Genomic DNA, 57671 nt, shown 5'->3' on the forward strand with positions numbered 1-57671 from the left:
GTAATCTCCCTTAAGAGCTGGCTCTATAATTGTAAATATATTTGCAAACCCAACTACTGCAGTAACTATAACTCCCGTGATTATTGCAAAAGTTTTATTTTTAAATATTAAGAATGGTTTTTCTATAGAATCTTTCTTTCTAAATGAAATGTATGCAATTGTTAAGAATAAATATGGCAATGTCATTGCAACATTTGTCATTAATACTAACATTTCAAAAAATGCCTTTGCACTTTTTCCACCCATTGAAATAAACATTACCATAACTGCTACTATAACCGTTTGTACTGCCATTGCGTTTATTGGCATATCATTTTTATCTATAGTAGCCATTTTTCCTGGCCACAATTTTGCTGGTGTTCCTTCAATTAATTGCTTCAGAGGGGCATATGATAAAGTGAAAAATGCTCCAGTTATTGCTAAGAACATTGATAATCCAACAAATCTAGCAACCCAATTACCAATTTGAATAGATAGTGCATCGGTTAATCCAATTGAATTTCCAAAAGTATATCCTAAATTATTCATGACAACATAAGCAACATTTGCCATATTTATATTTTCTCCTGAAAGACTATTAGACCAATTAGTAAATATACCAATCAAGAAAATTCCGAGAGAATACCCAACTGAAATTACAGCTGCTGCTATTAAAATTCCCTTTGGAAAAGTTCTTTCTGGGTTCTCAGTTTGATCTACAAGTCCAGAAGCAGCTTCAATACCACCATATGCAAATAATGCAAAAACTAAAAATGATAGCATTGAGCTAGTACTTTGATATGCTGGGTTTGGTGAATTGACAAAAGACATTGTTGATGTAATAGGTTCTTTAAATTGTCCTTTGTTCAATATAATTACTATAGCAGCTCCTATTATAAGAAGTATGTTTAATAATGCAACCGCCATTCCACCAGCAGATGTTATTTTAGTTATTTTAGTTATTCCTCTTTTAGATATAAAAAAAGTAGTAGTCACCCATATAAGTCCTAATATTCCAAGAACTTGTGTAGAGCTTAACCCAAATATCCCCCACTTTGAAGTAGTGTCAACTCCAAAAATTGTATTTGATAAAGGTATCCAAATCGTTGAGCAAATATTTATCATCCATACCACATAAGATGCATACCACATGAATACTCCCAAAAATGCGAACTTAGGTCCTACAGATTTTTCCATCCATGAGTATATACCACCTTTTTCTTCTTTAAAGGCAGATCCATATTCAGCCATCATAAATGCAAATGGTATAAAGAATGTTATTCCACCTAAGATAAACCATGGAATTGCACCATACCCCATAAGATAAAATGCTCTCGGCATATTAGCAAATCCAAAAACTGATGTAAAAATCATAAGAATTAATGTTATTAAAGTTAACTTCTTTTGTTTTTCATTTTTATTCATTATTTTACTCCTCATATTGTTTCTTATTTCATGCTCTAAGGTTTAATTAAAATTTCTATTATTATTATCTGCACTTTTTTGTAATATATTATTAGTTGCAAGAAATAAATCAATTGTTATTGATTATACAGAATTTAATTTCGAGCTTTTTCTTATTGTGTATTAATTTATAATTATAATATTTCTATTTTTTCATGAATACATACTTTTTTATATTACTATCATTTTTTCACCAATTCAAATTTATTTTATTTGCATTTTATTAATGAAATCTTTAATACTTTTGACATTTTGTTAAGTATTTCTAAATTTTAAATATAATTACGAAATTCTATACATATATTGCTGAATTATTATAATAACATTATTTAGTTATTATTACCCACATTAGTTGTATCAACTACTATTATGAAACAAGACCAGCAAATAATTTGCTGGTCTTGTTATCACTTACAAACTATATATATAATTTGTCTAAACAAAGTAATTTTAATATGTTTTTGAATTAGGTCTTGCTAAATGATCATCTTAGTCTTTTATATAATCCTTATATTCACATGTGTCAATTAACTCACATTTATCCGTTTTACATCTTATAGAACTTGTACCATCATTATTAACACTTGCAAATGGTAAGATTATATTTATATGAGTACCTATTTTTCTTATATTTACATCATAGCCCTTTTTACATTGCTTTATCATTATTTACCTCCTCTGTTTCTATATACAAGTATTATAACATATTGCCAGGATATATGTTGATAAATTTCGACATTTAATTACTTTTTATAACTTAGGCTTTGATATTTCTTATACTGCATATTCAAAGTTAATATTTTATTTTAATATTACTTTTTTACATACTAAAAAGATGCAAGGAAGTAACTTAATTCTTATCTTGCATCCTAATTTTATCTTTTATCATATACACTTAAATAAGTCGATTAGTATAACTTTGATGATGGCAGAATAGAAACCACTATAATCTACCTATTCTTTCTCTTAAATAAAATTAATAAATTTAACTAACATAATTTTTGATTAAAAATATTATCCAAATTAATTTTTTTAATCCTTTCTCTAATTTCATTTATATCAGTTGTATAAAGATTAAGTTCTTTCATCCTTTTAAAATAGCTTGAACCTGCAAAAGTATATCTATCTTTTCTTCCTTCTCTAGTTTTAGCCTTTTCGTTTGCATAAGTTATTAAATCGCCAATAGCAATAGATGACGGAAGTATTAGAAGTGGCATTCCCATAGCTAATCTTACAGCATTATGTCCAGCTAAAGTTCCAGTACAAATTGCTTCTGTATGTCCAACAAATAATCCACTTTTTTCGCCTGCACAAAACAAATTATCTACACCTGTAACTTTTAAATCATTAGTTCTAGGAGCAACAGATAAATATCTAATGGAATTACCTTTACTGCCTGCATATGGATCAACATATTTTGCATTTTCTAATCCTTTTATTTTTCTTAATTTATGCAATGGGTAATAAGTTGTCATTAACTTAGCATGTCCAGTATCAAGCAGAATTATATTTTCAGCAAACTCCTTCAACGCGTATTGTTGACATACCTTAGTTGTTAATTTATCATAATTAACATCTTCTACTGGAACTTTTAATACAACTACACCTTTAGAATCTAACTTAGTTCTTATTTCTTGAGATAGACTTTCCTTCGCCAATTTACACGAACCTGACATGGCACCAAGTGCATCATTATTTGTTTCACCTTGAATGTCTGCTACACCACAACGTTCACTAATACTTATTCTAGGACCAAAAGAAGGACATCTTAAAATACACATTGAACATCCATTACCATAACGCAAACAATTTCCCATAGGTCCTGTAGTACCTGTAGTTTCAATAAAAACATCACCAGTTATATAAGTATCATCACTAAGATATACACCTTTAATTTTTCCATTTTCAAATTTCACATTATTTACTCTACTTTCCATCATTAAATTTATTTCTAATGATGTTAAATATTTCTGAACCTCACCTTCAATCATATTAACATTATATAATGTAGCATGCTTATGGCCTGGGAAATCTATATTTGTATGAGTTGAGACTCTATCAGTAATTTCTATTAATTCTCCACCACCAAGAGCTATGAGCTCTTCTGATGCAGTAAATCTTCCGTTATTTCTCATTATTCCACCTACATTGCCAAGCCCAAGTAGTAAATCTGTTTTTTCTATTACAGTAACATCTGCTCCAGCTTTTTTACTTGAAATTGCTGCTGCTACACCAGACCAACCTCCACCAATAATAACAACTTTCATATAAATCTTCTCCCTTCAAAAATACTTCTTGGATCAGCCTGTTCTTTGCAGAATCTTTTGACTCTATGCCCTGAGAATCTTGATGTACACGCGCCACAAATACCTTCTCCACAGCACATTTTAAAGTTATTGCAACAAGAAAGGGAGACATCATTTCTATTAATATCATTTAAATAATCAATAACACAATAAGTTAAAATATCAGCCCCTGCTACATGAATATATTTAGTGCCATCATTAAGTGCATCTTTAATTATGACTTTAGCATGATCTGAAAGTTTACCTTGGTCTAATAATGAATTCTCTGATATTTTTATCTTGTACTCATCTAAAAATTCACTTGCAAAATTTACTTCAAAAGGGCTTTTATCTATTACTACTTCCAACTCATTATTTTGTGAAACCAATTTTCTTATTACAGGCATCATAGGCGCTAGACCAATGCCTCTTGCAAGAACTAATGCTTTAGTTTCTTTTTGAGCTAATATAGTTTTTACTCCAAATACGCCATTCCAATACGGTCCTCTAATTACTATGTTATTATTTATTTTTGTATTTAATAATCTATTAGTTTTTATTCCTCTCATTTCAACAGCAATAGTAATAATATCATTTTCTATATCTGAATTCATAATCGAAATAGGAATATCAAAATACTTATTTTCATCTGTCCTTACAAATATATAACTTCCCGGTTTAACTAAATCTAAAACTAATTTATGAGGTGATTTAAATTTAATCATAATCATATTATTGCTATATTTAGTTACATCTTCAACAATACAATCATAAGTTTTTCTACCATCCTTTGCTTTATTGCCATTATTATAAAGTTCTTGATATATACAAACCCCCTTCCAGTTCAAGCAATCACAAAAGCACTCTCCTTGGCATTGTGAGCAAATCAAACATTCACCTGATTCAGCCAACTTACAAGGACAATACTCAGTTCCAGCATCTATGCAATCAATAGATTCTTTTATCATTTTCTCTCCTTTAGATAAAATTGCTTCTTAATAATAGCTTATTTAAAAACATAGAATTTGCTACAAATATAGTTAGTAAAAATTGTTTATTTTATGATTAAACAAACAAGCGTACTGACTTGTTATTTTCAATATTCCTTATTGATGGCTTACCTATAATTTCTTATAAAAAGGTAGACAGTCTTTTTCTAAAAAACCATCTACTACAAAGTATTAAATTAATTCTTTAACAGTATGATTTCCAAATGCAACTCTTTCTAGTACATGTTTATAAATTTTCTCTGTTACATTCCATCTATCTGAGCAGTTTAACACTACAATTATAACATCTTTACCATTATTGTTAACTGAAGAAACTAAGCATTTGCCTGCTTGGCCTGTAGATCCTGTTTTAACACCATTTGCTCCAGGAATTTTCCATAGTATTTTATTTATATTATTATAGTCCCTTGTAAAATTATATTTTTCTTTTGAAATTTGTTTGCTTCCTACAATTTCTCTAAATAAATCATAATCCATGCCTTTAGCTGTAAGTATTGCTAAATCATATGCAGAAGAATAATGCTCGCTACTATCTAGTCCATGAGGAGATTCAAAATGTGAATCAAATATTCCAATTCCTCTAGCATAATGATTCATTATCTCTGAAAATCCGTCTATTGAGCCTCCTAATTCTTCAGCTATTGCTATTGCTGCATCATTTCCAGACTTAAACATAAGTCCAAAAATTAACTCCTTTAAAGCAATCTCCTCATTTGCTTTGTATCCTACAGTAGAACCTCTAACACTAGCTGCTTTTTTACTTATAGTCACTTTTTTAGCTAAATCTCCTTGTTCAATAGCAATAAGTGAAGTAAGTATTTTTGTTGTACTTGCCATTGGAACTATTTCGTATGCATTTTGTTCATATAAAACTGTACCACTCTCTTTGTCCAAAGCAATTGCAGATCTTGCATTTACTCTTAAATTAGTATTATCTTTACTTTTTGCATTTACACTTATACATAAAACTTGAGTAAAAATAAGGCTTAGTAATATTATTGAAACATTTTTAATACCTTTCCTCATTATTAATCACCTTCTAATCTTACTATTTGATTCTAGTTTACCTTTAAAATTATTTTTTAAACCTAGTTTACGTAATTTTTTAGGTTTATTTTTTTAAAATTAGTCAATACTTAGGGATATGAAAGAAATAACAATTCAAAGATGCGATGAGAAGTTCTTATATGCAGCATAGCTGATCTTTTCTAATGTGTATATTTTGTGTCAGATAAGGAGGCATATTTGTCTCATAATTGGCTATAAAGTGAATATGTCGATGAGTAGAGAACCAAAAGTAAGAGTCCAAGTTTTATATTTAGGGTCTCTAACTTTCACATAGCGAAATCTATGGTTTTGTGTGAATCAGTTAAGCAGACATCCAAATCTATGATTTGATGATGGTAACTTACTCTGTGAGTACTCAGTAAGTGCATACGAGTCGAGCTTTCTCATGACCTAAAATATACTAGCATACTGATTTGTTATTTTTTGAATGTCCCTAATCAAGTAGATAGAGTTTGGAGGGAATTCATGAAATTATTTTTTATTTTCTTTGTGATTTTATTAATATTTTTTATCCCTATTCCTATTAAGTTTAATATTTACTATTCTTTAGTAAATTATTATGTGAAATTATATGGACTTACTATTATTTCAAAAAAAAAATCTGCACATAAAAAAAAGCATTATCATGAAGCTAAACCTTCGCTCAAAAAAGAACATAAATTTTTTTCGAGTTTTTATAGTAAGGTAGATTTGAAATCTTTAGACTATAAATCTTTAATTTCAACTTTCTATAATTTAAAGTTTAAACCTTTATTAAATATAAAATTTTCTTTAGATTATTCACTAAATGATGCTGCCGAAACTGCAATTTTTTATGGACTTTTATATCAAACACCACCTTTAGTTCATCTTCTTATAAATATTCCTGTTCAAACCTATAAGTTTAATTTTAAAATTAATCCTATATTTGAAGATAAGTTTTTACTGAAAATTAAAACTTCAAGTATAATTTTCGTATCATTTGCAAACATTATATATATAATAATTATTTTATTTAAAATTAGAAAAAAATAAGGGAGGTGACCTTTTAGGCATATTATACAAGATAAAGTGATTTTTAGCTTAAGGCTAATTTATTATTTTTTAAATATGCTTTAATTGGGACTATTATGTCAAGTGAACAACAAGTTGAAAATTTAATTAAAAGTACTATGGAAAATCTTAAAAGTATGGTTGATGTAAATACAGTAATTGGAACTGCAGTTGAAACCAAGGATGGATCATATATAATTCCAGTTTCAAAATTAAGCTTTGGCTTTGCATCTGGTGGAAGTGAATATTCTTGTCAAGAACACCATACTAGTAGCACAGCATTTCCTTTCGGTGGTGGTACTGGAGCAGGAGTTTCAGTTAAGCCAGTTGCATTTTTGGTTGTTAAAGAAGATGGAGTTAGAATGCTACCTGTAGATCAAGATACTACTTACGATAGAATAGTTGATACTGTTCCACAAATTTTAGATATTGTAAAAAGTTTAATAAAAGATTTATGCAAAAAGAATAAAAATTATGATAATGTTAATACTACTAATGTTGATAATAATTCTGTTGAAAATACCCCTAAAGAGAATTATTCCACAAATGATCATAATATTTAACTAACTCCTAATTTTTTAATTCAAAAAGAGAAATAGTATGCTGATTTATTCTGCAAATCTATTTCTCTTTTTTATTATTCTGCCTCCAATTCATCTACTTGCAAATCTTCTTGCCCAAATAAATCTAAAGATGGAAGTTCCTTTAAATCTTTTAGTTCAAATTGTCTTAAGAATTCCTCTGTTGTCCCATATAAAATCGGCCTCCCTGGAACGTCTAACCTTCCAAGTTCCTTTATAAGTTCCTTTTCCATAAGCCTTTGAATTGCACTTTCAGACTTAACTCCTCTAATTTCATCAATATCTATTCTTGTTATAGGCTGTTTATAAGCTACTATTGCCAAACTTTCTATAGATGCTTGTGATAAAGATTGTCTCTTGTTCTTCTTCAAGAGTTTTTGTACATAATCAGCATTTTGTGCTTTTGTAACTAATTGATAACTTCCTTTTATACATATTATTTTTATTCCTCTAGTAGATGTTTCATATTCTTCCATCATTTCTTCAATAATAATTTCAATATGTTTAGATTTTTCATTAAGATGATTTATTAACTCTTGCAAACTTAAAGGTTCCCCACTCGCAAACAGTAAAGATTCTATTGCTGATTTAAGCGAATCCTTTTTCAAATCATCCATAAACGGAATTTGAATTCCTTGATTTTTATGCATCTTCTGATCTCCTCTCAATTAATATCTTCGTAAAGTTGTCACTTTGGTAAACCTTAACCATTCTTTGTTTAATCATTTCAAGTAAAGCTAAGAATGTTACAACACACTCTAATTTACTTTCACAATTTTCTATAAACTCTGAAAAACTATTAATATTTTCATTTTTTAGCTTGTCCATTATGTACTCTAATTTATCTTCTATCTTATATTGGTCTACATATATTTTTTTCTGAATTATATTATTTCTATTTTGCTTATTATTAAAAATTTCTAATAAGTTATTATAAATATTGAATAGATCAATGAGGTGTATATCTTTTAATAAATCTTTTGTAGAAACAGCTTCTCGTTTATCTTCTATTAATTCCGGTTTTTTCTCATATACTTCACCTGCACTAATATATCTTTCTTTAAAGAATACTGAGACACCTTTTATTTTCTTATATTCTATAAGTTTTTCTATAAGATTTTTCTCATAATCTTCTTCATTTTCCTCTTCTTTTTTAGGCTTAGGTAATAAATACTTGGATTTTATTTCTATCAAAGTAGCAGCAACTACTATAAATTCAGATGTTATTTCTAAATCCATTGTCTTCATATCATTAAGATACTTTAAATATTGATTAGTTATTTCAAATATTTTTACATTATATATACTCATTTGATTTTTCTTTATTAGATGTAATAATAAATCAAACGGTCCTTCAAAATCGTTAATTTTAATCTTTGGAAGTTCCATATTTTATCTTATACCTCCGTTATAAACTCAATTTCATTAAGTTGATTTTTGATAACAAGTACTTTATTGTACAGAATAACAATTTATATAAAAATGCATATGCACAAATCTTAAAGAAAAACACTTGTCTAAACTATTGTTTTTTTAATAACACACTTTTTCCAATATATATATAATAACAATTAAAGTTATTCAAAACAAGAGATATTAAATTCTCCATAATTAAGAATACTGTATTTTGTGGCATTTGAAACTGTTAGGTTTTAAAAATCTATACTTTATCTCAATAATGTATACGTCTAATTGTCATTAATGAACACTATACTTCACTATTAAATTAATATTATACTTTAATTACATTTCAATTTTTATTTATTATTACATAAAAATAGTTCAATAGTAAGATAAAATCTTATTATTGAACTATTTTTTAATTTATATTATCACATATTTCTTCATCAATTTAATAATTTGATTTTAAATTTAAATATGTATATTCTAAATTTTATTTGTTCTAAATACACAAATAGACTATAGTTTTTTATCTAAACTCCTTTTTCAAATAAATTTTTAATATTGTACTTAATATTCTCAAATATATTGCCTTTCTTTATATCTCTATCACAATATATTTCTACTTCTCCTACTTTTTCTTCTCCTAAATAAACTTCATATTTTCCAACTATGTCTCCTTCTTTGTATTCTTTCTTTAATTCATCAATAACAATTTTCTTATCTAACTCCTTAGTTACTCCCTTTGGTAATATAGCAGTTAAATCATCTTTAGCCTTTGCCATAAAGAATTTATCAGTTTGTTCATCCATAAATACTTTGTCTATTTCTTGATCCTTTGATACAAGCTTTTTACCTTCATATTTTGAGAATCCATAATTAAGTAATACTCCTGCATCACGATTTCTTATTTTATAAGTTGGAGCACCCATAATTACAGATAACATTCTCACTCCATTCCTTGTTGCTGTAGCACTAATACAATATTTAGCTTCATTTGTGAATCCTGTTTTTAATCCATCACAGCCTTCAAAAAATCTAACTAATTTATTATGATTTACAAGTTCTATTGGAGATTTTCTTCCTTCTGATATAGAATCCATATAGGTTCCTGTATATTTTAGAACTACTGGATGTTTTAATAATTCCTTAGACATTATTGCTATATCTTTAGCTGTAGATAAATGTCCTTCTGCTGGTAATCCATTACAATTTTTAAAAGTTGTATTACTCATTCCAAGTTCTTGTGCTCTTTTGTTCATCATTGTAACAAAATCTGCTTCTGTACCTCCAAGATATTCAGCAAGTGCAACTGCTGCATCATTTCCAGATGCTATAGCAACCCCCTTTAAAAGTTCCTCTACAGTTCTTATTTCTCCAGTGTCTAAAAGCATTGTACTGCCACCCATTTTTTTAGCATTTTCGCTGCAAGTTACTTTATCATCTAATTTAATTTTATCACTATCAATAGCCTCCATTGTAATTAACATAGTCATGATTTTTGTTACAGATGCTGGTGCAAATTTTTCTTCTGCATTTTTTTCATAAAGTATCTTTCCAGTCATAGGTTCCATAAGTAATGCTGACTTTGCTTCTATATTAGTTCCATCAGATTTAACTTTTTCCTCTGTGTCTAGTGCATTTGCTAATCTAATTGGTAACAATAATATGGTAAAAATAAATATCAAAGTAAAAGATAAAATTCGTTTTGTTTTATTTTTCATTTTGCTACCTCCCTTCAGAATTAGTGTTACCATAAGAAGAAATAATATAACAAGTAATTCTAAATTTCTTAAGGATTTGATAAAAAACTTACTTCATATATATAATTCCGAAATAGAGGTCATGCATTATGTTGCTAAAACATTTTGTTCTCTAAATACGCTTAAAAATGCTTCATCGTAATCATATTGTAAATAAATATTTAAATTACAATAATTTACTAAGAATGGTTTTCATGTAAATTACACCGGACAATTATTAAATATTGCGGTAATGTACTTGTAATCGCTGATAGCGCAGCTCATATTGAGACTATTGTTCAGTGAGCATTAATGTGTGGCTACCATGCAGCAAATGCCATAAACGATGAACTTAAGGGCATAAATGGTTTTGAGAAATATACAAGTTGGTGGTTGAGGCATTTGATTTCAATCGTACTGGCCCTCTTGAATTTGTTAAGCTATATGGTAGTTTAGGCATGAGACCAAAATACTCAGATGAAGAACTTGACTATATATTTTCTTTAGTTGAAGGCCAATTAGTTAATGGAAATTTCAGTCAGTTTGAAGTTACTAAAAACGTATGGAAGGCAATTTTATCTCATAAGGCTCAGATTCAAAGTGAAAACCCAACTTTATTTGATAAGATAAAGAATATTGATGAATTAAATGATGAAGGAAAACTTAATTGATAGCATTACATACACTTTTAAAGTATGATAATTTCCTATGCAAATGGGAGGCTAGAAAACAACTTTTTTTGTTTTCTAGCCTCCCACTTCACATCTCGTCTTATTTAACTATCTATTATAAAAATTTGATTTAGCAGTTTACTTACCTGCTTGTTCCAAAAAACACCTTATTAAAAAATTCTTTAGTTGCATCACTACCCATAATTGCCTTAAACACATTAGTAGATACACCTCCATTATCTACTAATCCATCTGTATAGTCCTGGGTAATTTTCCATTTCAACTTTCTTTCTTCTGTTGTCAACAACTTACTTTTTTGCTCCATTTCAATGAATAATTTCAAGTTATCTACAAACATAGATGATATCTCTGAATCCTTAGTTGTATCTGTGTTTTTAGCTGTACATACTGGCTTTAATGAATCATACCAACATTCTTTCAGTATCATATCCTCAAGGTGATTATGTTCTGCTTTAAGACTTGCAAACCTATTCATATAATTTAAATAGAGCTCGTCTTTTTCTGGTACTAAATCATAATATTCGATTAAAAAACCTCGTTTTTCATGCATATACATATAATCAGTTGAAAATAAAGGTAATGATTTATAATATGGGGTAATTACAAATGAAGCCATTTGAAGTTTAATTGAATCTTTGGAATCCATTACTAAAAGATTTCCCACGCCATTAATCTCATACTGTTTAATGCTATAATCAATACCTTGTATTTGTAGATTAGCAAATTTTCCAGTTTCAACTTCTTTAAGATCATACTTAGAAGTCACTAAATCCATTCCCCTATTAATATGCTGTTCAATAATCTCCTTATTAATATCAAAAATATTTTCGTTATCTGTTTTTCTCATATCATCACTCCCATTCAAAAAAATAGTTATATATAATATTATACACCATTATATAATGCTATATAGTACCATTATTTCCATTTTTATAAATTATATGAGAGCTAATGTATTTCATATTTTTATAAAATGATAATCTGCTGTATAATCTTATCTAAATCATCTATGCTAGTTTTATCTATTTGTTTAAATCACTTCCCATATTCTTGGCAATAAGTTTGTAAATAAAATCTTGTAAACACATAGACAAATTTATTATAATAAATTAATATATACTCAATGAGGTGAATTTTTTTGAATAAACAATCAAATATAGATATAAAAAAATTTGTAGATACATTTGAAGCTTTAGCAAGAGTTGAAAGACATAATCAAACTTTAATGGGAATAAAGAAAAGCGAAGCTAGAGTTTTACTTTGTATAGAATTTCTTTCTAATGAAAAAGAATGTAAAGTCAATATTTCAGAAATTAGTAAAAATCTATCTATTACTTCTCCAAGTACCACTGAATTCGTAAAAAATTTAACTACTAAAGGTTACATAGAAAGACATGTTAATCAAAATGATAAAAGAGTTATTGAAATAACATTAACTGATGAAGGGGAAAAAATAGTACAGGATTTAAAAAAGTATTTTAATTCTTTATTTTCTGGCATTATAGAAACATTAGGAACAGAACAAAGTGAATTATTAATTGAATTATTAGGTAAAGTTAATATCTATCTCAATGAATGGTATAATAAGATTGATTAATAGCTAGCCCCAAATAGAAACTAAATTTCTATTTGGGGCTAATCTATTTTTTTATTAGTTATATATAAGTATATTATTTACAGAATGAATTAATGTATAAAATATTTCTCTAGGCATTTATTCATTCTATATTGTTAGGTTTGAAAAATATTATCTGTCAAATTTGGTAATTAAATTAAACAGTTGATTTTTTTCTATTGCATATATTATTTACTATTGACTAATTATTATAAACATATTAATATATTACTTAGGTAACCTACCTAATTATTGTACTATGAAAATATATAAATCTATTTAATTTAATATTTTCTCCAAATTAAAATAATTAGTATTCAAAAAAATTTCTATATAGATTTAATAAACTAATACTATATGAATTAAATATAAAAATATAAATTGTTGAGGTGAATAAAATTTTGAAAAAATCATACATTGTAATGTCATGCATGTTTTTAATCGCATTAGGTGCAATTTCCAAATCATTTATTTCTAATGAATCTATAAAGCTATTTTTACTAGTGTTCTTCATAGTTGGTTGTGGATTAGGTTTATTAAGAATATTTGTTAATAATTCAATCAAGAAAATGAAAGGCAAAGGTTGGAAAAGTAAGGTTCTTTTCTTTGCAGTTTTACTTGGTGTAGGTCTTCCTTTCCAAACTTGGTTTAGAACTAAAGTATTATTTAGTATGAATTCTGAATACTTACCAGGAAGCATTTTCATAATGGTTACAGGTATTATTTTTATGACAACTTTCTTTGGTTTTATAAAAGATACAATGGCTAAATCTAAATTAGAAATAGCATAATATTTATTTAAAATTCTATGATAAAAGGAGCATTGCAAAACTAACTAGTTAATTTTGCAGCGCTCCTTTCTTAAAAACATAAAACACACTCTTATTTTATTTGTTGAACTCTTCCAACTACGTTATCTTCAAGCATAACCTTAATCCCACGATGATGATTCTGTGAATTTGTAAGTATTCTCTTAACTATACCTTCTGTTAACTTACCTGTTCTTTGGTGGTGAGTGTTAGGGAATATATGATTATTTGTACATAGTAATATGAAAATGTAGGAAAGTTCTACTGTGAATATATTCATCCATTTTATTTTCAAACGTTTTATAATCAAATATTTATGCATTTTGAGATTGCAATTACATTGTTCTAACATTTTTACTTTATGATCCTTTACAACTCATCTAAATGTAACTTGTAATATTGTTGCAAATTATTTTTTATCAAAATTAAATCACTTAGTTTTGAAATTTCTATCTCCTCTTCACTTCTATTTTTTATCCAAGAATATAATTTTAATTCGCTCCTATCATTCCAACTTTTTAAACATCTACATTTCTCTAATGTTTCTTTAATATCATTAATAACTTTTTTTCTATATTCGCCTAATTCACTTTGAGTATAAGTTGATTTATCAAAAAATCTTTCTTTATATAATTAATATTTGCTTCTGCATTTATATTATCATCGATAAAAATATCTAAGTTATCTTCAGTAGTTTTTATTTCTAACTCATTTTCCACTAAATATTCATGACCATAATTTATATGTTTTTCTAATTCTAATATAACTATTTCCGGTACAAGTAATTTTACTATACCTTCTTCTATCATTATTTTTAAATCTTCAAATAACTTATTATCATCTAAACTAGTCATTAAACTAATAAATATATTAGTATCACTAAAAATATTTACCATTAATATCTCACCCCTACAATATTTTATCATATATAATATTTAACATAAATTATTTTCAAGTTCTTACTTTTTCTGCGAAAAAGTGCACACTCAACAAAAAATGCACACCCCTAATTCCAAGAACATTAAGGGTGTGCATGTCCAATATAAAACTCTATAAATCTAAGCTAAAAGCTTAAAATCTTCTACCATAGTTTGTCCTATAAAATACTGAAAGCCACTGAAATCAGTGGCTTTGCATTGTATTGAAATTCTAGTGCTTATATGGTGGAGGTGAAGCATGGTATACCAAACCCACCAACGTTATACATTTCTCTACTTATTAATAAAATTTAACCTCAGTGATATTTTCACCATTTATATTCATTCTATATACAGGTATATTGATATAAAATAAATTAAATTATTGAATGTTAATATATTTTTTGCTCCTGGATGTTTATCTACCCATTCTTCAAAATAGCCTTCTATTTGATATTAATCCCCAAATTCGTCCATTGCAAATAAACCTTGTATTGTAATTATACGTATGAACGAACTTAACATCTAAAGTAAAATAAGTTTTATCTTTGTCAACAAAAAATTCATTGTCACAATTACTAAATACCGTTTGAGCCTAATTACCATCAGTTTAAATTTTATAGATTGTGACTTTTTATTAATCAGCACCACTACTTAATACTATCCCTTATCTTATACCACTCAGTTATGGTAATTACCCGCCTTTTACTCTCAATAATAGAGTTAATCACTTCATCAAAATAAGATTTCTTCAAATCTATATCTGTGACTTCTTTTGAATCTTCTGGTATAACCCTATGAATGTTAAGTATAATTAAGGTTTTATCTGAAAGTATAAAATCTCTGATATTTTTTTTAGTCATCCCATGCAAAGATGCTCTACCTAGTTCCAGCAATTTTGTTGTATCACTTCCAGGATTAGTAGTTCTTGCTGTCAACATGCTCTGTTCCTTCAATATATTAATTACATTATCATTGTATCCACCCTCTGGATAAGCAAAATGTTTATATCCCATATCTCTTGTAAAACCATGCCCTAATATCCATGCTGAGCATCCATATATTTCATCATAAGCTTCCTTGGTGCTTACTTTTGTAAGATTATCATGATGAACAGTATGATTACATATATCCCAGCCATTGTTATACATATCTTTTAGATTATCTAATGTCAACCTATCTTCCTTACCAATAAAAGAGGAGATGATATATAATGTCCCTTTAAAATTAAATTGTTTAAGTTGTTTATATGCTTCATACTGAGAGCTCCACCCATCATCAAATGTTAGAATAATATATTTACCATTGTTATCATTCAGTAATGTCTCTTTAGGAACATCTTTAGTAATATCTTTAGGAAAGGTGGAAGACTCTATTGCACGTTGTTTTATATTTGTTGGTAACATAATGAATACGAGTCCTATAAAAGTTAAAATATAAACAAAATATATAATAAATAATTTAGCTTTCTTTGTCATGTCACTCCTTTAAATTTAGATTAATTAATTTTAGTAATATTCTGCTCTAATCTATAATGTCCAGAAACATAATTTTTTGTTATCACTATATTAGGTTCAAATGTACTATTTTCAGGTACTATTCTTCCTGGTAATATTACAACTCCTATACCTAAATTGGATTTTTCCTTTATCCAACATCCAAGCTTTTCAAACCCAGTTTCTTCATATAATTCTCCATTCCATGATTTTATAATTTTTTTATCAAGTCTGTGATTTGATGTTCTTACCAAAGCCCCCATATAAACTTCTTTTTCTACCAGTGAATCACCTATATAGCACATCGGGCCTATGGTGGTTTTTTCACTTATTATTGAATCTTTGATTTCAACTCCGTAGCCAATCCTTACATTATTTTGAATTATCACATTTCCTCTAATTATCACCCAAGTACCAATCATACAATTATCACCTATTATAATGTTGCCATTAAAAATTGCATCCTCTGATATAAAAGTGTCTTTTCCAACATATATTGGTCTCTTAAAATTATCAAGCTGTCCTTTTGTATTAATGTTTTCACGTTGTTCCTTCCACTCACTCCACCATCTATATATCATTTAAATCTTCCCCCCTCAATAATTAATATCTTTTGACCTTTATCCAACTTTGTTCATTGCCCGTAATCAGAGTCGGCAATCCCCAAAACATCCAACAAAAGAAGACAAGTATAATTGTAAATATCGAAAATGGTGAGTATATCATAAGCCACCACTTTTTACTTTCTCTGTATGCTGAATAACCTGAAGCAAACATTAAAATAATGAACCAGATAGCTGTACCCTTTAATACATTTATATACCCCCACGTAAATGGTATAAAAAATAAGATAATACCAAATATCCCAATAATAAAATTAGGTAAAATAGCAGTTAATCCAAACCTTTTTAATAATAACTTTTTATGAATTCTCATACAAGCCGCATAACCACTTATCCATCTTCTCCATCTTTTTATATCATCACCAAGGGTCGCAGCTTCCTGGCTAAACACGATTGCTTTGGAGGATTGAGCTATTTTATATCCTCTTGAAATCAATTCCCATGTTAAATCCATATCTTCCACGCAAGTCCTGTCTGGAAACTTAACACTCTTCAAGATGTGAGTTTTATACATGCCCACACTTCCAGAAACACAAAATGTGTGTCCGCTAATTATTTCTCCCCCGCATTTTCTAAATGTAGCAAAGAAAATTTTAACTGAAGCCCTCACTTTTCCAAAGAAGCGAATGTTGTTTAAATCTGAGCCAGGTATTCCGGCAACTGCATCTGCTCCATTCTCAATTGCCTTTATTAAATATCCTAAGCCATTATCATTTGGAATTCTTATATCTGCATCCGTTAAGAATACCATATCTGATTCGATGAAATTTAATCCGTTGTTTATTGCTCCAGCCTTACCGGTGTTCGATTGAGATATAATCAGCAACTTTTCATTGTATAAAGATTTAAGCTGTTTTAACACTTCGATGGTTCGATCATTTGACCCATCGTCTACTACTATAATTTTATCAATGTATTTATTTTCTACTAAATCACAAACGGTTTTTGAAATAGTAATCTCTTCATTATAAGCGGGTACAATGACATCAACAGAATTGTATCTATCCGAGTATTCAATTTCATTTTTCTTTACAATTAACCAGATAGTAAATGAAATTAAAAATAGCATAAAAATCATACTTCTGGGACTGGTCAACATTCCAAGTAATGACATTCATTCACCTCCTTTGAAAATATACCTATAAAATTGGTTCTGAAAACCTAATCATCTCGAATGCCTCCGCTACACCTTCATAATAACGCCCCTGGACAGCGCGCATTTTCGCAATTGAGTAAATTGTTTCATATGCAATGTATAGTTTATCTGCTTGTGATACATGACATCGTATAGCTTTCATTTTTATTCCAAATTTATCTGAATCACATACTTTAAAATAGTTTGGTGTAAAGGTAAGCATAGTTGAAGGAGTTTCATAACAAATTATTTTTCGTATTTTAAGATTGTTAAACACTGCCATAGCACATTCGTATGTCACAACATGGTCTTGATGAAAATCATGGTTAGAAGGAATGTAAACAATATCAGGAATATTATCCATTACAATTTTTCTTATTTCAAATATTATCTCGTTCCTATGATAAAAAAGCATTGTATCAGGAAATCCCAAAAAAATATTCTGGGATTCTGGCGCTAAAATTTCAAAGGAATTACATTCCTCAATCACTCGATCTGAAAAAACACTCTCGCTTCCTTTTTCCCCATTTGTCAAAACTATTGTTTTTATTTTATCATTTTTTAAGTAATGATCATGCATACAAATTCCACATCCTAAGTCTATATCATCAGGATGAGGCCCTACAAATAAAATCTTTTCCCCGTCCATAGTTATCTTCTCCCGTAATAGTTTTTATGTTTAGCTAAAACTCTATATAAAAAAATATGATTTTGAACTTTAGTTTATGCAAATATAAATGTAATTTAGTAAAAAAAGTTATAAGCATACTATAGTAAACATAGCCATATTATTTATCAAGGAGAATGAGTATATGAAAAAGAAATATTTTTTTATTCAAATAACGTTCTTATTTATGGCACTTTTAATTCCAATATACAAAATTGGTTCTGGTGATATCTTGCACAATTGTAATGGCAATGAATTAAGTAAAACTTATCCCACAAGTGGAAATAATGAAGCAGTTAATAATTCAAATAACATATCAGAATCCGAGTTAAAAGAAAAAACAAAATCTGGATGGAATTTGATATGGAATGACGAATTTAATAATGATATTATAAACGACAAATGCTGGACTATCCAAAATGGTGGAGGTATATGGGGAAACAACGAATTACAGTATTATACAAATAGAATAGAAAATTGCTATATTTCAGATGGAAAATTAATTATAAAAGGTCTTAAAGAAAACTATGAAAATTATCATTATACATCTGGGAGGATAGTTACAAAGGGTAAGTTTGACTTTTTGTATGGTAAAATTGAAATTAAAGCAAAGTTTCCTGAAGGAAACGGACTGCTTCCTGCTATTTGGCTTTTACCTTGTGAAGATAACTATAATAGTAGGATAAAAAACGGAGAAATTGATTTGGTAGAAATGCTGGGTAATAACCCTAAAGTTATATACGGAGTTGCACATTACTATTCAAAAAAACAAACAAGATCATATGAAAAATATAGTAGTGGTACCACTGATTTTTCCAAGGAATTTCACATTTATTCTATTGAGTGGGACTCACAAAAAATCAAGTGGATGATAGATGATAAAGTTTATTTTACTCTTAACTTGAAAAAAACTTTTAATGAAAAATATGATCCATTTAATAAAAAATTTTATTTAATTATTAATTTAGCCATTGGCGGGGATTGGCCAGGTAATGATCTAAGTCAAACTATCTTTCCCTCATTGGTTGAAATTGATTATGTACGATATTATAAACTAAACAGTAACTAAAGATGTATATTCTATAAATTTATAAAATTAATTCGATAGCTTATGCTAGAAAATTCCTAGCATAAGTTAACTTAAGAACTTAAAATTCTTTAATTACAAATATCCTTAGTTTTAAGAACAAAAATTAATCATAAAAGCTTAGGTTATTATTAATAATTGTAATATAAGTTCAAAAAAGGGCAAAACCCTCAACATCCGTCGTGGGTTTCATGGTGAAGGCGATGGGTATCGAACCCCTGTCCTAAAGCAGCTAACTTTGCCTTTACCCGAGCACAGTCTAAGTTTTAAGATTCCCGAAAAGCATCGCCCTAAGACACGCTATACTTTCCGGTAGTTTAATAAATACCCCTTTAGCTCAAAACTTTCTTAAACTTCGTTAACCTCCCGCTTACAATTCAATCCCCATCTAAATAATTACTCAAAACTATTGTTGTTTCTGCGTGAAGGTTTATTTCTGCGTATTTGTTAGACCCCCTAAAACAAAGATTCCCCAAAACATCGTCTTGGGGAACATAAAACACACTATTATTTTATTTGTTGAACTCTTCCAACTACGTTATCTTCAAGCATAACCTTAATCCCACGATGATGATTCTGTGAATTTGTAAGTATTCTCTTAACTATACCTTCTGTTAACTTACCTGTTCTTTGGTCCTCTTTTTTTACAACTAAGACCCTTGAACCTATCTTAATATTTGATCTGTTAGTTCCATCCATAATTTCACCTTACCTTATTTATCATCAAATTTCATTCCACCTAAAAGGGCAGCAAATGGATTATCATTAAAGTTCTCTGCTTCCTTTTTCATTTTGTTCATATAATTATTTACTTCTCTTTTGTCAACTTTTCCTTTTCCATCAAATCTCTTTTGGAATTGAGCGGCTTTTTCTCTAAAGTTGCAGTTAGTTCCTGGACAAACGTAGATTGCACCTTCTCCATGCCCTCTTAGTTCTAGCTTCTTCTTGCATTCAGGGCATCTTGCATTAGTCACTCTTGACACACTTTCCCTATGGCCACATTCTCTATCTTGGCAGACGTTCATTACGCCATTTTTGCCTTTAACTTCTAACATGTATTTACCACACTCTGGGCATTTTTTACCTGTTAAGTTATCATGAGTATATTTATCTGTACTAAATTTAACATCTTGAACTAGAGCTGTTGCATAATTTCTCATTCTTCCTATAAAATCATGAACATCTGTTTTTCCTTTACTTATATCATCAAGCTCTTTTTCCCATCTAGCAGTTAAAAGTGGTGATTTTAAATCCTTTGGTACAAGTTCCATAAGTTGTTTTCCTTTAGAAGTTGGAACTAGTTCCTTTCCTCTCTTTTCTATTACAAAAGAATTAAATAATTTTTCTATAATATCAGCTCTTGTTGCAACAGTTCCAAGACCACCTGTTTCGCCTAAAGTTTTAGCTGATTCCTTATCAATAGTAATATACTTTTGTGGATTTTCCATAGCAGATAATAGAGTACCTTCCGTAAATCTTGCTGGTGGTTTAGTCTTATGGTTTTTGATTTCAACATTATTAACTTTAATCTTAGCCCCTTTATTGAGCTTTGGTAATACCTGTTCTTTTAAACCGCCTTCTTCACTAGTTTCTTCAAGATCATCTACTCTGTCATAAACCATCTTCCAGCCTTTAGATGTTATAACTTTACCTTTAGCTCTAAAAATTTCATCGCCTATTTTCACCTTAATTCCTGTTTGAATAAACTCGAATGGTGGAAGTAAAACACTTAAAAATCTCTTTATTACTAAATCATAAACATTTCTTTCCTCTGAGCTTAAAATTCCAAGACTAACTCTTTGTTCTGTTGGAATAATAGCATGGTGATCTGAAACCTTACTGTCATCTACAAAGCTTTTATTTGCAACAATGTTTCCCTTTAATATTTCAGTTGCACTTTTTGCATAGTTAGAAACAGAAATTGCCTTTAATCTATCTTTTATAGTAGGAACTATATCCTTTGTTATATATCTTGAATCTGTTCTAGGATATGTTAAAACTTTGTAGTTTTCATAAAGTCTTTGCATTATAGACAATGTTTGTTTAGCTGAATATCCAAAAATCCTATTACAATCTCTTTGAAGTTCTGTTAAATCATAAAGAGATGGTGCATATTGTTTTTTGTTTGTCTCTGTAATTTCAATAACTTCTCCGTCTTTACCTCTAATTGCTCCAACGATTTTTTTAGCTAAATTTTCATCGAATGTTCTATTAGTATTATCTCTATTAATCCATTCCAACGAAAAATGATTCGTATTTCCTATAATTGTGTAATAGTCCTTAGGTTTAAAATTTTTAATTTCGTCTTCTCTTTGAGCTATCATAGCCACAGTTGGAGATTGAACTCTCCCTGCTGATAATTGAGCATTGTACTTGCATGTTAAAGCTCTTGTTACATTAAGTCCAATAATCCAATCTGCTTCAGCTCTTGCTTGTGCTGCTTTATATAAATTTTCATATGCTGCACCTGGTTTTAGATTTCTAAATCCATCTAAGATCGCTTTGTCAGTTTGTGATGATATCCAAAGTCTTTTTATTGGTTTTTTAAATCCAACTTTTTCAATTATCCATCTTGCAACTAATTCTCCTTCACGTCCCGCATCTGTTGCAATAACTAAATCACTTACATCAGATCTTAACATTTGTTTCTTTACTTCATTAAATTGCTTACCTGTCTTTTGTATAACTGTAAGTTTCATAGCCTTTGGCAGCATTGGAAGTGTTTCCATGCTCCATTTCTTATATTTATCTCCATAACCTTCTGGATCAAGTAATGTCACTAAATGCCCTAATGCCCAAGTTACTATATAATTAGGTCCTTCTATATATGCACCTTTATTTTGATTACATTTTAAAACCTTAGCCAAGTCTCTACCAACACTTGGTTTTTCGGCCAATACAAGAGTTTTACTCATTTATTTATCTTCCTCACTATTACAATCTATTTTTTTATATTGTTTTCTCTTTTTATATTTTCTATATATTTCTTTAATTCATTTTCCTCTTCTTTTTTAAATATTAATCTTTTTCTAATATTTTTATTCGAATAAAGAAGAATACATTTTTCTCCTTGATTTTCCACACTAACTTCATCTATTTTTCTCCAAGCAGTAAACCAAGACCCAGTAATTATTCCTTTTTTACTCACACCGCATTTATTTCCAAGTAACGCAAATATAGCAAGTCCTATAACAATTAGAATATTTTCAAAATCAAACCTTTTTTCCATATAAATTGATATTATATACACTAATACAACAACTGGTGTTACAAATCTATATTGATTTTTACCTTTAAAATCTAATTTATTATTTTTAATTGTAATAAAAAACAGTATATCTGCTGCAAATATACATATTAGTGGCAATGCTAATGTAAAATCCATTCTCTATCTCCTTCTTTCTTTAAGTATCTTAAAAATAATGGTCTGCCTTGAAATTATACTAACCTTTGAGGCATCTTATTATAGCATATTTTTCATAAACTTGCTTTAAGAATATTTTATCCGTTAGCTAACTGTCACTATTAGACCACCATTTTAAGGCTAGTAATAAATATCACTAAAATCCCTATTATTGTCGCATTTTATATAAAATTTCGACTATTAAGGTTTTAAGTTTAGCTAAAATTTCCTTGCCTACTAAATTAACATTTGACACTAAAAATAATATGTATCTCAAATAAAACTATATATTTGGTTATCTTTACTATCACTATTTTTTATTAATCTACACATACTATATATGTATAAAAAAAGGAGATGATTTTTTATGGATAACAATAATAAAAAAGATTATTCAAAAAATAATTATTTGAGAAATGGTACAAAAACTCAAGGTCAATATGGTAAAAGTAGTATTAATACAACAATTGAAAAACCTGGAGTAAATGAAAGCGGAGTGGAAGCTAAAAAAAGGGGATTCTAGATAAAAACATAATTTATTGCCTTTATGATATCTATTGACAATGCACAATTTTGGTTTTTAAACTTTATATTAAAGTTATTCCTTAATTGTGCATTGTGAATTTAGAATAAGTATGTGAAAACCCAAATGTTTTATTAATATACTTCTTTATATTAGAATTATAGAAGACCATAATCATTCAATAATTCTAATATCCCTTTAACTGCATGTTTAGCTTCTTTAGGAAGTCCGTCTATTACTTGTTGTCTTTGATTTTCATCATTTATTTGAGCTATTCTTATTACCTGTTGTTGAAGACCTGGTACATTATTTAATTCGGTAACAGCTTTATTAAATTTATTCGAAAATTTGGGGTCTTGTTGCATTTTTTGTTGAACTTGCATAATTAATTGATATGGATTCATTTTATAAGCCTCCTAGAAAACTTTATTACTTCATATCTATAATATTCAAAAACACTTCAAAAGTTCACTACAAATATTTATATTAAATATTATATATAACTACCCAAACTTTCTAATTCATAATGCATTAAAGTATGAGTTGATCATTAATTATATCAACGCTCATCACTAAACTTCTATACAAAAAAGACCATTTCAAAATACATTTGATTTTGAAATAGTCTCTAAATTATATATAAGCTACACCAAAAGATTTCAATTTCGTGCTTTTTTTAATATATTTTTCAGGATTAACGGTTCCTACACTATCACTTAAAATAGTGACTTTAAGCCCAATTTCTATTGCTCCTTTAGCAGTTTTAAAAACACAGCCAATTCCATCAACACCAACAAGTTCTACCTCACTTATTGCATTATCTTTTATAAATTTTACCAAATTATTATTTTTAAAAGCATTACCTACTTGTTTTTCAAAATAGTTTTCTGATACAATTTTAATCCTTTTTTCAAATTTAGCGCCTTCACTTCCTGCGATTCCATATCCAAAAATTTTTTTATTTAAAAAATTGTTTGGCAATACATTGGCAATATAAATAACCTCATGCATATTTTTTTCATAAGTTCTAATCTTATCATTAATGTTTTTCACAAGTTCATCTACATCTTCATAATCGAATTTATTTTTATTTCGCTGTTCTCCAATGAAATCTTCTTGAGCATCAATGACTAAAAGTGCTTTTTTCATTTACTTTCCCCATCTTCCATATAAAGTGATTCTTAGCTTCAGGTGTAATTTTTATAATACAAATACTGGTTTTTCATTCTGAAGCTTAAAAGAACGTATCCAGGAGCGTACAGCCGTTGTCGACCACTAAAATAGAAGTTTTACGGACGCTAGCTATCGGATAAACTATATAAGTATATTACAAAATATTCATCTACTAACTATCAATTTTTATCCCATTAATTTTTTCTCTCCCTTTACTTATATATAGTTTTAATTTACTTCAATATGGTATACATATAATATACCATATTGAAATAAACTTTTCATTGATTTCTAAGTTAATTTATCATATTCACTATGATTCACATGATATAAGAGTTTTTATCTGAAATTCAAATAATTAATTTTACTTTTATTACATTATTCTATGTAACAGTAAGAGGCTTCATTCTATTTAATGAAACCTCTATAAATTTATTTTTAATTTTTAACTATATAATGGATGTTTATCACATAAAGTTTCTACTCTAGACTTAAGTGATGATAAATCTCCTTCTCGCGTTTCTATTGTTTCAGCTATAACTGCTGCAATTTCTGCCATATCTCCTTTTACAAATCCTCTTGTAGTAATTGCTGCTGTACCAATTCTAATTCCTGAAGTTACAAATGGACTTCTTGTTTCATTTGGTACTGTATTTTTATTAACAGTTATCCCTACTGTATCTAATAAGTTTTCTGCTTCTTTTCCTGTTATATCTTTGTTGTTTAAATCAACTAAGAAGACGTGATTATCTGTTCCACCTGATACTATTTTAAAACCTTTTTCTATTAATTGATTTGCAAGCTCTTTACAGTTTTCAACTACATTCTTACCATATGTTTTAAAACTTGGATCTAATGCTTCTTTAAAACATACAGCTTTCGCAGCTATAATATGTTCTAAAGGACCACCTTGTATTCCTGGGAATATGTTCTTATTTAATTCTTTAGCATATTTTTCTTTACAAAGAATTAATCCACCTCTTGGACCTCTTAATGTTTTATGTGTAGTTGTAGTTACAAAATCACAATATGGTACTGGTGATGGATGAACACCTGCAGCAACTAATCCTGCAATGTGAGCCATATCTACCATAAGTAATGCTCCTACTTCATCTGCTATTTCTTTAAACTTTGCAAAATCTATAATTCTTCCATATGCACTTGCACCTGCTACTATTAGCTTTGGCTTGGCTTCCTTAGCAATCTTTCTTACATTTTCATAATCAATCATTTCAGTTTCTTTATCAACCCCATAAGATACAAAGTTAAATAATTTTCCTGAAAAATTAACTGGTGAACCATGAGTTAAATGTCCGCCATGGCTTAAATCCATTCCTAAAACAGTATCCCCTGGTTCTAAAACTGTGAAGTATACTGCCATGTTTGCTTGTGAACCTGAGTGTGGTTGAACATTTGCATGTTCTGCACCAAATAATTCTTTTGCTCTATCAATTGCAATTTGCTCTATTTGATCAACTACGTAACAGCCCCCATAATATCTTTTTCCTGGATATCCTTCAGCATACTTATTAGTTAAATAAGACCCCATAGCTTCCATAACAGCAGGACTTACAATATTTTCTGATGCTATTAATTCTATGCCTTTTTGTTGTCTTTCTAACTCTTTTTCCATTAAACTATAAATTTCTTTGTCTTCTCTTTGTATATTTTCAAAATTCATACTTTTACCACCCCAACTTAATTTTTCTGATCTCTAGCCATTCTAACACTCCATATCTTAATAATAAGTACAAGAACTACTAAATCTACATAAGTTTAACTGAATTCAGCTAGAGCACAAGACTCTAACTTAAGTAGCTTAACTTTATATTCAAATTATAAGATTTCTTACTAAATTAATCAACTATTTTTTAACATTTTCTAATATTATCAACAAATTTATTTTAAATTTGATAATATTCTCTCACTTATTACTTCTATTTCAGATAAATATTATATTAAATCTCTATCCATGTTTTAATGCATATTAAAAAAACAGCAGTTTAGTATGTTAATTTACTTGATTTACTCTAATATTTATTAACAAATTTACAATTAATATTAATTAATATGTTAGTTCTATAAGATTTTTTTATTTTATGCTATAATTCATTTATCATATATAGTATATTCAATAAAATAATAAGTCACTATGCTAATCTACTTCGTATCTTTGATTTATTATTTTCTTTAACGTGCCTAAAATATTAGTTATGGAGAAAAAGATTATGGATTTAAATAAATTAATTAAAATTTCTACTCTTGCAGGTAAAATCATGTTAGAAAGTGGTGCTGAAACTTATAGAGTCGAGGAAACCATTAGCAGAATATGTATTGCTTATGGGGCCCATACTGCTGATAGCTTTGTAATCCCAACTGGTATCATGGTTACAATAACTTATTATGACGAAGTTGCAACCCTTGTTAAGAGGATTACATCTCGTGGTGTTGATTTAAATAAAATAGATGCTGTAAATGATCTATCTAGAAGAATTCAATTGGAATCTATAGATCTTTGTGATTTAAACAAAGATCTTATAAAAATATCTAATGAACCTAGATATTCCCATTTTATCACTTTACTTTGTTCTTCTATAGCAGCTGGATGTTTTTCAGTAATGTTTGGTGGAGACCTTAAAGATTTTTTCTCAACATGTTTAATTGGCGCTGTCATAAAAATAGTAATGATCATATTTCAAAAGTTAAATATAAATGAATTCTTTGTAAATTCTTTTTGTGGTGGATTATGTGCTATTTTAGCTGTAATGTTTTTGAAATTAAATTTATGTTCAAATTTAGATAAAACTATTATAGGTTCCATTATGTTACTTGTACCTGGACTTATTATTACAAATGCTATTCGAGATACTATAGCCGGAGATTTTTTATCTGGTATAACAAAAGCATCCGAAGCCTTTTTGATTGCTGTCTCCATTGCAGTGGGTACTGGTGCTATCTTAAGCATATTTATTAGGTGATAAACATCTTTATATTTTAGGAGGAATTTTATGATTGAGCAAGTTATAGTTGCCTTTGGGGCATCTTTTGGTTTCGGAATAATTTTTAATATAAAAGGAATAAAATTAATCTTCGCATCTATTGGCGGGAGCTTAAGTTGGTTTTGTTATTTATACTTAAATAACAATGGTATGAGTATTATTTTGTCTTTATTTATCTCTTCTATAATATTTAGTATCTATTCAGAAATTTGTGCAAGATATTTAAAAACTCCCGTGACAACCTTAGTAATCTGTGCCCTTATAACCTTAGTCCCTGGTGCTGGAATGTATGAGACAATGTATCAGACAATACTTGGGAATGTAAGTGGTGCATTAGAACTTGGTCTAAATACCTTGGCTAGTGCTGGTGTATTGGCATTAGGGGTAATATTTGTATCTACAATAACAAGACAAGTTGTAAACCTAAAAAAAGTAAAAGAAAAACTATTTGAGAAAAAAATATTATGAAATTATTAAATAAAAAAATGGAAGAATAAATTATCACAATTTATTTTTCCATTTTGCTTTTAATTTCCTCCATCTCAACCAGCAACAGCTCTATCTGATATTTAGCTATTATTTCACTTTAGGCACAATCAAAAAAATAACAAGTCCATGTGCCTTATAGTCCAAGTCTTCTCTCAAGTTCTGAAATCCCATCTTCAACTTCTTCTATAGGTAAATTCCCTAATCTTAATTCATCAGGTTCTCTTTCTTTAAGTCTGTTATAAAATCTCATTCCTTCTAAAATCATATTTCCATCATTATTAGTTTTTCTAAGCATGTAAAATAAAGTATTTTCAGCTTTATCAAGTTTATTAGCTAATTCATAGAGTTTTAAAATTTTCTTATCTATATCTAGTGAAATCTCATAGTTAATTAATTCATTTGCTACATCTACTGCATCATCTAAATATTTAGAATTTGTTTCATCATCTTCAGTATATGCCTTGTAAAAACCTTCCAGGGATTTTTCATAATATTGAACTTTTGAATTTTCATTATTTTCTTTATTGCTAATTTGACCTTGAAGCTTCATAAGACATCCAAATGCAATAAATTTCTCAGCATTATATTGCATTTCTTTACTAATAAGTGCATCTAAACTATTAAAAGAAAAAACATCTACAGTTCCTATATCTATTCCAACTAAAGCTTTAAGTTGTTTATTCACTCTTTCCTTGGCCTCTTCTATATCTCCATTTATTATGTTTTTATCTACTTCTTCTGTTACTAATCTTAAAGTATTTTCTACTTCTTTCATATAATCGTTTTTTAGCATTTTAAACACCTCATGTTTTTAATTAAATATATACATTTGAATTTTACCATATTAAATTAATTAGTCAAAAAATATTTTGTTCTATTCTTATTATAATAAATATTTCAGATTCATATTTTAATATAATATAATAGATATTTATTTTAGTTATAAGATATTGAAATAACTCTACCTATACAGCACAATTTTATGTATTTTTCATACAATATATTATGCAATAATCTCTTATAACTTATATTATATAGAGAAAACTTTGATAAACTTATGATAATATGGAGGTATCTTATGAGTAATTTGTCTGAAAATGAACGTGGTTATGAGTATTATGAAAATCATCCTAGTTGCAGAATCTATAACTCTTCTCCTGAACCTGGTAGAGCACTACTCAGTTGTGGCTCTGGTGGAATTGGGCCTATGCCTATAATTTCAACACCATTATCTAGACCTATACCTGTATGTAGTGTATCTATAGATACTAGCCGCTTATGCGACCCTAAAATTCTTTTAACTTTTACTAGTTTAATTTGTTTACCTGCAACTATTTTAGTAAGTTTAAATTTTATAATTGAAAAATCTACTGATGGTGGTGCTCCTCAAGCAATAGGTGGAACCCATACTTTTTCTGAATTAGCTAGCGTTTTCGAATCTGAATCATTCTGTTTCCAATACTGCGATTGTAGCCCATGTAATAGTTGCACCACTTATACAGTTAAACTTGAACCAAGTAGCTTAATTGCTGAAACAGCAGGTTTAACAATAACTAATGCAACATTATCTGCTTTAGCTATAGAAAGTCTTTAATAGTAATAAATATATTACAGGGAGCTCTTTTATTAGAGCTTCTCTTATTTTAAATAAAGCCTAATACCTTCAATACTTCTGCACCAATTTTTCTCTCAGCACCTTTATAAGGATAACAATGAATGTGGATAGCAGGATTAAAATTAAGTTCAATTATTGCGTAGTTAGAATTTTCATCACTATAATCCTCTAGCATCATGTCAACACCACAAATTCTAGCATTAACTGCATTAGCTGCATTTACTGCTATTATCTTAAACTTTTCTGAAATATCATCAGTATAATCTATACTATCTCCACCTGTGCTAATATTAGAATTTTCTCTTAAGTAAACTACTTCATCTTTTTCTGGAATATAATTAAAATCTTTGTTTTGTTGTTTTAAAAATAATTCCGCATTTTCATCCAAGTTTATTTTTTCAAGAGGTGTTACATAGTGATATCCTCGAAGGGGATCTTGATTTTTTATTTCAACTAGCTTTGTTATAGATTTTACTCCATCACCTTTAACATTAGCTGGTACTCTATGGAGTATTCCAACAACCTTATCATCAATAACTAAAAATCTATATTCTTTGCCCTTTATAAATTCTTCAATAAGAATTGTCTTATCATGCTTAAATGCAATCTCAAAAGCTTTTTTAATACTTCTTTCATCTGTACCATCTTTAAATATACTTATTCCAATTCCAAAGTTAGTTGACTTTGGCTTAATTACTATTGGCATATTTACAAACTGTTTTATTACATTCATAGCTTCATTCATAGAATTGACTTCTATTCCTTTTGGAACTTTAATGTTGCTATCAGAAAGTACTCTTTTGGTAACACTCTTATTTTCCATAATTAAAACAGTTACATAATTGTCTTTTGAAGTTTTAGTTGCTTGCATAACATATTCTACTTTATCATTCTTCTTAAGGGAGATAAAATTCTCAGTTTTATCTAAAACCTCAAACTTTATACCTCTTTTAATGGCTTCCTTCATTAAAATTTGAGTAGATAATTCTAATTCCTCATAACCTTCTAATTTGAATCTATTATTATACGCATCCTTTTTATATTCTTTTGCTATATTTAAATGAGCATTAATATATCCTTCTTCTTGAACTTTTTTTTGAATTTTATATGCATAAGTTAATTTATGGTTCTTAACTTTTTCAATCATTAAATTAACAACTTCTTCTTTTCCAAGATTAAGTTCTTTATTAATGTTTTTAATATTTTCTAATATCTCTATTCCCCATTGCTCTTTTGAGACAAGAGTTCCATCTTTTTTTAGCATAACATCATTTTGTCCAAATTTTGAGATTGTATTTTGATTTTCTACACCTTCTTCTTGCCATCTATCGTAGTCACTTTCATCGTTTATAAGCAAAAACAAGTTAAATAATTGAAGGAAATATAAATCATCTATACTTATACCGCCTTTTTCAAAAGGATTAATATCAATACTTCTATATTCCAAATATTGAATTCCATCTTTACAAAGAGATTTCATAAAATCATTAGCATCAGTAGGTTTGGGTCTTATAGAACTATAAAGTTCTTTATGGCTATCAATAAGTTTATCATTTATAAAACTTTTTAAACTTTCAATATATTCTTCTACTGAATTGTAATTTGGAAATAAATCAACTTTATTTTTGTAACCACATTCACTATTCCTATAAGATAAAGCCCCTTCATTAGAAAAGCCATCATCTCCGATTTTTTTAGCTGAATTTACACAATTATTTATGTAACTTTTATCAACGACACCACTTGCACCTAAAAGATATATTAAAAGCCATCTAAATCTCAGATAATTTCTTGTAATCTTTAAATAAATATTATTTTTAAATTCCTTATATTCTGGATTTTGATTATTACAATTTATATTACTTAAAAGTTCATTGCAATCTTGACTTCTATATAATTTATTAATTAACTCATCACTAAAAGAAAAATTATAATGTATACCACATATAAGTTGTTTTTTTCCACCATATTTCTCTATTAATTTTTCTCTATATAGACTTGCTTCCTTGCCTTTATCATTTTCTCCATATTCTGCAACCTTAATTTTATTATCCTCTGGTACTATACCTGGCATTGATTGTGGCCATAAATATTCTTCACCAATCTCCATTGCCACAATATCATAAAGTGAATTTGCAAAATCATAAGTTTCTTCTACAGTTCTAAATGGTGGAGTTATTACCTCTATCTGACTTTCTGCAAAATCAGTAGTTATATAACTATTCTCGACTTTATCACCAAATATGCTTGGATGAGCTTTTTCTGACAATTCCCCTATATTATTAACCCTTAATCCTTCTCTTTCTATACCATAATTTCCCTTTAATAATTCATCTGCTGTAAATAATTCTTTAAGTTTATTTAACATTTCCTTCCTCCCGCTACCAACTTTATATATCTTTTATCATTATTTAAACTTTCTTTTCACTTCAATTCTATATAATAAATATGCTACACTTCCCTTTAAAATACTAGATACTGAAATACTTATCCAAATACCAGTTATCCCAAAAGGTTTTATTAAAAATAAGGCCATTGGAATTCTTAAAGCTGTAAATACAACGCTTATAATCGAAGATATCTTAGGCTTACCAATGCCTGTAAATAATCCATTTGATATAGTTTCTATAGTACTAAATATTTGTGAAAATGCTACAACTTGTAAATAGGCTCTTGCAATAACTATAGTATTTTCATCTCTAACAAATAGTTTAATAAATGGCATATTGAAAAATATAAATAAAAATGCCATAAATAAAGAATAAACAATTCCAATTTTTAAGGCTGCATTATATCCTTCTCTTATCCTGTCATATTTTTTAGCTCCAAAGTTCTGACCAGTAAATGCTGCTATTGCACCATGTAGTCCTCCAATAACCATATAAGTAATTGATTCGATTTGAAGTCCTATTTTTTGAGCTGCTATTGCATCTGAACCAAATATGGCTATAATTCTTGCAAGGAATATATTAATTATTGTAAATAGAATTCTTTGAAAAGCCATAGGAAATCCTAAAATTATTATTTCCTCTACCTTTTTGTAATCAATTTTAATTTTCAAACTGAATTTAAGCATCCCTGATGATTCAAATAAATATAATGCAAACATTATAATATTAGCTAACATAGTAGCTATCGATGCACCTAGAACTCCAAGCTTAAACACATAAATGAATATAGGATCTAATATTATATTGGCAATTACACCTATAGAATTAATTTTAAATGCCAATTTGTTATTACCAAAGCTGCCTAATATCCTTGCATATAACAAATTAAAAAATGCAAAAAACAATGTAGGTCCACTTATAGCCAAAAATAAATAAGCATCTTTTTCAACAGTAGGATTTCCAAGATGTAAAAATCCTATAAGGCTTCTTCCTATTGAAATTAATAGAATTCCAAAAACAAGACCAATTATTGTATTAATTAGAATTCCTGCATTAATGTATTCTTTTACTTCTACTTCTTCTTTTTTACCTAAAGCATGTGCAACTTTTATTCCAGTTCCAATAATCACTAATGAATTTATGGAATATCCTAATCCTATATAAAAGCTTGATGAACCTATACTTGCAACTGCGCCACTACCCAATCCACCAACCCATAACATATCAACTAAATTATATGTAAATTGTAGCAAAGAACTACCCATTATAGGTACAGATAAGGTTGTTAGAACTTTTATAGCACTACCTTCTGTCAAATCTATCTTTTTCATTTTCTCTCCATTCATATTTAAGATTAACGTTGGCCAATTCATTCTCAAAATTCTTATGCCATAACATTTCTATAAATATCAATATATTTTTCTATCTTTCTTCATTTTTTAAAATTCCAATTTTATCTTCTACACAATTTTTCAAATTATCTTATATGCTATTGTCATTACATGTTTCATTGTGATTATTACATATACAATTTTCTTTTTCCGTAATTAAGTTAATTAAGAATAATACTAATTTATTAGTATTATTAACATTTAGCTTATAATAATTCCATATACCATCTTTTTTGACCTCAATTAAGCCACAATCCATTAAAACTTTCATATGATGAGACAAAGTAGGTTGCGTAAACTTAAAGTTTTCCAATATCTCACAAGCACACTTTTCACCACAAGATAATAAATCAATTATCTGAAGCCTATTAGGATCACTCAAAGCTTTTAATATTTTTGAATTAGTTTCATATTCTGAACTCATATTATTCTCCTTTCAAAGATTATCCCTCTTAATAATCTATGTATATAGTATAGATATCCATCTATGTGTAGTCAATATTTTTATTTTTTTAATATATTATGATATACTTATGTACATGTTTGTTATACCCTAAAAGTCTACCTTCAAGGTATATCTGGTTTTAGAGGAATTCAAAAAAATAACATCTCATTACAAACGAGATGTCTTTATTCTCTCTATAGATTCAATATCTTTCATTTTGACTTTATAGATAAAAAGAGCTAAGGTTTTGCCTTAACTCTTGAATTTACTTAGATTAGTAGTTATTTTCACTTCATTTTTTCTTGCTTTTTTCGCTTTATTCTTGGTGTTGTTGTTCCGGACTGCACAGCGTCGGTTTGTTCAATGTTTATGAGGTTTGTTTAAAGTTTAAGCTATTTGTTCAGTATTTAGTGGTTCAGTTCATGAATTTACTATTTCTCCCCCATTTACATGAATTACTTGCCCTGTAATATATGAAGCGCATTCCGATGCTAAAAATACATAAGCTCCGGCACATTCAACTGGTTGACCGGCTCTTCCAAGTGGTGTGTCTGAACCAAACTCAGAAACTTTCTTTTCATCAAAACTTGCTGGAATAAGTGGTGTCCATATAGGACCTGGTGCAACGGCATTTACTCTTATATTAGTTTTACCTTTTGAAAGTGCAGTTGATAAAGATCTTGTGAAAGCAACAATAGCTCCCTTAGTCATGGAATAATCAATTAATGTTTCATTTCCTTTATATGCAGTAATTGATGCTGTATTTATTATACATCCACCTGGCTTTAAGTGTTCCATTGCTGCTCTTGTCATATAAAAAGTACCATAAATATTAGTCTTAAATGTCTTATCAAATTGCTCATTTGTTAATTTTTTAATGTCTGTACACTCATATTGAACAGCAGCATTATTAACTAGTATATCTATTTTCCCATATTCCTTAATAGTTTTTTCTAATACAATATTACAGAAATTAGAATCACTAATATCACCAGCTATAAGAGTGCATTTTCTGCCTATAACATCTATGAGTTTTTTAGTTTCTTCTGCATCTTTTTGTTCATTATAATATACAATTACTATATCTGCACCTTGATTGGCATAAGCAATAGCAACTGCTTTTCCTATTCCACTGTCACCACCTGTAATTATAGCAACTTTATTATTTAAAGCATCACCCTTTTTATTATACGTTGGATCATCATATATTGGAGTTGGATTCATTTCATACTCAAACCCTGGTTGCCTGTTTTGATGTTGCTTTGGAAAAGATGTTGGAAAATTCATTTTAATTCCTCCTATGTTATTATATTTTCTATAAATTAGTCTTTCCTAATATAAAAAAATTATTTATCGGAATTAAAATGTATAACCTCTACGTTGTAAATTACCCTTGTCTTTTAAATATATAACCAAAACTAGAAATAAAGGTCATGCTTTTGTGAAATCTTCAGTAACTGGAACAAATGCATGACCTTTATTTCGGTGGGTTATATATTAATCTACTCTTTCTATTGCAAGACCTACAAGTCCTGGTCCAGTATTTACTCCAAGTGCAGGACCAATAGTTCCAACAATTGTACATTCTACTACATTAGGAAGGTCTTTTATTGCTTCATATAAACTTTGAACTTTATCTAATCCATCTCCATCTAAAATCCAAGCTTTATACTTCCCTTTTTCTAAGTAAGTCTTAAATATATCAATCAATTTTGATACAGATTGCTTTGAACCTCTAGCTTTTGTTGCTGTTCTATAAGTTCCATCGTCTGCTACTGTTATAATAGGTTTAAGATTTAAAAGTTCTCCAATAGTTCCAGCAACTCTTCCTATTCTGCCACCCTTTTGTAAATATTCTAAAGTCTCTATAGTAAAAAATAAATCTATTTTTTCTCTATATGTAGGCAATATCTCAGTTATTTCTTTAAATGATTTTCCATCACTAATTAGTTTTGCAGCTTCAAGTACCATTGCTCCTTCTGCCATAGTTAAAGTTTTGGAATCAAAAACAAAGGTCTCAAGTTCTGGGAAATCCTCACAAACTAATCTTACAGCATTATATGTCCCTGAAAAAGCAGCTGATATAGTTATTATAATTGCATGAGTACACCCTTCTTCAACTGCTTCCCTAAATATGTTAGTCATTTTCTCTATACTAGGTAATGAAGTTTTAGGTATTTCAGTTTTTAGACGTTCATACATCATTTGTGGAGTTATATCTATTCTGTCTTCATATTCTCTATCAGTATATATAACCTTAAAAGGCAACAGCTTTATTTTATTTTTTTCTAACATTTCAACACTTATATCTGAAGCACTATCTGTTATTAATGCTATTTTTTCCATTATAATCCCTCCTGCATAAAATTATCTCACAATCATTATATCATAATATGATTATTAGTATATTTAACAATATTTCTTAAGTACATGAGTATACTTACTTAATTATAACCCCAAGAATTCTTGCAAGTTCCACTGCTTGAAGTGGTGAAACTATAGCATCTTTTAATTCGTTTCCTGTTAATGCTATTTCTGATATATCACTATCTCTAAAATCTATTTGTTTAAGAGGGGTATTAGTAAATTCGGAATTACTAATATCACACTCTTTGAATGAAACCTTGTTTAAGTTACATTCTAAAAATATTGCTCCATTCATATTACATTTTTTGAAATTTATATTCTTCATTTTACAATATCCCAAATTTGAATATCTCCCAAGGACTTCTTCAAAAAGAATATTTTGTAGATTACCTCCACTAAAATTAGTCCCTATAAGCTTACAGCCTTTAAATTCTACTCTATGTATACTTCCCTCCGAAAAATCAATATTCGATAAATCACAATTTTCAAAAACTACATCTAATAAATCTATATTTCTAAAAGAACATTGGTTAAATATAACATTTATAAAGTGACAACCATTTATCTCTATTCGCTCTTCATTTATGTAATCAAAACTAATATTTTGAATTAAAGTATTTGATATACACCTTTCATTTGTCAATTCATAATTAACATCATTATTTTCTTCTAATAAATTTTCTAATTTAGGTTTCAATATTTTATTTAATTCCGCCATATGTAAATTCCCCTTGCTAAAATAATTTAATATATAATTTACTACAAATTATATTAATATACTAATCCATTATATCAAATAATTTACTTTGAATTATGTTAATTAAAAATTGTAACAACTTTATTTTCTAATAGATACAATTATATTATAATAGTGTATATTGATTAATATACAGAATAGTAAATAGACGCGAACTACAGATTATTTTATAACTGAAAGACAATAGGATGTGTCACATAATGATGAATGAGTTAATTTCCGAGTTATACTTATGCTATAAAAATATATCCCACTAGAAATAAGGGGACGTGCTTTTGTGGAATCCTCACCCCCTTATTTCGGCAGGATTATTCTTATAAGTATGATTATAACTGTGGATATCTATAAATCATTTTTTACTTTTTATAAGCTTCTTCAACTTTTTCCCAGTCAATTATATTCCATATGTTCTTAACATATTCTGCTCGCAAATTTTTGTATTTTAAATAATAAGCATGTTCCCAGATATCTATAGTTAGTAGAGGAATAAATCCAAAACTAAGAGGTGTATCTTGATTTAAAGTACTCATAATTTTTAATTTTCCATGTTTATCTTTAACTAGCCATCCATAGCCTGACCCAAATTGATTTATAGCTACTTCACTCACTTTCTTTATTAAATCTTCTAAAGATCCGAAAGTTTTTATTATTTCTTTTAATAATTTTCCATCTGGACATTTTTTAGGGTGAGGTGAAAGAATTGAAAAGTATAAATTATGATTTGATACTCCACCACCTTGATTTATAACATCTTGTCTAATTCCTTTAGGTATTTTATTTATATTAGAGAGTATTTCTTCTAAAGTTTTTTTATCTGTAAATTTTTCATATCCATCTAGAATATTATTTAATTTATTTACATATCCTTGTAGATGTTTATTGTAATGTATATTTACAGTTTCTTCATCAATATATGGTTCTAATGCATTGTATGAGTATGGTAATTCAATTTTGTCATACTTCATATATCTCCTCCAAATATATAGACTTTTAATATTACTATGCTTTTATAATATGATAAATATTTAATATTGCTACTATAATTAATAATACAAAAGTGATAATCCAAATTTCATATTAATCAGTAGAAAATTTGATGAAGTATATTTCAGTTATAGGATATCAATCCTTCCATTGCAATTGTTTCAATTAATAAAAAGGGCGTGTCGCAAAATGATTAATTTTTAATCAGAAGCGACACTTCTTTTCGTTTTAAATTAAAAAATCTCTTAATAATTAAAATTGAATAATAATTATTGAGAGATTTTTATGTTTTAAGCGCACTTTAATAAGCCTACTTAAATTATTCCATAATTAGGCAGATTGTTTTAATTCATGAAGATGTTTTTGAGTTCTTCCGTTTTGGATTTTTGAATGCAATTTGTTAATGTTATAACCAAAACAAAGCAAAATAAATTCAGTTTTTACACTATTTTTTCCACGTGTTAAAAATCTATTGAATTCATAGTCACTTTTTAGAACTCCAAATGCTCCTTCGACCTGAATAGATCTGTTCATTCTTAATTTAGCTCCAATTTCAGTTGTAATATTTCTATAAGATATTTCACGCTTTTCTACAAAAGTTTTCGAAACCTGCATCTTTCTATTTCCTTTTGCTTTTGTACATTTTTCTTTATGAACACAATTATCACAGCTTTCACACTCATAAACAGTAACTTCTGATTTGTATCCACTGGCGGATTTTCTATGAATAATAGAGGTCGGAATCAACTTTCTACCATTATTGCAAACATAAAAATCTGATTCAGCATCATATTGCATATTTTCTCGCTTACTTATATCATTTTTGAAACTTCTTTTTTTCCACTTTTCATAAGTTTGCGGCTTTATGTATGGGGTCTGATTATTGTATTCTAAAAATAAATAATTTTCTTCGCTTTCATAACCCGAATCTGCAATCACATTAAGATATTTACGACCAATTTTTTCTTGCATATTATTAAGCATAGGTATTAGTGTTGCTATGTCATTTCTATCATCAAATATTCCGACACCGGTCACGTATTCGCTTTCAACTGCAATTTGTACATTATATGCTGGCTTTAATTGACCATTTCTCATATGATCATCTTTCATATGCATGAAAGTTGCGTCTGGATCAGTTTTAGAATAACTATTTCTATTTGAGAATATGGTTTTACTGAAATTATATTTTTCTTGTCTCTCTTTATATTCAAATAGTTGCTCTATCCATTTCTGAATTGTAGTTTTTCTCTTACCAATTCCATGAACAAATTCTATGTTTCTCTTCTCTTTTTCATATAAAAGCCATTCGAGAATTTTATCGAGATCATTTATCAATGTTTCTTTTTGAATACTAAATTCTTTCAATTCTTCAAGATTGACATTTTCAACAAGAGTAAGAATTTTATTAAACATTTTCTCTTCATTTTTGTAAATGGCTTTCTTCCAAACAAAAGTATATCGATTGGCATTCGCCTCGATTTTAGTACCATCAATAAATACATTTTCAAATAATACTTCATTTTGATCAGCTAAATAATTAACTTGCTGATAAAATAATTCTTCAATTACTTCATTTGAAAGATAATCTTTTCGAAATCTACTAATTGTAGCATGATCAGGGGCTTTGCATCCTTGAAGCAGCCATCTAAAATTTATATCTCTTTTACATGCTTTTTCTATTTTTCTACTTGAATAAACATTTTGAGAATACGCATACGATATTATTTTGAACATGATTTTAGGTTCCACTGCCGGTTTTCTTCCAACGGAAGAGTACGCCTTATACAACTTTCTGTAATCTAATCCCTCCAATACGTGGCTTAGCAAGCGAACAGAATCATCTTCTGGTATTAAATTTTCCAAATTTAATGGTAATATAAGTTGAAAATTATCATTAAATTCATTATAATCTTTAGTGTATGATTTCTTTATTTTGTACATAACTTAATTATACAATAAATGTGATTTCTTCGGAATTCACATTTTTTTATTTCTTAAAAAAAATGAGCTGCTACAAAACTAACTATGTTAGTTTTGCAACAGCCCCTTTTTACAAAAATTTTATATTTAATTAACTGAAAAACAACTTATGGTTTTTTTCTTTATGTTATATTTTCAAATATTGCAGGCACATTTAAAATTCCATATCCCCAAAATGGATTTGGAACAATATCTCCACTTCTTGCAATTGCTCCTTTTGCAAGATATGCTTTGATGGTTTGAGAATAAATATATGGATCATTTCCATTAACAATTCCCCATTGAAATAACATAGCACAAACTCCTGCAACCACAGCTGCTGATACACTAGTTCCATTAACAACAGTTGTTTTATTATCAGGAGCTACTGTTAATGCATTTACACCTCCTGCTGCAACATCGATTCTATCAATATATTCTCCTAAAAATGCCATACCAGAGTAATCAACAAGATTATTATTATTTTGATTATATGCAGCTACAGTTACTATATAAATTGAATTACCTGGATTCGTAACTGTACCAAAAGGATCTGGAAAGCTAAATCTAGTATTTCCAACTGTCAATCCCTTTTGTGGCAACCAAGCATCATATCTCCCATCTAAAATATAATTAGCAACTACTCTAAGTCTCCAGATACCTGGTTGCAAATTATAAAATCTAATACGTATTAATTCATCACCAGTAGTTTCTTCTGGAAAATAGTAATTAACTTTAATTGATGTTTTTTCAAATATAAAAGTATGATTTTTAGTATAATTATTTATAATTGGCATTATACCAGTACTTTCTCCTGAAGGAGATACTATCTCTATGGTCATAATATTAGGCATATCAATCCAAATCTGAATCCATATATTTTTCTGTTCTGGCGATGCCTCCAATTCTATAATACCTGTTTGAGCTTGAACTCCACTAACTTTTGAGACTATTCCTGAAGCATGACCACCTGAATCTCTTTCATTACCAGTTCCCGTAACCACTACTATGCCACGACTACTAGAAATTAAGTCTATAAATTCTTCCAAAGCACCCTCTTTTTTATGGTTTCCTAAAGTACTTCCAAGTGGAAAATATATGACCATTGGTTTACGTTTTGCTAGTGCATATTCATATAAAAATTGTAATGCTGCAAAAATAACTGTAACATTAAATACAGGTACAATAGTATCTAAAAATTGAGCCTCATATGAAAAATCTTGCATTAATTTTACGACTACAAAATTGCATTCAGGAGCAGTCCCCATTAAGTCTGGATTTTTTCCAGTAGCACCAATTATTCCAGCCATTTTTGTTCCATGTCCAATTTCATCCTTACTTGGCACTATTTCATATGGTGATTTACCTTCTCTAGATGCTCTTATAGCATCAGTTATTTCATTTTTTCCATATACAGCACCAAATGGTACTGAGTCATCTTGATCTTGTTCAGTAGTAATTATTGTTTGATCCCAAATTACTTCAATTCTTGTCTCTCCATTAGCATCCATAAATTCTTCATTCAAGTAATCAATTCCTGAATCAATAAGTGCAACATCAACACCTTTTCCTGTTAAATTAAACGGAGATCCTGTCTGTAAAAAATTGGCTTGCGATGCTTTAATTGGTGAAAGGTCTTGTAACGTATAGAAATCTGATGGTATAACATATACAATAGAGTTAACATAGGTTTCTTCACTCATATTAATTTCTATATCTTTCTTAACTGATACTATTGCATATTCATTATTAATTATTGTTACATAGAAATCCGGTTTTTGTGATATCTCTGTTTCAATATCTCCTTGATATTGAACAATATAATTATCATAATTTATATCATGAAAAATTCTCTCTATATTTATATTTTTTTTCATTTTAATTCCTCCATTTTAGGAATTCTTATAAATAAATTCTTAACATGATACTGAATAAACTTCTCATCTAAAACTATATCTCCACCTCGTCTATAACTTCTACTAATAATATTAAAAGTGCCTAGTAAATCAAAGAAACCATACCCAATTTCTCTATTAGGATACGTATAAAGGAAGTTGCTTCTATCAGCTCCATAAGTTAAATAAGATATAATTTTGGGAGCAAACATGGTTTTATCATTTCCATTGATAATTCCCCATTCAAGTAAAAGTGCACAAGCCCCTGCTACTATTCCTGTAGCAGCTGAACTGCCTGACACAGTAGTAACTCCGCCAGCTACTTTAGTCGTTAATATATTCATCCCTATAGTGGCGATATCAGGATTAATTGTAACTTCACTAGAATTGAATCCCTTTCCTGATGACGCCACTAAAGCATTATCATTTCCGGAATAAGCTACTGTAGCAACTTTTTTAGCAGTAGATGGTATTGTTAAAGTAGTAAAAGGATTTGACTCTAAAAACTTTGTATCTTCTGGCAATGTTTTTTTTGGCGGAAGCCATATATTATATTTACCATCGGTTATATAATCACCTCTTAGCTGAAATACCCATATTCCAACCTTTATATTTTTAAAAACAACTTCGATAACTTCATGTCCTGTATAATGTTCTGGAACATTATATCTAACTACCATTTCAGTTTTAAAAAACACAAAATCAAATGTTCCTACTTTATTTATTTTTGCCTTAATAAAATTAGATTCCTCTCCATTTGGTGAAATCACATTCAAAGATGCTCTATTAGGTTTTATCACCCATATGTAAAAGGAAAAATATTTCATTTCTTTTGATATTTTTAATTCTATCGTAGAAACATCTCCTATTTGCCTTATATTTCCAGAAACATGTCCCTCCGCAGCTCCTTCGTTCCCAACTCCTGTAACTACAACAATCCCTCTATTTTTACCAATAGTTGACACGTACCTTGAAAGCATATTATTACCATCATGACTACCTTCTGTAGTACCGACGCCTAAATATATAACCATAGGTTTATTTTCTCTTATAGCAAAATTTTTTAAATACTCTATTCCTCCTAATATTTCCGAGCCATTATAAATTGGAGTATATTTAATCCCATTTTCCTGTAATTCATTTTTATAATTAATCGATTCAAGAAGTTTGACAATTACTAACTCACAATTTGAAGCAACTCCTTGAAATTCTTTATTATATCCTCGTGCTCCTATAATTCCAGCTATTTCTGTACCATGACCAATGTCATCTTTCGAAGGTACAATTTCATAAGGATCTTGTTTATTTCTATAAGCTTTAATTGCATTATTGATTTCGTCATTAGAATATATTTTACCTATATAAACTTGTTGATCACTAGTTTCTTTAATAGTTTGATCCCATATACTAGCTATTTTTGATGTATCGTCTTCTCTAATAAATTCCTCATTTAGATAGTCTATTCCAGTATCGATCATACCAACTAGTATACCCCTACCTGTCAAATCTAAATAAGGATTAATTTTAATAGCATTTATATTATCCACATTGGATGGAGAAATATCTTGAACTACAAACTTACTTCTAGGCTCAATAAAAGTAATTGATGGTACGTCCTTTAAAAGTTGATCTAAATATTGAGGTGAAGTAGACACAATACCAATAGTATTAGTAATTATATCCCCACAAGCATATGATATTTTATCTATTTCTTCTTTAAAATTGCCTCTGTATTCAACTAAATAATCAGGTGAATCCTTATAATAAAGATTGCATTCATTTAAATTGGGCACATTTAACTCCCTAATATTACTCATATTTAATAATATTTAATTTTAATCTAAATTATGATATCATTTTTTCAATAGTTTGAATCTGCTTTACTATGTTGTTAATTATTTTTGATAATATATCATATGTTTTTGTATTCGTATCTTTCATATTGTGAACTAATCTACCTTGTATATCCATAAACAAAGAATATGTGTCTTTAGCTAAATTTAATGAAAATTTCATATAATCTTTGCCATTGTATATCTCTGGATTATATATTTTATTATTAAACTCATTTATTAAAAAAGACATCTTATCATATGTTATTATATCTATTTCTTCAAATTCTGTATCTCGTAATTCATCTTGAAGTTCATAGTAATATTTAATTATTTCATCTATTTGATGACATAATACTTTAGACATTAAAATTATAGCCGGAATTATTTTACCTTCAGCCACTACTCTTTTAAGTATAATTTTTCTTCTATTTTGAATGTTTATTGCTTTATCAATAATGTCTAATATATTATATCCCATATTATAATCAATCTTCTTTCTTATAAATCTTTATATTTTTTCTCATCTCTTGTATAAACTAAATCTATGTGATTGAAAATGTTTTATTGATTTTATTAAAACTCAAGGTTTCGTTGGTGAAATTACTACTATGATTAATAATTTTCCATCTTATTGTAAATATAATTTTATAATAGTTAAATTACTTATGTAAAATATTTTAATTATTATAAAATTATACCATTGTAAATTAAACTTACCATCATTTTCATTAAAAGCAGCAATATAATGAATTTTTAGCACTTTTAATATAAACCTAATAAAAATAAACAATTAATATAACACATTACATAGAAAATGAGACTACATTACAGGTTCTGATTAATCTGACAAAAAAGAATAATAGAACTAAAGCTAAAGAAATCAAGAATAGATTCATACATGTGAAAGAAATAATGTATAATAAGATTTGATATTAGTAATACTGTATATAATCTAACTAAAATGTTGGTATATTTTTTTAATTTTAAATTCGTATAAATATGAACATTGATCATTAATCTACGTTATTTTTTATATCTCTATTTTAGAATGTAGCATGAAATGTATGAGGGTTAAAGCACCCCCTATTTATCAAATAATCCTCCACCATTTCCAACTTTAACGCCTTTTGAGGCTTCTCTCCCCATAACTTTTGACGCTTTTCCTATAACTTTATCAGCTTTTTTATTATTTTTAGAATTATTTCCCTTTTGCTTCTTTTCTTCTATTAACCTTTTCATCATTTCTATATTTTTTTCATTCATTTATAGTTCCTCCATATATAATTATTTTTTATGCTTAATACTAAATCTCCTTTCAATAATTTTTTGCATATTTACCTGTTTAACTGTTATTTTCAATTTTTCATTTCATTAACCATACAATATTAATTATATTATACACTTATTCCACCTAAAAGATTAAACTTATAATAATTAGCATTTATAATATTTCCATTCTTCTTAATCGTTATGAAAATTTAAAGTTACATTATATCTATCAAAACCAATTATGGTATTATTAAACACTTCTTTTGCATTATTTAAATAAACTTCTGGCTCATTCATAGCAGTGCTAAAATGTGTTAATATTAGATTTTGAACTTTCCCATTTTTAGCTATAGTTGCAGCTTCTCTAAAAGTCATATGTTTATTTTTAATCGCCTTAGGTAAATCCTCATCATCTCCATAAGTGCCTTCACATATAAAACAATCACTATTTTCAATGAATTTATCAATGCCTTTAATAGGTCTTGTATCTGTTGTCATACTTATCTTTATGCCTTTTCGCTCTTTTCCCATAATCATTTCATCAGTATATTTTATTCCTTCAAATATAATCTTTCTTTCAGTCTTTTGTAATCTGCTCCATAAAACTTTAGGCACATTATTTTTCATAGCCTTTTCTACATCAAATTGTGGTCGCCTTTCAAAATCAAAACTATATCCTATACAATTTGAAGAATGGTCTAATTCTAAAGTCGATATTTTTGTATTCAAATTTATATGTTCAGTATGTATCTCAAATGTTTCTTTAGGATTTTCTATTATATTGATCTCATAAGGTAACCAATTTGCAATTACTCTTAGTTTATTAACTGTATCTGTTATCCCCTCAGGCCCTACTATTGTAAGAAGATCTGTTCTACCGCTATTTCCTATAGTAGCAAGTAATCCAGGAAGTCCTACAATGTGATCACCATGAATGTGCGTAATACAAATAACATCTATAGTTTTAAATCCTGTATTTGCAATTCTCATAGATACTTGTGTTCCTTCTCCGCAATCGATAAGTATCTTTCTTCCGTTATAGCTTAATAACACAGCTGATAAAAAACGATTTGGCATAGGCATTCCGCCACCACAGCCTAATAAAAGCAAATCAACCATTACTTAAGACTCCTTTTTCTTATAATTATTTGTTGTAATTATATATATTTTACCTACAATTAAACCTTTTCAATAGGTATATGTGTAAATGAATTATTCCTCTTAAAACATCAAAACCCTAATATGTTATATAGCTAATATTAATTATAAGCACATACTAAAATTGGCTTGTTCTAATATAGACAAGCCAATTCAATTTCTCCATTTAGAATTATATTATTTCTTTTATTGCGTTGTTCTTCCACTATGTAATAACATTCTACCTATAGTCTTTTTAGGTTTTTCATTATTTTTAGTATTCTTTCCTTTTTGTTTCTTTTCCTCTATCAGCTTTTTCATCATTTCTATATTTTTATCATTCATATTTCTTCCTCCGTTTAAAATTATTTCTTTATAATGATTCCATTATATAACACTGTCAAATGATTATATCATGAATTTAAAAATTTTATGGCATTTCTTCAAGAATTTATTCATTTAAAAATTCATCCCTTTGAGGTGTAAATACATCAAGAATCATTCCTTTTTCTATTGAAAATACTCCATGCGCAATATTTTTCCCCGCATAAAAAGAATCACCTTTTGTTAAAATACGTTCTTTGCCATCAATAGTAACTTTAAATTTTCCTTCTAAAACATATGACATTTGTTCATGTTCATGAGTATGTATTGCTCCAATAGAATTTTTTTCAAAAGAAACTTCTACTCCCATAATTTTTCCACCATGGGCTAAAACTTTTCTGCTTACGCCATCTCCAAGATCATTGATTTTTATATCAATATTTTTAAATACCATTCCAATCCCCCCCTTGTTAAAATCATATGGATTTTTATTATATAACTAACTACTTATTAAATGTACTCACTCTTTATTGCAAATTTATTTGTCTTATTAATTATTATTAACTATTTTCGTTTCTTTAAACAGATGACAGTAATTATAGCGTACTCTTATTATACATAAAAAATTAAATTTATGCTAATATGTATTGTTGAGATTTTCTTAGGGTATCAACTATATTTTAAATAGTTGATACATATTTTAATAAAAAGTATAGATTCCATTTCTAATCAAAAAAGATGATTTCTATCCAATTGAACAGAAATCATCTTTTTTTATATTAACTTTTTCTTATAATTTTTTAAAATTTCTTAGCAATTTCTTTTGCTTTACTTATAGACTCTTGTACAATTTTATCAATATCTTGTCCTACAACATCTAAATTTTCTGCTGCAATAGTTTCTACATCTTGAACACCAAAGAAGTTAAGCATTGTTCTTAAATATATTCCATCCATTTCATATGGAGTTCCTGAATATGCTCCACCTCTAGCTGCTACATAAACAGCTTTTTTATTTTTTAAAAGCCCTACTGGTCCTTGTTCTGTATATTTAAATGCAATTCCTACTACACTTACATAATCAATATAAGCCTTCAATATTGCTGGAACGCTTAAATTCCACATTGGTGCTGATATTACGTATTTGTCAGCTTCTGCAAATTGATATGCATATTTTAAAACTGGATGATTTCTACTTTCTTCATTTTTAGGTCCAAATACAGTTCCTAAATCTTCTCCTTTTAAAAAGTCTATATTTTCTTTATTTAAATCTAAAGTGATAATCTCATCGCTAGGATTATTTTTTTTATACTCCTCTATAAAACTATCTGAAATTTTAAATGTTCTTGATTGTCCTTCTGGTTTTACGTTTGCTTTTATATATAATAATTTACTCATGTTTAAGTCTCCTTTTAATTTATATTTTTTTGTTTATTCATTGATTCATTATATTATTTATTCTTTTTTCATCTCTAATACTAAGAAATGAGAATTTTCTTTTGCTTTAATTTTAATATTTTCTTCTACAATCTCCAAAGCATCTTTTTCATTTAATTCTATGCCATTTATTATAGAACTTCCTTCAATTTGAACAAGATAAGCTTGCCTATTTTGTTCTACATTTAATGATTCTTCATTATTCTTTTCTAAATAAATTGCATAAATATTAACATCTTGATGAATCTTAACTGGGGCATTACCTTCAATACTTGAAACCATATGAAGCCATTTATTCTCTCTATCACTCCAATTAAATTTCTTTTCTCCATAGTTTGGCATATAATCTTTCTTATCTGGATAAATCCATATTTGAAGTAATCTTAAATCTTCATCTCCCAGATTATATTCACTATGATAAACCCCTGTACCAGCACTCATATATTGAACTTCACCTCTAGATAATTCACCTATATTTCCCATGCTATCTTTATGAGTTATCTTTCCATCAATTACGTAACTTATAATTTCCATATCATTATGAGGATGCATAGGAAACCCTGTTTTTGCTTGTATTAAATCATCATTTATAACTCTGAGCTTTCCAAAATTAATATTTGAAGGATTATAGTACTCTGAGAATGAAAAATGAAATGAACTGTTTATCCAACCAAGATTACTTTTTCCCATATTTTTATTATATATCTTTTTCAACATAATATACACCTTCTCATTTATCACTAATTAGTGATATTTATTTAAATTTTTTTATTTAAGTAAAACTTTTTAACTTGTTTTGGGTCATAGAGCTCTTAACTCACATTCAAGTATAAATGAGTATTAGAACCTCTAGACACCAGAAATATCTCTGAATTTCTTTAATATTTTTTTCAATTCCAATTTTTCTTCAATTGTTAATATATTGAAGATATTATTTATATTATCAACATGATTAGGAAAAATAGTATCCATGATTTTTTTGCCCTTATCTGTTATTGATATTAAAATTGATCGTTTATCCTCGACATCTGCGTACTTTCTTACAAGTCCATCTTTTTCTAAATTTTTTATAACTACTGTAATATTACCTGAAGTAGTTAATATTTTTTCTATTATATCACATATCTTTAAATCACCTTTATGATAAAGAACTTCTAAAACTGCAAATTGAGAATTAGTTAAACCTCCTGCTTTTATTGTCTCGTATTCCATTTTGTGAATTTTTTGTTCTGCTCTACTAAAGACAACTAATGTAGATAAATTTAAATTTGTCTCGTAATCATTATTTGATTTATATTTTTTATCCATGTATCAAATTTATCACTAATTAGTGATAATGTCAATGCTAAAACATTCTTTTTCATGGAATTTAGGCTATTTTATTCCATGAAAAAGAACCCAATATTGAGTCCTTTTAAAAATTATTTTTTCAATTTGAAGGTTTCGTTGTTTAAAACGATTTCATCGGCTATTACAAAACCAGCTAATCGTAAAACATCCAAAGTTCCACGTGAACCTACGTCACCATATCCTGCTGTTAATCCATATTCAAATATAAGCTCTTCATTATTTTTATTCATAAGCTTTAATGTGTAGCAATCATCTTTTGTCATTTCAACTTCTGTTACTTCACCAAAGGCATCTTTGTATTTTTTATAAAATTCAACAGATTGATTTGTAGAACAAATATCACTTTTTACTGTTATCATCTATAAATTCACCCCCAATATAATATATTTATTGTTGTATAAATATATTACTATTAAGGCTTCATAGGCATAAAAAAAGAATCATATTTCTAGAATTCTTAATTTTAATTTATTATTGTTTTATAAGTTTAACTATTGTTTCATATGTAATTTCCATAAAAATATTTCATATCATTATAGATTACTTATTTCACTATATATCCCCTACGAACATTTCAACATTTACTGAATATTATATATGGGAATAAAAGTTGTGTAGTGTATACCAAAAAATAATTTTTAGGAGATGCGATTGATGTTACAGAAAAACAGTAATTATATAGTAAACAATAAAAATATCAAACCACAAAAGATAGTTAGTATTCCAGTTTCTTTATTTAAATCAATGCAAAGAAAATACTTTGTAGGTCAAACAAAAACTTTGTGGGTAGGTAATGAATCAATTGCCTGGGCTGGTTTAGTAAATCCACGTAATTCAGGCGTTAATTTATATACAAATGTATTTACTATTTCAAATTTCTCCGATGATTATTTAACTGCTGAAATATGGCTCAATACTAGTCTTCCTGAAAAATCGAGTATATCCTATAAAATTTCTTCAACCAATACTGCTTTAAAACCACTTCCAAAAAACAAGGTAGATATTCGATTTTTAGAATCTACCACTATAGTTCCCAAAAATGGAGTTAATGTGTATGAAAGGATAGTCCCTCCTAATACAACATTAGTAGGTGAAGAAGATGGAAAATTTATAGAATCACCAGGTGGAAGCTATGTAGTAGTTATAAAATCATCAAGTTCAAAACGTGATAAGGTAATAGTTGCATTTGGCTGGTGGGAAAAACCAGTATGTTAAAAAAACTGATCTTCCATTGATAACTTGGGAATGAATTGTCTTTTCCCAAGTTTAACCCTCAATGACAAATCAAAATAAACTTCCACTGATAATCATTAAAGATTATTAGCTTATTTTTCATATGGTCCTATTATCCTAGCTATTTCTTCAATATGCTTTGCATTAGTCCCACAACATCCCCCTAATATGTAAAATCCAAACTTACTTTTAAGTTCATTTATTCCATTTATTAATTCGTCAAAATTATCTTCTTGTAATATAGCGTTATTATTTAACTCTTCTGGACTTAAAGATGAAGTATTGGCTTGAATTCCCTTTAATCTATTCCTAACAATTAAAGTTTTATTCTCTTTCATATTTAGACCAAGTAAAACATTTTTAGGATGAACACAATTAATCATATAAGTCATTGGATTATAATATTTATCAATTTCTTTTATAGCATCATTTATAATTGTATTATCAAGGAGCTCTCCTTTTTTATTAACAATAAAGCTAACTATATAAGGCAACTTTGTTTCTTCCATAGCTTTTGATAACCCTTTAGCTTCGTTTACTGAAGACACAACACCTGCAAAAACAAAGTCTGCTTTAGATTCTTTAAATATATTGCATTGATATTTGTGAAATTCATATGCTACCTCTTCCTTCAAAGCTTCATTTACATTGTAAGAATCTCCTTTTGTCCCAATCAAAGCTCCAATAAATATATTTTCTTTGTACTCACTATATTCAGCTCGTATTTCATTTAAAAATTCAATATAGTCAAAATTTACATTATTATTATTATATTTTGATTGCTTAATTCTATCTTTATTTGCTCTCCTAGTAGAGGCCATTATCATTATTGGCAGCTTATATTTTATTCCAATATCTATATATTCTTTATAAATATTTTTCAATATTTCTCTAGTAGTTTTATCATAAATTGCTCCTGCATATACAATAAAATCATCTGGTTTTATTTTGAATGTTCTTCTTAATCTTTCTACTACAGCACCTTCTGTTAATATCATTGAGTTTTTGCTTATTAATTCTATTAATTTTTTTGAATTATAACCCATAACTAATTCCTCAACTTTCCTAGTCTAACTTTTATATTCTTCATTGATATTAACAAAACTTACAAGCAAATTTCTAAAATCATCGATAGTTTCTTCAACTATTTTATCTGGATATAGTGCATCCATAGAATCATCTTCTATTAATTTATAATATCTAGTTGAATAACTGACATTAAATTTACTATTAGGCAAGTTAAATCTTAATATCTCTCCATAACAATTTGGTTTTCCTCCTGTTGGTTCACCTATCAATATAGCATTACATTGATTTTTTAATTCATAAGCATTTAAAAGTGCTGAAGAAAATGTTTCTCTTCCTATAATTACATTTAAGTTTCTCTTTTTACTTATATTCTTATTCTTTTTTAAATACAGCACTAGAGGCTCTAACAATGTTGAATCTCCACCAAGATTATTTCTCAAGTCTATTGTTATACAGTTTATATTATTGTTTTCTATGAAATTTATTGTACTATTTATCTTATCTTTTAGGGGAATCTCATTTTCCCTACAACTATTATATTTTATATATAATGACTTATCTTCATTCATATATTTAAACCAATAATTTTCATTAGGTCTTTCTGCATATAATGGTACATTTATTTTCTCTAAATAATTCAGCTCATTCTGTCTTACAGTTTCTACTTCTATTATCTCATTTTCTACTGTAATTTTTATTTTCTTTTTATCTTCACATATTAATAAGCCATACAAAATATCCGCAGCTTGCAAATATTTTGCACATTGTGCCTTAAGAAAATATTTATTTTCATGAGAAACTATTTGAGCTAACTTCTCAATTATATCTTCCATTAACGAATCTTCAATTGCAGTTACTTTTTTATACAATAAACTTTCATAACCTTTACTAACATCAATAATATATATACCATCACTAAAACAATAAAATCTTAGTGGAATAAATCTTTCAACTGGAAAATATATAGCCGTATGAGCATCTTTAATACTTGCCACAAGCCTACTAAGTTCAACTTTCATTTCATCATAATCTAAATAATTAACATTCGACTTTAATTCTAAAGCTTTCTTTTGAAATTCTTCTCTACTTATATTGACGAATAAATTTTTATGCTTTTCTCTTAATGAATCTTTCAAATAGTCTATATCTTCAATCCATTTTTCTTCCCAATTTTTATTCATAATTCATCCTTTATTTTTTTATATTATTTTCTTACATACACTGTGAAATTTCAGTATCTTATTCTGTAACCATAACAACTGCTTATTATTGATTCCAGTAAGCTCTCATATAAATATAGGTTTTCACCCTGGGTATCTATATATAAAAAGCACTTAAGTTTTTAAACTTAAGTGCTTTGATAAAATCAAATCTTATATTTCTGTTTTCCATAATCCATGCAAATTACAATATGCATACACAACTGCATTTCCTTTATCAACAAATACAGCTTGTGGTTTTTCTCCTGGTGACAATGAAACTTTTTCTGTCCCCTTATCTGAAACCACTGCAATCCATTCTATATAATGTTCTTCTGTCATTGGATGTTCAACAGAACCTACTGTTACATATATTTTCCCATCTTTTCTTTCTGCTACTGGAACATGCTTTTCTTGTGCTGCATCTGTAGAATTCGCTTCAAGCTTAGTCATGTTTTTACCACAACAAACTAATTGACCTCCGCCATTTTTAATAAGACCAACAATATTTCCGCATAATTCACAACGATAAAATGCTATCATAATATAACCACCCTTCATCATAATATATATATATTATAACATATTCTTCTTAAATATTCATCAAATTCCATATAATCATTTTCTATTATTTTTTCGCTTTTAAACCAAGCTTTATTTAATTGATGCTTAATATTAAATATCTTATTCTACACCCTTATTTTTTTGAATGTGCCTTATTTATATAAATCTCCAGCCAAGCAAAGTAACTTTTCAAAATCTTCTATGACATATTCTCTATCACATTTTTTTAAAATTCCTTCTAAACAAAACTTATTCAAAACTCTATTGAAATGCCTATAGCTTGTCCCTAGTAGCTCTGATATTTCATTATAATTTTCTTTAAATGTAAATTTTTTAATATTATTATCATGTGTATTTATAAATGCAACTATATAGCTAGCGAGTCTATTTTCAAGTGGATACAATAAGTTTATTGAGCTATTATTACTACCATTAGTAAGTTTATCGCTTAAATATTCACATATTTTTAATAAAAACTTACAATCTTTTATAAGTTTTTTTCTTACAATATTAAAGTTAATTCCTATACAATATGTATCTTCTATTGCCTGCACACTACAATCTGTAACATCATTTCTTATAAACTCAACATCCCCTATTATAGTAAGCGGCATATAAAAAGATATTAGTAATGATTTTCCATTTTCTAAATGCTTAGATACTTTAGCTTTTCCATCCACTAAAAAATACATATTTTCTAGTTGTTCTTCTTCCCTACATATATAATCATTTTTATTAAACATATACAATGTCATATACTCTTTCATGTTATCTAAAAACAAGCTTTTCATTTCATATGTTTTTATATATCCTTCAATTTTCTTATGATCTTCTATTTTAATCAATATATTCAACTCCCCAAAATACTCTCTCTATAATAATGCATATTCAAAAAATAACAAATTACTATACTCCTATATTTTTCTATAGTTGACTTGTTATTATATTTCACATACCTAATTTAATTTTCAAACATGACACATGTCCTACATATATTTAATTATAATGTCTTAAAATATAAATGAAAAGATAAATTAGTTTAAATCAAATATTAAGATTTTTAAGACTTATTAAAACACAAAAAAGCAATTTATTTTATTAAGGAGATACTTATGTATAATTTTTTATCGTTATTAATCGGAGCTCTTGTTGCAATTATGGTAACTTTTAATGGTGAATTATCAAATGGACTTGGTACCTACTCTTCTTTAGTTATAATTCATCTTGTTGGATTTGTAATCATCTTAGTAATAATGTTTTATAAGAAAATCAAAATATCTTTTAAAAGTAGCTTGCCCTTATATCTTTATAGTGCTGGAGCTATAAGTGTTTTCACAGTTATGTTTAACAACTTAAGCTATCCAATACTTGGAGTTTCTCTCCCTGTAGCATTAGGGCTTTTAGGCCAATTAATAGCTTCACTAGCCTTTGATCATTATGGATTTTTAGGCATGTCAAAAATACACTTTAACAAGAAAAAGTTTGTCGGATTATTTATTATCATAATAGGAATTTTTATTATGACATTTCTTTAGACATAAGAAAGAAAATAATAAGTCACTGATGCAAAATAAACTAGCATCACAACTTATTATTTTTCTGAAATATAACTTAAAGGAGGATATATTATGTTTTTTGTATTAATTTCAATAGCTTCAGGTGCTATTGTTGTAATTTCAAGAATTCTCAATACTAGACTTTCTGAAAAAATAGGTTTAATGGAATCTAGTTTTTTTAATTATTTTACTGGCTTATTATCTGCATTAATATTATTTGCTATTGTTAAAGATAAAGTTACATTGAATCAATTTTATAGCATTCCATTTTGGGCTTATTTAGGAGGTGCGTTGGGAATTGCTGTTGTTATATTATCTAGTGTTGTAACTCCTAAAATGTCAACTTTTTACATCACCTTAATAATATTTATTGGACAACTTTTTACAGGCATCATTATAGACTGTATAACCACTAAAGCAATACCTTTTGCTAAGATTATAGGAGGACTATTAGTTGTTGCTGGCTTAGCATATAATTTACATGTAGATTCTACAATAGAAGAAGTTGCTCAAATTGATTCAATATAAACTCTCTTATGCTAGCAATTACATAAAGCTTGTTTATCTATGTGGTTCATTTTTTTACACCTTTTATCATAGAATTAATAATATTAAGAAATTCTTGTTTTTTTTTATTTTTTTCTATCTCTGTTGTACTTATTCTTTGATCATTAAGCTTATTTTTCATAATTTTTATCTCCTTTCTTTCACTTAATTAAAATATTTATATTCAACTTTATATTCTCTCTTGGCTATGAATTTTATTCATGGTACATAGGCAATTGTATGCTATAATTATTTTTAAAAGTGCTTTTGCGCTTATAAGAAATTATGAAGAATATTTATCGTCTTCGTGAAAGGAATATTATAATGAATATTACAATTAAGCAAGTATCTATAGAAGATTTAGAATCAATAACAAGAGTTGAATCAATATGTTTTCCAGCGACAGAGGCAGCTACAAATGAATCACTTAAACAACGCATTAATACATTTCCGAAAAGTTTTTTTGTAGCAGAAATAGATGGGAAAATCATTGGATTTATTAATGGTTGCATTATTAATGGAACTGCTATCTATGATGAACTCTATGAAAATTGTACACTACATGTTCCTGATGGAGATTATCAAACTATTTTTGGACTCGATGTAATCCCATATTATCGTAATATGGGAGTTGCCGCGCAGTTAATGAATTATATGATAGAAATATCAAGACTAGCAGGTCGCAAAGGTCTTATTCTTACTTGTAAAGAGAAACTTATTCATTACTATACACAGTTTGGCTATGTAAATAAAGGTATATCTGACTCAATACATGGTGGCGCTGAATGGTATGATATGATTCTAGAATTTTAGATATATATTAATAATAAATTTGCTTATATTTCTTCTGCTTCATTAAAGAAAGCACCGATTGCTGACAAATCGGTGCTTTATCTGTTTTATAATATTTCAACATATATTAAAACATAGTCTTTATAATAAGTAATTTATCATATTTATTTTGTATAAATTTTATAACTGGTACTCCAACTATTGTAACTACAACAAATTCACCAATTGCAACTTCACTAATCGATAATATAAGTGGTAATTGATAAAGATAGTTAAGCATCCATCCAACTATTATTCCATTAAAAATAGTAGGCCAAAGTGATGCTATTATTATTGAAGCCTTATTATTCTTAACAAATTTTCCTGTAAGTGAAATAGCATAAACACTAATAAATGTTGCTAATGTACCAAACATAATATCAGCTACTCCATTTGGGCCAAGAATATTTGCAATAAAACAGCCAATGGTAAGTCCTCCAATATAAAATGGATCAAAAAATGCCAACAACACCATTATTTCTGATACTCTAAATTGTACAGATCCATAACTTATAGGTGCTAGCGCAAGTGTTATAGCCGCATAAAGTGCTGCTATAATAGCTGTTCTGACTAGTCTCTTTACTGTCTTAGTATTATTCACGTAAAATCCTCCATTTATTTTTATATTTAGTTCCTCCAACTTACTCAATGAACGAATATGCATCGAGTTTCCTTGTGTATAGTCTAATTCTAAAACTCACTTTACAATCATGTAATAATATCAATACTATATTAAAATATTAAAACGTAGCCTTAAATAAAAAAATCGCAGGAAATGTCCTACGATAAATAAGTTCAACAAAACAAAAGATTTACTTAATAAAAGAATTAAGTAAAATCTTTATTACTCTGCATTATTTAACCGTAGTTTTATTTTAAGTCAGGAGGCTTTCGAACTGACTAAATATTATTTTTTATTGTTACAATTATATCAGATAGATAAATTTATTACAAGTTATATGTAGTTATGCCTTTTATGAAAAGTTAAAATAATATAAAAAACCTAAAGTAGAAATTCATCTAAAATATCTACTTTAGGCTAAAATTTTTGATATTTTCATGACTTAGGCATGAAAGCTCGCATCAGCATTACTTGATACGAGCTTTCTTTAACTACTATGTTTATAAAGTTAACTTTCCTAATTGATTTATTGAACTTTTCTCTATTTTTTAACAATAAACCATCTATAATACACATTTATCTGAGATGGCTTTTATTTTGCTTTCTATAAATAAAATGATATTATATTAGATTAGAACCATTAATCTTTATTAGTAAAATTATATTTTATAATTTACTACTTAAACTTTCTCTTTCTAGCTTCTATTGACTTTTTCTTTCTTTTAACACTTGGTTTTTCATAGT

The 57671-nt window shown here is 27.9% G+C and carries 58 protein-coding genes and 1 pseudogene (2 of these 59 cut by a window edge); 14 read left to right on the plus strand and 45 right to left on the minus strand.

Features of this window, described 5'->3' with window-relative positions; genetic code table 11:
* From DIC82_15240 to DIC82_15255, 4 genes are all read right to left on the minus strand, one after another.
* Positions 1-1404: the 5' portion of a glutamate/gamma-aminobutyrate family transporter YjeM gene (locus tag DIC82_15240; protein AWK52268.1), read on the minus strand. The gene continues 84 nt to the left of window position 1, outside the view; only the first 1404 of its 1488 coding nucleotides appear in the window; it begins with the start codon at positions 1402-1404; the stop codon falls past the left edge of the window.
* 1028 nt (positions 1405-2432) lie between these two features.
* Positions 2433-3710, minus strand: coding sequence for an FAD-dependent oxidoreductase (locus DIC82_15245; GenBank protein ID AWK52269.1), 1278 nt, complete (start codon positions 3708-3710; stop codon positions 2433-2435).
* Positions 3707-4696 (minus strand): hypothetical protein, encoded by a 990-nt coding sequence (locus tag DIC82_15250; GenBank protein AWK52270.1) that lies wholly within the window; start codon positions 4694-4696, stop codon positions 3707-3709. The genes DIC82_15245 and DIC82_15250 overlap by 4 nt, the downstream gene beginning before the upstream one ends.
* A 213-nt stretch (positions 4697-4909) precedes the next feature.
* Positions 4910-5764 (minus strand): D-alanyl-D-alanine carboxypeptidase, encoded by an 855-nt coding sequence (locus DIC82_15255; GenBank protein AWK52271.1) that lies wholly within the window; start codon positions 5762-5764, stop codon positions 4910-4912.
* 507 nt (positions 5765-6271) lie between these two features.
* Between DIC82_15255 and DIC82_15260 the strand changes: the two genes are divergently transcribed.
* Both DIC82_15260 and ytfJ read left to right on the plus strand, forming a co-directional pair.
* Positions 6272-6820, plus strand: a complete 549-nt coding sequence (locus DIC82_15260; GenBank protein AWK52272.1) for a hypothetical protein — start codon at positions 6272-6274, stop codon at positions 6818-6820.
* A gap of 95 nt (positions 6821-6915) precedes the next feature.
* Positions 6916-7401 carry a sporulation protein YtfJ gene (ytfJ, locus tag DIC82_15265; GenBank protein AWK52273.1) on the plus strand — a complete coding sequence of 162 codons (486 nt, stop codon included), beginning with the start codon at positions 6916-6918 and terminating at the stop codon, positions 7399-7401.
* A gap of 74 nt (positions 7402-7475) precedes the next feature.
* Here ytfJ and DIC82_15270 read toward each other — a convergent pair whose 3' ends face one another.
* From DIC82_15270 to DIC82_15280, 3 genes are all read right to left on the minus strand, one after another.
* Complete coding sequence (locus DIC82_15270) at positions 7476-8069, minus strand: SMC-Scp complex subunit ScpB (protein ID AWK52274.1); 594 nt, start codon at positions 8067-8069, stop codon at positions 7476-7478.
* Positions 8062-8808, minus strand: a complete 747-nt coding sequence (locus DIC82_15275) for a segregation/condensation protein A (protein ID AWK52275.1) — start codon at positions 8806-8808, stop codon at positions 8062-8064. Before DIC82_15275 ends, DIC82_15270 begins: the two co-directional genes overlap by 8 nt.
* A gap of 545 nt (positions 8809-9353) precedes the next feature.
* Positions 9354-10544 carry a D-alanyl-D-alanine carboxypeptidase gene (locus DIC82_15280; protein ID AWK52276.1) on the minus strand — a complete coding sequence of 397 codons (1191 nt, stop codon included), beginning with the start codon at positions 10542-10544 and terminating at the stop codon, positions 9354-9356.
* On the opposite strand from DIC82_15280, the gene DIC82_15285 reads away from it, so the two are divergent.
* Positions 10489-10725, plus strand: coding sequence for a hypothetical protein (locus DIC82_15285; protein ID AWK52277.1), 237 nt, complete (start codon positions 10489-10491; stop codon positions 10723-10725). The genes DIC82_15280 and DIC82_15285 overlap by 56 nt on opposite strands.
* Before the next feature lie 68 nt (positions 10726-10793).
* Positions 10794-11233: pseudogene (locus DIC82_15290) on the plus strand (NAD(P)/FAD-dependent oxidoreductase).
* A 142-nt stretch (positions 11234-11375) separates the two neighbouring features.
* On the opposite strand, the gene DIC82_15295 reads toward DIC82_15290, so the two are convergent.
* Positions 11376-12101: a bilin reductase gene (locus DIC82_15295; protein ID AWK52278.1), complete on the minus strand. Its 726-nt coding sequence runs from the start codon at positions 12099-12101 to the stop codon at positions 11376-11378.
* 291 nt (positions 12102-12392) lie between these two features.
* Between DIC82_15295 and DIC82_15300 the strand changes: the two genes are divergently transcribed.
* Together DIC82_15300 and DIC82_15305 are read left to right on the plus strand one after the other, a co-directional pair.
* Positions 12393-12851 (plus strand): MarR family transcriptional regulator, encoded by a 459-nt coding sequence (locus tag DIC82_15300; protein ID AWK52279.1) that lies wholly within the window; start codon positions 12393-12395, stop codon positions 12849-12851.
* Between the two features lie 419 nt (positions 12852-13270).
* Complete coding sequence (locus DIC82_15305) at positions 13271-13660, plus strand: MFS transporter permease (GenBank protein AWK52280.1); 390 nt, start codon at positions 13271-13273, stop codon at positions 13658-13660.
* A gap of 91 nt (positions 13661-13751) precedes the next feature.
* Here DIC82_15305 and DIC82_15310 read toward each other — a convergent pair whose 3' ends face one another.
* The 6 genes from DIC82_15310 to DIC82_15335 all read right to left on the minus strand — a co-directional run bounded on the left by DIC82_15310 (position 13752) and on the right by DIC82_15335 (position 18498).
* A complete protein-coding gene (locus tag DIC82_15310) occupies positions 13752-13928 on the minus strand; it encodes a YwbE family protein (protein AWK53106.1) in 177 nt (58 codons plus the stop codon).
* A gap of 331 nt (positions 13929-14259) precedes the next feature.
* Positions 14260-14574, minus strand: a complete 315-nt coding sequence (locus tag DIC82_15315; protein ID AWK52281.1) for a hypothetical protein — start codon at positions 14572-14574, stop codon at positions 14260-14262.
* A 671-nt stretch (positions 14575-15245) separates the two neighbouring features.
* Entirely contained in the window at positions 15246-16073 is an 828-nt protein-coding gene (locus DIC82_15320; GenBank protein AWK52282.1) for a hypothetical protein, read from the minus strand.
* Between the two features lie 20 nt (positions 16074-16093).
* On the minus strand, positions 16094-16672 hold the full coding sequence (locus DIC82_15325; GenBank protein AWK52283.1) for an acetyltransferase: 579 nt from the start codon (positions 16670-16672) through the stop codon (positions 16094-16096).
* Between the two features lie 22 nt (positions 16673-16694).
* A complete protein-coding gene (locus DIC82_15330; GenBank protein ID AWK52284.1) occupies positions 16695-17828 on the minus strand; it encodes a hypothetical protein in 1134 nt (377 codons plus the stop codon).
* A 25-nt stretch (positions 17829-17853) separates the two neighbouring features.
* Positions 17854-18498 carry a hypothetical protein gene (locus DIC82_15335; protein AWK52285.1) on the minus strand — a complete coding sequence of 215 codons (645 nt, stop codon included), beginning with the start codon at positions 18496-18498 and terminating at the stop codon, positions 17854-17856.
* A 163-nt stretch (positions 18499-18661) separates the two neighbouring features.
* Between DIC82_15335 and DIC82_15340 the strand changes: the two genes are divergently transcribed.
* The gene (locus DIC82_15340) at positions 18662-19585 is read left to right on the plus strand and encodes a glycoside hydrolase (GenBank protein AWK52286.1); all 924 of its coding nucleotides are present in this window, start codon (positions 18662-18664) and stop codon (positions 19583-19585) included.
* A 525-nt stretch (positions 19586-20110) separates the two neighbouring features.
* On the opposite strand, the gene DIC82_15345 is transcribed toward DIC82_15340, so the two are convergent.
* The 6 genes from DIC82_15345 to DIC82_15370 all read right to left on the minus strand — a co-directional run bounded on the left by DIC82_15345 (position 20111) and on the right by DIC82_15370 (position 26383).
* The gene (locus DIC82_15345; protein AWK52287.1) at positions 20111-20302 is read right to left on the minus strand and encodes a YwbE family protein; all 192 of its coding nucleotides are present in this window, start codon (positions 20300-20302) and stop codon (positions 20111-20113) included.
* A 14-nt stretch (positions 20303-20316) separates the two neighbouring features.
* On the minus strand, positions 20317-22518 hold the full coding sequence (locus DIC82_15350; protein ID AWK52288.1) for a DNA topoisomerase III: 2202 nt from the start codon (positions 22516-22518) through the stop codon (positions 20317-20319).
* A 26-nt stretch (positions 22519-22544) separates the two neighbouring features.
* On the minus strand, positions 22545-22988 hold the full coding sequence (locus DIC82_15355; GenBank protein ID AWK52289.1) for a hypothetical protein: 444 nt from the start codon (positions 22986-22988) through the stop codon (positions 22545-22547).
* A 699-nt stretch (positions 22989-23687) separates the two neighbouring features.
* Positions 23688-23933 (minus strand): hypothetical protein, encoded by a 246-nt coding sequence (locus DIC82_15360; GenBank protein ID AWK52290.1) that lies wholly within the window; start codon positions 23931-23933, stop codon positions 23688-23690.
* Between the two features lie 229 nt (positions 23934-24162).
* On the minus strand, positions 24163-24678 hold the full coding sequence (locus DIC82_15365; protein ID AWK52291.1) for a cysteine hydrolase: 516 nt from the start codon (positions 24676-24678) through the stop codon (positions 24163-24165).
* Positions 24679-25147: 469 nt separating this feature from the next.
* Positions 25148-26383, minus strand: a complete 1236-nt coding sequence (locus DIC82_15370; protein ID AWK52292.1) for a serine hydroxymethyltransferase — start codon at positions 26381-26383, stop codon at positions 25148-25150.
* Between the two features lie 547 nt (positions 26384-26930).
* Here DIC82_15370 and DIC82_15375 point away from each other — a divergent pair.
* Complete coding sequence (locus DIC82_15375) at positions 26931-27680, plus strand: threonine/serine exporter (protein AWK52293.1); 750 nt, start codon at positions 26931-26933, stop codon at positions 27678-27680.
* Between the two features lie 30 nt (positions 27681-27710).
* Entirely contained in the window at positions 27711-28169 is a 459-nt protein-coding gene (locus DIC82_15380) for a hypothetical protein (GenBank protein AWK52294.1), read from the plus strand.
* Positions 28170-28323: 154 nt separating this feature from the next.
* On the opposite strand, the gene DIC82_15385 is transcribed toward DIC82_15380, so the two are convergent.
* Positions 28324-28983 carry a hypothetical protein gene (locus DIC82_15385; GenBank protein AWK52295.1) on the minus strand — a complete coding sequence of 220 codons (660 nt, stop codon included), beginning with the start codon at positions 28981-28983 and terminating at the stop codon, positions 28324-28326.
* Between the two features lie 285 nt (positions 28984-29268).
* On the opposite strand from DIC82_15385, the gene DIC82_15390 reads away from it, so the two are divergent.
* Complete coding sequence (locus tag DIC82_15390; protein AWK52296.1) at positions 29269-29784, plus strand: hypothetical protein; 516 nt, start codon at positions 29269-29271, stop codon at positions 29782-29784.
* Positions 29785-29833: 49 nt separating this feature from the next.
* Here the strand turns inward: DIC82_15390 and DIC82_15395 are convergent, their stop codons facing one another.
* The 18 genes from DIC82_15395 to DIC82_15480 form a co-directional block, all read right to left on the minus strand.
* On the minus strand, positions 29834-32173 hold the full coding sequence (locus DIC82_15395; GenBank protein ID AWK52297.1) for a bifunctional glutamate--cysteine ligase GshA/glutathione synthetase GshB: 2340 nt from the start codon (positions 32171-32173) through the stop codon (positions 29834-29836).
* 39 nt (positions 32174-32212) lie between these two features.
* Positions 32213-33526 (minus strand): MATE family efflux transporter, encoded by a 1314-nt coding sequence (locus tag DIC82_15400; protein ID AWK52298.1) that lies wholly within the window; start codon positions 33524-33526, stop codon positions 32213-32215.
* 151 nt (positions 33527-33677) lie between these two features.
* Positions 33678-34010, minus strand: a complete 333-nt coding sequence (locus tag DIC82_15405; GenBank protein AWK52299.1) for a transcriptional regulator — start codon at positions 34008-34010, stop codon at positions 33678-33680.
* Positions 34011-34451: 441 nt separating this feature from the next.
* Complete coding sequence (locus DIC82_15410; GenBank protein AWK52300.1) at positions 34452-35318, minus strand: NAD(P)-dependent oxidoreductase; 867 nt, start codon at positions 35316-35318, stop codon at positions 34452-34454.
* Between the two features lie 210 nt (positions 35319-35528).
* Positions 35529-36377, minus strand: coding sequence for a fatty acid-binding protein DegV (locus DIC82_15415; GenBank protein ID AWK52301.1), 849 nt, complete (start codon positions 36375-36377; stop codon positions 35529-35531).
* Positions 36378-36471: 94 nt separating this feature from the next.
* A complete protein-coding gene (locus DIC82_15420) occupies positions 36472-37116 on the minus strand; it encodes a hypothetical protein (protein AWK52302.1) in 645 nt (214 codons plus the stop codon).
* Between the two features lie 395 nt (positions 37117-37511).
* Positions 37512-38120, minus strand: coding sequence for a superoxide dismutase (locus DIC82_15425; protein AWK52303.1), 609 nt, complete (start codon positions 38118-38120; stop codon positions 37512-37514).
* A gap of 349 nt (positions 38121-38469) precedes the next feature.
* Positions 38470-40083, minus strand: coding sequence for an IS1182 family transposase (locus DIC82_15430; GenBank protein AWK52304.1), 1614 nt, complete (start codon positions 40081-40083; stop codon positions 38470-38472).
* A gap of 161 nt (positions 40084-40244) precedes the next feature.
* The gene (locus DIC82_15435; protein ID AWK52305.1) at positions 40245-41978 is read right to left on the minus strand and encodes a peptidase S8; all 1734 of its coding nucleotides are present in this window, start codon (positions 41976-41978) and stop codon (positions 40245-40247) included.
* Positions 41975-43789, minus strand: coding sequence for a peptidase S8 and S53 subtilisin kexin sedolisin (locus DIC82_15440; protein ID AWK52306.1), 1815 nt, complete (start codon positions 43787-43789; stop codon positions 41975-41977). Before DIC82_15440 ends, DIC82_15435 begins: the two co-directional genes overlap by 4 nt.
* A gap of 52 nt (positions 43790-43841) precedes the next feature.
* Complete coding sequence (locus tag DIC82_15445) at positions 43842-44309, minus strand: hypothetical protein (protein AWK52307.1); 468 nt, start codon at positions 44307-44309, stop codon at positions 43842-43844.
* 605 nt (positions 44310-44914) lie between these two features.
* Positions 44915-45094 carry a hypothetical protein gene (locus DIC82_15450; GenBank protein ID AWK52308.1) on the minus strand — a complete coding sequence of 60 codons (180 nt, stop codon included), beginning with the start codon at positions 45092-45094 and terminating at the stop codon, positions 44915-44917.
* Positions 45095-45292: 198 nt separating this feature from the next.
* Complete coding sequence (locus DIC82_15455) at positions 45293-46219, minus strand: ribonuclease Z (GenBank protein AWK52309.1); 927 nt, start codon at positions 46217-46219, stop codon at positions 45293-45295.
* 469 nt (positions 46220-46688) lie between these two features.
* Positions 46689-47015, minus strand: coding sequence for a cupin domain-containing protein (locus tag DIC82_15460; protein AWK52310.1), 327 nt, complete (start codon positions 47013-47015; stop codon positions 46689-46691).
* 346 nt (positions 47016-47361) lie between these two features.
* Entirely contained in the window at positions 47362-47958 is a 597-nt protein-coding gene (locus tag DIC82_15465) for an FMN-dependent NADH-azoreductase (GenBank protein ID AWK52311.1), read from the minus strand.
* Between the two features lie 57 nt (positions 47959-48015).
* Positions 48016-48714 carry a pirin family protein gene (locus DIC82_15470; protein AWK52312.1) on the minus strand — a complete coding sequence of 233 codons (699 nt, stop codon included), beginning with the start codon at positions 48712-48714 and terminating at the stop codon, positions 48016-48018.
* Positions 48715-48846: 132 nt separating this feature from the next.
* Positions 48847-49305 (minus strand): MarR family transcriptional regulator, encoded by a 459-nt coding sequence (locus DIC82_15475; protein AWK52313.1) that lies wholly within the window; start codon positions 49303-49305, stop codon positions 48847-48849.
* A gap of 113 nt (positions 49306-49418) precedes the next feature.
* The gene (locus DIC82_15480; GenBank protein ID AWK52314.1) at positions 49419-49706 is read right to left on the minus strand and encodes a hypothetical protein; all 288 of its coding nucleotides are present in this window, start codon (positions 49704-49706) and stop codon (positions 49419-49421) included.
* Positions 49707-50001: 295 nt separating this feature from the next.
* On the opposite strand from DIC82_15480, the gene DIC82_15485 reads away from it, so the two are divergent.
* Complete coding sequence (locus DIC82_15485) at positions 50002-50562, plus strand: hypothetical protein (protein ID AWK52315.1); 561 nt, start codon at positions 50002-50004, stop codon at positions 50560-50562.
* Positions 50563-50672: 110 nt separating this feature from the next.
* On the opposite strand, the gene DIC82_15490 is transcribed toward DIC82_15485, so the two are convergent.
* From DIC82_15490 to DIC82_15505, 4 genes are all read right to left on the minus strand, one after another.
* Positions 50673-51626 carry a homocysteine methyltransferase gene (locus DIC82_15490; GenBank protein AWK52316.1) on the minus strand — a complete coding sequence of 318 codons (954 nt, stop codon included), beginning with the start codon at positions 51624-51626 and terminating at the stop codon, positions 50673-50675.
* Between the two features lie 24 nt (positions 51627-51650).
* On the minus strand, positions 51651-52790 hold the full coding sequence (locus DIC82_15495) for a peptidase S41 (GenBank protein AWK52317.1): 1140 nt from the start codon (positions 52788-52790) through the stop codon (positions 51651-51653).
* 192 nt (positions 52791-52982) lie between these two features.
* Positions 52983-53372: a desulfoferrodoxin gene (locus tag DIC82_15500; protein ID AWK52318.1), complete on the minus strand. Its 390-nt coding sequence runs from the start codon at positions 53370-53372 to the stop codon at positions 52983-52985.
* 152 nt (positions 53373-53524) lie between these two features.
* Positions 53525-54217: a hypothetical protein gene (locus tag DIC82_15505; GenBank protein AWK52319.1), complete on the minus strand. Its 693-nt coding sequence runs from the start codon at positions 54215-54217 to the stop codon at positions 53525-53527.
* Between the two features lie 267 nt (positions 54218-54484).
* Between DIC82_15505 and DIC82_15510 the strand changes: the two genes are divergently transcribed.
* The 3 genes from DIC82_15510 (at position 54485) to DIC82_15520 (ending at position 56287) form a co-directional block, all read left to right on the plus strand.
* On the plus strand, positions 54485-54907 hold the full coding sequence (locus tag DIC82_15510) for a hypothetical protein (protein ID AWK52320.1): 423 nt from the start codon (positions 54485-54487) through the stop codon (positions 54905-54907).
* Positions 54908-55000: 93 nt separating this feature from the next.
* On the plus strand, positions 55001-55456 hold the full coding sequence (locus tag DIC82_15515; protein ID AWK52321.1) for a hypothetical protein: 456 nt from the start codon (positions 55001-55003) through the stop codon (positions 55454-55456).
* A gap of 342 nt (positions 55457-55798) precedes the next feature.
* Positions 55799-56287: a GNAT family N-acetyltransferase gene (locus DIC82_15520; protein AWK52322.1), complete on the plus strand. Its 489-nt coding sequence runs from the start codon at positions 55799-55801 to the stop codon at positions 56285-56287.
* A 106-nt stretch (positions 56288-56393) separates the two neighbouring features.
* Here the strand turns inward: DIC82_15520 and DIC82_15525 are convergent, their stop codons facing one another.
* Together DIC82_15525 and DIC82_15530 are read right to left on the minus strand one after the other, a co-directional pair.
* Entirely contained in the window at positions 56394-56969 is a 576-nt protein-coding gene (locus tag DIC82_15525; protein AWK52323.1) for a QueT transporter family protein, read from the minus strand.
* Positions 56970-57603: 634 nt separating this feature from the next.
* On the minus strand, positions 57604-57671 hold the end of the coding sequence (locus DIC82_15530) for a 30S ribosomal protein S21 (GenBank protein AWK52324.1). 109 nt of this gene lie beyond the right edge of the window; 68 of the gene's 177 nt are visible here — the last part of the coding sequence; its start codon lies off the right edge, out of view; its stop codon occupies positions 57604-57606.

The sequence above is a fragment of the Clostridium beijerinckii genome, from assembly GCA_003129525.1.
Classification (GTDB): Bacteria; Bacillota; Clostridia; order Clostridiales; family Clostridiaceae; genus Clostridium; species Clostridium beijerinckii_D.

Coding starts and splice junctions, on each gene's coding strand:
- DIC82_15245 (AWK52269.1), bottom strand. CDS start 3,710: ATGAAAGTTGTTATTATTGGTGGAGGTTGGTCTGGTGTAGCAGCAGCA.
- DIC82_15250 (AWK52270.1), bottom strand. CDS start 4,696: ATGATAAAAGAATCTATTGATTGCATAGATGCTGGAACTGAGTATTGT.
- DIC82_15255 (AWK52271.1), bottom strand. CDS start 5,764: ATGAGGAAAGGTATTAAAAATGTTTCAATAATATTACTAAGCCTTATT.
- DIC82_15260 (AWK52272.1), top strand. CDS start 6,272: ATGAAATTATTTTTTATTTTCTTTGTGATTTTATTAATATTTTTTATC.
- ytfJ (AWK52273.1), top strand. CDS start 6,916: ATGTCAAGTGAACAACAAGTTGAAAATTTAATTAAAAGTACTATGGAA.
- DIC82_15270 (AWK52274.1), bottom strand. CDS start 8,069: ATGCATAAAAATCAAGGAATTCAAATTCCGTTTATGGATGATTTGAAA.
- DIC82_15275 (AWK52275.1), bottom strand. CDS start 8,808: ATGGAACTTCCAAAGATTAAAATTAACGATTTTGAAGGACCGTTTGAT.
- DIC82_15285 (AWK52277.1), top strand. CDS start 10,489: ATGGTAAAAATAAATATCAAAGTAAAAGATAAAATTCGTTTTGTTTTA.
- DIC82_15280 (AWK52276.1), bottom strand. CDS start 10,544: ATGAAAAATAAAACAAAACGAATTTTATCTTTTACTTTGATATTTATT.
- DIC82_15295 (AWK52278.1), bottom strand. CDS start 12,101: ATGAGAAAAACAGATAACGAAAATATTTTTGATATTAATAAGGAGATT.
- DIC82_15315 (AWK52281.1), bottom strand. CDS start 14,574: ATGGTAAATATTTTTAGTGATACTAATATATTTATTAGTTTAATGACT.
- DIC82_15320 (AWK52282.1), bottom strand. CDS start 16,073: ATGACAAAGAAAGCTAAATTATTTATTATATATTTTGTTTATATTTTA.
- DIC82_15325 (AWK52283.1), bottom strand. CDS start 16,672: ATGATATATAGATGGTGGAGTGAGTGGAAGGAACAACGTGAAAACATT.
- DIC82_15330 (AWK52284.1), bottom strand. CDS start 17,828: ATGTCATTACTTGGAATGTTGACCAGTCCCAGAAGTATGATTTTTATG.
- DIC82_15335 (AWK52285.1), bottom strand. CDS start 18,498: ATGGACGGGGAAAAGATTTTATTTGTAGGGCCTCATCCTGATGATATA.
- DIC82_15340 (AWK52286.1), top strand. CDS start 18,662: ATGAAAAAGAAATATTTTTTTATTCAAATAACGTTCTTATTTATGGCA.
- DIC82_15345 (AWK52287.1), bottom strand. CDS start 20,302: ATGGATGGAACTAACAGATCAAATATTAAGATAGGTTCAAGGGTCTTA.
- DIC82_15350 (AWK52288.1), bottom strand. CDS start 22,518: ATGAGTAAAACTCTTGTATTGGCCGAAAAACCAAGTGTTGGTAGAGAC.
- DIC82_15355 (AWK52289.1), bottom strand. CDS start 22,988: ATGGATTTTACATTAGCATTGCCACTAATATGTATATTTGCAGCAGAT.
- DIC82_15360 (AWK52290.1), bottom strand. CDS start 23,933: ATGAATCCATATCAATTAATTATGCAAGTTCAACAAAAAATGCAACAA.
- DIC82_15365 (AWK52291.1), bottom strand. CDS start 24,678: ATGAAAAAAGCACTTTTAGTCATTGATGCTCAAGAAGATTTCATTGGA.
- DIC82_15370 (AWK52292.1), bottom strand. CDS start 26,383: ATGAATTTTGAAAATATACAAAGAGAAGACAAAGAAATTTATAGTTTA.
- DIC82_15375 (AWK52293.1), top strand. CDS start 26,931: ATGGATTTAAATAAATTAATTAAAATTTCTACTCTTGCAGGTAAAATC.
- DIC82_15380 (AWK52294.1), top strand. CDS start 27,711: ATGATTGAGCAAGTTATAGTTGCCTTTGGGGCATCTTTTGGTTTCGGA.
- DIC82_15385 (AWK52295.1), bottom strand. CDS start 28,983: ATGCTAAAAAACGATTATATGAAAGAAGTAGAAAATACTTTAAGATTA.
- DIC82_15390 (AWK52296.1), top strand. CDS start 29,269: ATGAGTAATTTGTCTGAAAATGAACGTGGTTATGAGTATTATGAAAAT.
- DIC82_15395 (AWK52297.1), bottom strand. CDS start 32,173: ATGTTAAATAAACTTAAAGAATTATTTACAGCAGATGAATTATTAAAG.
- DIC82_15400 (AWK52298.1), bottom strand. CDS start 33,526: ATGAAAAAGATAGATTTGACAGAAGGTAGTGCTATAAAAGTTCTAACA.
- DIC82_15405 (AWK52299.1), bottom strand. CDS start 34,010: ATGAGTTCAGAATATGAAACTAATTCAAAAATATTAAAAGCTTTGAGT.
- DIC82_15410 (AWK52300.1), bottom strand. CDS start 35,318: ATGAATTTTCCAACATCTTTTCCAAAGCAACATCAAAACAGGCAACCA.
- DIC82_15415 (AWK52301.1), bottom strand. CDS start 36,377: ATGGAAAAAATAGCATTAATAACAGATAGTGCTTCAGATATAAGTGTT.
- DIC82_15420 (AWK52302.1), bottom strand. CDS start 37,116: ATGGCGGAATTAAATAAAATATTGAAACCTAAATTAGAAAATTTATTA.
- DIC82_15425 (AWK52303.1), bottom strand. CDS start 38,120: ATGAAGTATGACAAAATTGAATTACCATACTCATACAATGCATTAGAA.
- DIC82_15430 (AWK52304.1), bottom strand. CDS start 40,083: ATGTACAAAATAAAGAAATCATACACTAAAGATTATAATGAATTTAAT.
- DIC82_15435 (AWK52305.1), bottom strand. CDS start 41,978: ATGAAAAAAAATATAAATATAGAGAGAATTTTTCATGATATAAATTAT.
- DIC82_15445 (AWK52307.1), bottom strand. CDS start 44,309: ATGGGATATAATATATTAGACATTATTGATAAAGCAATAAACATTCAA.
- DIC82_15450 (AWK52308.1), bottom strand. CDS start 45,094: ATGAATGAAAAAAATATAGAAATGATGAAAAGGTTAATAGAAGAAAAG.
- DIC82_15455 (AWK52309.1), bottom strand. CDS start 46,219: ATGGTTGATTTGCTTTTATTAGGCTGTGGTGGCGGAATGCCTATGCCA.
- DIC82_15460 (AWK52310.1), bottom strand. CDS start 47,015: ATGGTATTTAAAAATATTGATATAAAAATCAATGATCTTGGAGATGGC.
- DIC82_15465 (AWK52311.1), bottom strand. CDS start 47,958: ATGAGTAAATTATTATATATAAAAGCAAACGTAAAACCAGAAGGACAA.
- DIC82_15470 (AWK52312.1), bottom strand. CDS start 48,714: ATGTTGAAAAAGATATATAATAAAAATATGGGAAAAAGTAATCTTGGT.
- DIC82_15475 (AWK52313.1), bottom strand. CDS start 49,305: ATGGATAAAAAATATAAATCAAATAATGATTACGAGACAAATTTAAAT.
- DIC82_15480 (AWK52314.1), bottom strand. CDS start 49,706: ATGATAACAGTAAAAAGTGATATTTGTTCTACAAATCAATCTGTTGAA.
- DIC82_15485 (AWK52315.1), top strand. CDS start 50,002: ATGTTACAGAAAAACAGTAATTATATAGTAAACAATAAAAATATCAAA.
- DIC82_15490 (AWK52316.1), bottom strand. CDS start 51,626: ATGGGTTATAATTCAAAAAAATTAATAGAATTAATAAGCAAAAACTCA.
- DIC82_15495 (AWK52317.1), bottom strand. CDS start 52,790: ATGAATAAAAATTGGGAAGAAAAATGGATTGAAGATATAGACTATTTG.
- DIC82_15500 (AWK52318.1), bottom strand. CDS start 53,372: ATGATGAAGGGTGGTTATATTATGATAGCATTTTATCGTTGTGAATTA.
- DIC82_15510 (AWK52320.1), top strand. CDS start 54,485: ATGTATAATTTTTTATCGTTATTAATCGGAGCTCTTGTTGCAATTATG.
- DIC82_15515 (AWK52321.1), top strand. CDS start 55,001: ATGTTTTTTGTATTAATTTCAATAGCTTCAGGTGCTATTGTTGTAATT.
- DIC82_15520 (AWK52322.1), top strand. CDS start 55,799: ATGAATATTACAATTAAGCAAGTATCTATAGAAGATTTAGAATCAATA.
- DIC82_15525 (AWK52323.1), bottom strand. CDS start 56,969: ATGCATATTCGTTCATTGAGTAAGTTGGAGGAACTAAATATAAAAATA.